The 47536-nt window shown below is 47.4% G+C and carries 44 protein-coding genes; 6 read left to right on the top strand and 38 right to left on the bottom strand.

Annotated elements, in window-relative coordinates:
- Positions 1-326 precede the first annotated feature (326 nt).
- The 3 genes from ACPV3A_RS27755 to ACPV3A_RS27745 all read left to right on the top strand — a co-directional run bounded on the left by ACPV3A_RS27755 (position 327) and on the right by ACPV3A_RS27745 (position 1400).
- The gene (locus ACPV3A_RS27755) at positions 327-527 is read left to right on the top strand and encodes a DUF3934 family protein (RefSeq protein WP_426202621.1); all 201 of its coding nucleotides are present in this window, start codon (positions 327-329) and stop codon (positions 525-527) included.
- Positions 528-545: 18 nt separating this feature from the next.
- Positions 546-998, top strand: a complete 453-nt coding sequence (locus ACPV3A_RS27750) for a HEAT repeat domain-containing protein (protein ID WP_220687552.1) — start codon at positions 546-548, stop codon at positions 996-998.
- A 108-nt stretch (positions 999-1106) separates the two neighbouring features.
- On the top strand, positions 1107-1400 hold the full coding sequence (locus tag ACPV3A_RS27745) for a hypothetical protein (protein ID WP_071219362.1): 294 nt from the start codon (positions 1107-1109) through the stop codon (positions 1398-1400).
- A gap of 106 nt (positions 1401-1506) precedes the next feature.
- On the opposite strand, the gene ACPV3A_RS27740 is transcribed toward ACPV3A_RS27745, so the two are convergent.
- The 3 genes from ACPV3A_RS27740 to ACPV3A_RS27730 form a co-directional block, all read right to left on the bottom strand.
- A complete protein-coding gene (locus ACPV3A_RS27740) occupies positions 1507-2541 on the bottom strand; it encodes a GTPase (protein WP_339295216.1) in 1035 nt (344 codons plus the stop codon).
- 269 nt (positions 2542-2810) lie between these two features.
- Positions 2811-2978, bottom strand: a complete 168-nt coding sequence (locus ACPV3A_RS27735) for a CxxH/CxxC protein (RefSeq protein ID WP_006207301.1) — start codon at positions 2976-2978, stop codon at positions 2811-2813.
- Positions 2979-3393: 415 nt separating this feature from the next.
- A complete protein-coding gene (locus tag ACPV3A_RS27730; RefSeq protein WP_220687063.1) occupies positions 3394-4761 on the bottom strand; it encodes a S1C family serine protease in 1368 nt (455 codons plus the stop codon).
- A 1115-nt stretch (positions 4762-5876) separates the two neighbouring features.
- Between ACPV3A_RS27730 and ACPV3A_RS27725 the strand changes: the two genes are divergently transcribed.
- Positions 5877-6140, top strand: coding sequence for an alpha/beta-type small acid-soluble spore protein (locus ACPV3A_RS27725; RefSeq protein WP_220687062.1), 264 nt, complete (start codon positions 5877-5879; stop codon positions 6138-6140).
- 223 nt (positions 6141-6363) lie between these two features.
- Here ACPV3A_RS27725 and ACPV3A_RS27720 read toward each other — a convergent pair whose 3' ends face one another.
- The 34 genes from ACPV3A_RS27720 to ACPV3A_RS27555 all read right to left on the bottom strand — a co-directional run bounded on the left by ACPV3A_RS27720 (position 6364) and on the right by ACPV3A_RS27555 (position 44985).
- Positions 6364-7167: an MBL fold metallo-hydrolase gene (locus tag ACPV3A_RS27720; RefSeq protein ID WP_071219359.1), complete on the bottom strand. Its 804-nt coding sequence runs from the start codon at positions 7165-7167 to the stop codon at positions 6364-6366.
- A 7-nt stretch (positions 7168-7174) separates the two neighbouring features.
- Positions 7175-7924: a two-component system regulatory protein YycI gene (yycI, locus tag ACPV3A_RS27715; protein ID WP_071219358.1), complete on the bottom strand. Its 750-nt coding sequence runs from the start codon at positions 7922-7924 to the stop codon at positions 7175-7177.
- Positions 7925-7962: 38 nt separating this feature from the next.
- Positions 7963-9243, bottom strand: a complete 1281-nt coding sequence (locus tag ACPV3A_RS27710; RefSeq protein WP_220687061.1) for a YycH family regulatory protein — start codon at positions 9241-9243, stop codon at positions 7963-7965.
- Positions 9240-10994, bottom strand: coding sequence for a cell wall metabolism sensor histidine kinase WalK (gene walK / locus ACPV3A_RS27705; protein ID WP_374198258.1), 1755 nt, complete (start codon positions 10992-10994; stop codon positions 9240-9242). Before walK ends, ACPV3A_RS27710 begins: the two co-directional genes overlap by 4 nt.
- Positions 10995-11068: 74 nt before the next feature.
- Positions 11069-11800 carry a response regulator YycF gene (gene yycF / locus ACPV3A_RS27700; protein WP_426202615.1) on the bottom strand — a complete coding sequence of 244 codons (732 nt, stop codon included), beginning with the start codon at positions 11798-11800 and terminating at the stop codon, positions 11069-11071.
- A gap of 978 nt (positions 11801-12778) precedes the next feature.
- Positions 12779-14347: a peptidoglycan DD-metalloendopeptidase family protein gene (locus ACPV3A_RS27695; RefSeq protein WP_426202613.1), complete on the bottom strand. Its 1569-nt coding sequence runs from the start codon at positions 14345-14347 to the stop codon at positions 12779-12781.
- Between the two features lie 272 nt (positions 14348-14619).
- A complete protein-coding gene (locus tag ACPV3A_RS27690; RefSeq protein WP_339295218.1) occupies positions 14620-15306 on the bottom strand; it encodes a hypothetical protein in 687 nt (228 codons plus the stop codon).
- A gap of 592 nt (positions 15307-15898) precedes the next feature.
- Positions 15899-17188 carry an adenylosuccinate synthase gene (locus ACPV3A_RS27685; RefSeq protein ID WP_426202611.1) on the bottom strand — a complete coding sequence of 430 codons (1290 nt, stop codon included), beginning with the start codon at positions 17186-17188 and terminating at the stop codon, positions 15899-15901.
- A gap of 407 nt (positions 17189-17595) precedes the next feature.
- Positions 17596-18960, bottom strand: coding sequence for a replicative DNA helicase (gene dnaB / locus ACPV3A_RS27680; protein WP_071219350.1), 1365 nt, complete (start codon positions 18958-18960; stop codon positions 17596-17598).
- A 1-nt stretch (position 18961) separates the two neighbouring features.
- Positions 18962-19405: a 50S ribosomal protein L9 gene (rplI, locus tag ACPV3A_RS27675; RefSeq protein WP_071219349.1), complete on the bottom strand. Its 444-nt coding sequence runs from the start codon at positions 19403-19405 to the stop codon at positions 18962-18964.
- Positions 19402-21402, bottom strand: coding sequence for a DHH family phosphoesterase (locus ACPV3A_RS27670; RefSeq protein WP_194540263.1), 2001 nt, complete (start codon positions 21400-21402; stop codon positions 19402-19404). The genes rplI and ACPV3A_RS27670 overlap by 4 nt, the downstream gene beginning before the upstream one ends.
- Before the next feature lie 11 nt (positions 21403-21413).
- Positions 21414-22340, bottom strand: coding sequence for a YybS family protein (locus ACPV3A_RS27665; protein ID WP_259445570.1), 927 nt, complete (start codon positions 22338-22340; stop codon positions 21414-21416).
- Positions 22337-22639, bottom strand: coding sequence for a MazG-like family protein (locus ACPV3A_RS27660; protein ID WP_174819218.1), 303 nt, complete (start codon positions 22637-22639; stop codon positions 22337-22339). The genes ACPV3A_RS27665 and ACPV3A_RS27660 overlap by 4 nt, the downstream gene beginning before the upstream one ends.
- Positions 22640-22900: 261 nt before the next feature.
- Positions 22901-23335 carry a CBS domain-containing protein gene (locus ACPV3A_RS27655; RefSeq protein ID WP_071219346.1) on the bottom strand — a complete coding sequence of 145 codons (435 nt, stop codon included), beginning with the start codon at positions 23333-23335 and terminating at the stop codon, positions 22901-22903.
- 223 nt (positions 23336-23558) lie between these two features.
- The gene (locus ACPV3A_RS27650; RefSeq protein ID WP_071219345.1) at positions 23559-24545 is read right to left on the bottom strand and encodes an LCP family protein; all 987 of its coding nucleotides are present in this window, start codon (positions 24543-24545) and stop codon (positions 23559-23561) included.
- Between the two features lie 241 nt (positions 24546-24786).
- Complete coding sequence (locus ACPV3A_RS27645; protein WP_220687055.1) at positions 24787-25758, bottom strand: D-alanyl-D-alanine carboxypeptidase family protein; 972 nt, start codon at positions 25756-25758, stop codon at positions 24787-24789.
- 213 nt (positions 25759-25971) lie between these two features.
- Positions 25972-26937 carry an ABC transporter ATP-binding protein gene (locus tag ACPV3A_RS27640; protein ID WP_220687054.1) on the bottom strand — a complete coding sequence of 322 codons (966 nt, stop codon included), beginning with the start codon at positions 26935-26937 and terminating at the stop codon, positions 25972-25974.
- Positions 26937-27911 carry an ABC transporter ATP-binding protein gene (locus ACPV3A_RS27635; RefSeq protein WP_071219342.1) on the bottom strand — a complete coding sequence of 325 codons (975 nt, stop codon included), beginning with the start codon at positions 27909-27911 and terminating at the stop codon, positions 26937-26939. Before ACPV3A_RS27635 ends, ACPV3A_RS27640 begins: the two co-directional genes overlap by 1 nt.
- An 11-nt stretch (positions 27912-27922) precedes the next feature.
- Entirely contained in the window at positions 27923-28846 is a 924-nt protein-coding gene (gene opp4C / locus ACPV3A_RS27630; protein ID WP_220687053.1) for an oligopeptide ABC transporter permease, read from the bottom strand.
- 12 nt (positions 28847-28858) lie between these two features.
- Entirely contained in the window at positions 28859-29821 is a 963-nt protein-coding gene (locus tag ACPV3A_RS27625) for an ABC transporter permease (protein ID WP_220687052.1), read from the bottom strand.
- A gap of 66 nt (positions 29822-29887) precedes the next feature.
- A complete protein-coding gene (locus ACPV3A_RS27620) occupies positions 29888-31651 on the bottom strand; it encodes an ABC transporter substrate-binding protein (protein ID WP_260064475.1) in 1764 nt (587 codons plus the stop codon).
- A 722-nt stretch (positions 31652-32373) separates the two neighbouring features.
- On the bottom strand, positions 32374-33048 hold the full coding sequence (locus ACPV3A_RS27615) for an SOS response-associated peptidase (RefSeq protein WP_216534859.1): 675 nt from the start codon (positions 33046-33048) through the stop codon (positions 32374-32376).
- Positions 33049-33858: 810 nt separating this feature from the next.
- The gene (rpsR, locus tag ACPV3A_RS27610; protein ID WP_006207333.1) at positions 33859-34131 is read right to left on the bottom strand and encodes a 30S ribosomal protein S18; all 273 of its coding nucleotides are present in this window, start codon (positions 34129-34131) and stop codon (positions 33859-33861) included.
- A gap of 1288 nt (positions 34132-35419) precedes the next feature.
- On the bottom strand, positions 35420-35767 hold the full coding sequence (locus tag ACPV3A_RS27605; protein WP_128630790.1) for a hypothetical protein: 348 nt from the start codon (positions 35765-35767) through the stop codon (positions 35420-35422).
- A 105-nt stretch (positions 35768-35872) separates the two neighbouring features.
- Positions 35873-36310, bottom strand: coding sequence for an Hsp20/alpha crystallin family protein (locus tag ACPV3A_RS27600; RefSeq protein WP_005836070.1), 438 nt, complete (start codon positions 36308-36310; stop codon positions 35873-35875).
- Between the two features lie 175 nt (positions 36311-36485).
- Positions 36486-37529: an ATP-binding protein gene (locus ACPV3A_RS27595; protein WP_426202602.1), complete on the bottom strand. Its 1044-nt coding sequence runs from the start codon at positions 37527-37529 to the stop codon at positions 36486-36488.
- A 112-nt stretch (positions 37530-37641) separates the two neighbouring features.
- Complete coding sequence (locus tag ACPV3A_RS27590) at positions 37642-39813, bottom strand: PAS domain S-box protein (protein WP_426202599.1); 2172 nt, start codon at positions 39811-39813, stop codon at positions 37642-37644.
- A 296-nt stretch (positions 39814-40109) separates the two neighbouring features.
- Positions 40110-41039 carry a dipicolinate synthase subunit DpsA gene (gene dpsA / locus ACPV3A_RS27585; RefSeq protein WP_007784329.1) on the bottom strand — a complete coding sequence of 310 codons (930 nt, stop codon included), beginning with the start codon at positions 41037-41039 and terminating at the stop codon, positions 40110-40112.
- A 36-nt stretch (positions 41040-41075) separates the two neighbouring features.
- Positions 41076-41396, bottom strand: a complete 321-nt coding sequence (locus ACPV3A_RS27580) for a YunC family protein (RefSeq protein ID WP_005832069.1) — start codon at positions 41394-41396, stop codon at positions 41076-41078.
- Between the two features lie 91 nt (positions 41397-41487).
- Positions 41488-43005 (bottom strand): phospholipase D-like domain-containing protein, encoded by a 1518-nt coding sequence (locus ACPV3A_RS27575; protein WP_028406247.1) that lies wholly within the window; start codon positions 43003-43005, stop codon positions 41488-41490.
- A 71-nt stretch (positions 43006-43076) separates the two neighbouring features.
- The gene (locus ACPV3A_RS27570; RefSeq protein WP_005832067.1) at positions 43077-43283 is read right to left on the bottom strand and encodes a DUF1657 domain-containing protein; all 207 of its coding nucleotides are present in this window, start codon (positions 43281-43283) and stop codon (positions 43077-43079) included.
- Between the two features lie 93 nt (positions 43284-43376).
- Positions 43377-43937, bottom strand: a complete 561-nt coding sequence (locus tag ACPV3A_RS27565; protein WP_005832066.1) for a CBO0543 family protein — start codon at positions 43935-43937, stop codon at positions 43377-43379.
- Positions 43938-44082: 145 nt separating this feature from the next.
- A complete protein-coding gene (locus tag ACPV3A_RS27560; RefSeq protein WP_426202596.1) occupies positions 44083-44556 on the bottom strand; it encodes a hypothetical protein in 474 nt (157 codons plus the stop codon).
- Positions 44557-44634: 78 nt separating this feature from the next.
- The gene (locus ACPV3A_RS27555; protein ID WP_426202594.1) at positions 44635-44985 is read right to left on the bottom strand and encodes a hypothetical protein; all 351 of its coding nucleotides are present in this window, start codon (positions 44983-44985) and stop codon (positions 44635-44637) included.
- Between the two features lie 357 nt (positions 44986-45342).
- Here ACPV3A_RS27555 and ACPV3A_RS27550 point away from each other — a divergent pair, with 357 nt between their 5' ends.
- Together ACPV3A_RS27550 and ACPV3A_RS27545 are read left to right on the top strand one after the other, a co-directional pair.
- Positions 45343-45771, top strand: a complete 429-nt coding sequence (locus tag ACPV3A_RS27550; protein WP_426202592.1) for a cell wall hydrolase — start codon at positions 45343-45345, stop codon at positions 45769-45771.
- A gap of 554 nt (positions 45772-46325) precedes the next feature.
- Positions 46326-46559: a hypothetical protein gene (locus ACPV3A_RS27545; protein WP_143767919.1), complete on the top strand. Its 234-nt coding sequence runs from the start codon at positions 46326-46328 to the stop codon at positions 46557-46559.
- A gap of 593 nt (positions 46560-47152) precedes the next feature.
- Here the strand turns inward: ACPV3A_RS27545 and spoVAE are convergent.
- Positions 47153-47503: a stage V sporulation protein AE gene (gene spoVAE, locus ACPV3A_RS27540; protein ID WP_005832063.1), complete on the bottom strand. Its 351-nt coding sequence runs from the start codon at positions 47501-47503 to the stop codon at positions 47153-47155.
- Positions 47504-47536 lie beyond the last annotated feature (33 nt).

Genomic DNA, 47536 nt, shown 5'->3' with positions numbered 1-47536 from the left:
GGTGATATCCGTTCTCGGAGAATACTTCAATGGCTGCTTGAATAATTTTATCTTTGCTCACAATTGGATCGGCCCTTTCACATCTATATTTCAGTTCATCGTACTTGTTCTGACTGGTCAGTTCAAAAATAAGATACCACGCTGGGAATAATTAGTCAACCGAGGGACATGCCTATACCAATACCGGAATTCTTGCTCATATATTTCGATTCTTATGCTGATTTCCGTGGTATCCTATACATATGGCCCAATACAGTGTATATTTCAACAGTGCTGGTAAACAATCAGCATATAGGGACAAGAATATACCGTAACGGAGTGATTGATTGAGTAAATCCAAGGGCAAGGGCGGAACAGGCAGAGGCACGGGCAAGAAGGGCTGGAGCCGCTGGGATGCAAGTGCGAGAAGAGCAAAGAGTAAACCCAAACCTTATACCAGTAAAGGGGCCAAGCAGGCAGACGGTACATCGGATGCCGAGAATCATAAAAGGTACCCCATAATGAACATATGGTACAGATCGACCTGATACATCATATTGAAGGAGATGAACGGATTGGACAATCAAGAATTGATAACGGATATGCCCGAGAATTATGAGGAGCTCAAAAGCTCCGCCAACCGGAACGCCAATTGGAGAGAACGTTTAGATGCGGTGGAAGCGTTAGGAAATTGGAAAAATCAGAAATCCATTGATATTTTGCTGCATAGACTGAATACGGATGCGGTTTATCAGGTGCGAGAGGCAGCCTATCGTAAACTCCTGGCCTTTGGTGAGGACGTGCAGATGCCGGAAAGACCCAAAGGCGAGCTGATGAAGGACGTTTCAAAGGTGCTGCTGCGCATCAAAAAAAGCCTTCCTCGTGACCACACGTATGAAGACTTTAAAGAGAAATTAAAAAAGATGAGGGTCGACATCTACGATACGTACGAAGGTGACAAAGGCGCTGACTTTGATCACTGGCTGGAACAAACCTGGTCTTCATTATTAAGACGATAACAGCGCGTCAAGCCTTCCGGAGCTGACTATGTATATGAGAAATCCGGTTATGTTATACTGAACACAAATATTAGTTATAGGAGTGGTACTCTGAGAAAGCAAAAGCCCATGTCGTTTGATGATCTGTTGAAGGAATTACAAGGCCAAAAATCGGTACAGGAGGATCCGGATAACATCTCTCTGGAAAAGCTGTTCAATGAATCGTTTATGCGTAAACATTCATCCCACAGCAGTTTTGGGGATTTTGTCGTAAAAGGTAACTTCCAAGTGGAAACGCACGAAGATATCGATAACATTCCGGATGAACTGTTTGACCGTCATGTTTCAAGAGAAACCGATTTCCCGGATTGGAAATCGATGCTGGAGCAGGCAAAAGCCGATTACGCGGCTGCCATTAAGTAAATCATGATAAAGTCGCTGCAATAACGCAGCTATGATCAGGGGCCCCAAGGCCCCTTTTTCTATTCCATTCGCCATCCGTGCTGGCATATGACATGATTCCCCACGCTCACTCGGACTTGGATTCCGATTCCGTCTCCGCCTTATCCCTAAACTTCTTATAGAGCTTCGTAATATTCGCCGTATTGATCTCGATGTTGTGCTCGTAAGCGTATTTCACTGCATATCCCAGCGCCAGTGTGGTGGCACCCGCTACCGTCGCTCCGGCGACCGATCCCGCTCCCGGGAACACCTTCACGATCTGCCGGAAAATGCTCTTGCCGATATTGCCGAATATCGTAGCGATGACCAGTTCCTTCGCCGTCTCCTTGCTGATCGGCCTATTGTACAGCACCGCAAGCCTGGTAAGCAGGCTCACCTGAATGCCGGTAATCGGAATAATATCCGATCCCGGAATAGGTGATGCGCCTACCGCTCCTGCCGAGATCGAGGCTCCGATAATCCATCCATTGGCAGTAGCCGACTTTTCCTTGATGCTTTTGGCAAAGAGAATGTCTTTAGACTTTTTTTTAAGCATCTCCAGAATGCTGCTCCGCAGCTGGTCGATATTCTCACCCGTCCGCGAGGATACCGGCGCAACCTCATAGCGCCCCCCGGTCTCCTTCTTGATCCGCGCCACCAGACGGTCGATTTCATCTGCGGCATCAATTTTATTCAGCACGATCAAGATGTTCGTGTTCACGGCCTGAATCATCTCGAAGGACTTCTTCTCCGCCTCGGAGAAGACAGTACCCGCAGCGTTCAGGAAGAATAGAACGATATCCGCTTGTTTATAGTATTTCAAGGTTATCTCCGAGTTCGCGGTGTTCACATCATTTAACCCGGGTGTATCCATGAAGTAAATATGCTCCTTGTACTTATGCGGTTTAATTTCCGTCGTTTCTCCAGGCTCTGCCCCGACGCCAGCAACCTCTTCACCCACGATCCGGTTCATGGTGGAGGACTTGCCTGTGTTCACATCACCAATCAGAGCGATGAGAATTTCCTGCTTCAGCTGACGGTTGATTTCATCCATTTCCTTCTCATAGGCCGCATCAGCTGCCCGGCTGATCTCGTCTTCCCATGATCTACTGTAGTCACCCATTACTGATCGTCTCCATTCACGATAGGTTATCGCGCCTCGTTGTAATCTATACATCCATCATACACTATGAAGGTCTGTACAACGAAGCCGGTTGCTCATTCCAGAGACAATGATCGGAATGTTTGGCCGTACTTATTATTTACCTCTTCGCCCATTCCATGAAAAGGCTGTTGATGAACGAAGCCGCGACTCAAGAAAGTCTAAACAAAAAAAGCGTGAAATCATCACGCTTTCTCATTCGCATTATTTATTTAATTAACATGTTCACGTTACACAACTAAAAACTCAGCATGCTTCTCGCACTCCGCGCACTTCACCGGTGGGTCCCAGTCCGAAAACTCGGTCTCCTTCAGATCAACAATATCCGGGGCATCCTCATATTCATCCACGAAATTTTCGATCGCTAGTTCCACATGTTCCTTGCATACGACGTACATTCTATGCATCCTTTCTATCTTTCGCCTCATGTTGTGTTTATCTTCAAACCAGTATAGCCACTCTTCTGTTCTACCACACTCTACGAGAAAAAGAAATGTTTTTAACCCATTTGCTCACCCCGGCCGGTTTTCTATCCATAAAAGCTTCCTGTCTATCCATGGATTTCACATCAAAAGTCCTTATGACCCACCATCATTTCTATGCGGACAGCAAAAAAAGAGCGTAGTCCACGCTCTTCTTCGCGGCCGTTTCACGGCTCTTATCTAACCTTTTTCAAATCTCTCTATATTGGATACTATTCAACGCTAACCATTATATATACCCATGAAATGCTGCACGAAACAATGGACAAGCACGTTCACTCTAAAAAATCCGCAGTGATTCAGCCAACCACGTCAGCCGATCCAGCCTGCCTTATTCTCCAGGCTTTTCTTCCAGCTTCACCTTCAGCGACTGCAGCTTGCCGTCACGATAGAAGGTCACGTCCATGTCTTTGCCTACCTTCGTGTTATAGTAAAGGTGCTTGCGCAGCTCCAGCGTCGTCGTAATCGGCTTGCCATCCAGCTTGACAATCACGTCATTCAGCTGCAGACCCGCATCCAGTGCAGGTCCAAGCGCATCCAGCACGACCACGCCTTCAGTTACCGTCTTCGGCAGCTTGAGGTCCTCTTTCTCTTTCTTGCTCAGCGGAGCATACGGATTACCTAAGTCTACGGTATATACGCCGAGATAAGGGCGTGCAATATGCCCCTTCAGCATCAGCTCGGTTACAATCTCCGTAATTTCATTGACCGGAATCGCAAACCCAAGCCCTTCTACGCCGGTGTCCGCGATTTTCATCGTGTTGATGCCGATAACTTTACCGTTCAAATCCACTAGAGCGCCCCCGCTATTCCCCTCGTTAATGGCGGCGTCGGTCTGAATGACCTCCTGCTCCCAATCATAGATGCCATCCTGGTTCAGGGATACCGGTATTACGCGGTTCGTGTAGCTGACAATCCCGGATGTGAGCGTGTCACCCAGGCCCAGCGGGTTGCCGATGGCGATGACGGTTTCACCGAGGCGAAGCTTGGAGGAATCCCCAAACTCCGCAACCTCTCCGATGCCCTTACTATCAATCGACAGAACGGCAATATCACTAACTTTGTCTGTGCCGACCAAGGTCGCCTTCTTCTTCTCGCCGCCTACCAGCACAACTTCTAGGGAAACGGCACCATCAACGACATGGTTATTCGTAATCACAAAGGCTTTGCCCTCGAGTTTCTTAAAGATAACGCCAGAGCCCAAGGTGTCTTCCTGTGAGCCGCCGAAATCATTTCCAAAATCAAAATCCTCACCGAAGTCGAATCCCTCCGGAAGCTCAAAATCCCCTTCTTCCTCTGGCAGGGTACCGAAATCCTCTTCCAACCCTTCTCCCTCAAGGCCTTCCTCTTCTGGCATCGCGGTCTCTTTATGTGTCAGCACACTGACAACAACCGGTCGCACCTTCTGAGCAACGCTAACAATCCGTTCATAGGGATCCCCATCGGACTTGGACAGCTGATGGCTGCCATTAATCAAGGTAACCGGTGAAGAGGTCGCAGGATGGCCTGTTATGAAGCTAAACAGCATCACCGCAATCAGAGCACTGCACACAGAACTGATCGCGGAAATCTGGAATGTGGATAAACCCTTTTTACGGCGGGTCGTCCGCCACTTCGTTCGCTCAGGTCGGTCCTCGCTGGTATTTTTGCTCCGTCTGGAAATTTTAGTTGAATAGAAATCATCGTCAAATAATCCCATTGCGATCCCTCTCTCCCCTTGGTTGCTACGCGTCAAGATACTTTAAGCTTCAGACCCTCCGCCATTACCGACTGACCTATGAAATCATCTTGTCGTCATAACAACCTGCCCTGTACCCAGTGTATCTAGCTTCCTATGAAATCGGCAGCGTGCCACCTGTTATATATCTCTCTACTGTAAAGACTATTCAGCGGCCCAAAAAGTTGCATTTTTGAGCATTCTAATTAAACTTTTATCGAAAATTCGCTCTACCACGAATATTTCAATCCATTGCCTGAAATTTGGTCCCATAAAAGGTATGTATTCCCACCCGACAGTTCAAAAAAAACCCTGTATTCTTCTATTACCACAAACAGGGCGACTTAAGCGCGAAACATCTGTTTTTTCTAAAAAAAGATGGGAAAACTTGGGCCATCCGTATTTTAAAATACAAAATGCCTAGTGCCTTGTTCGATGCAAGTGCTTAACAGAAGCATTCAGACCTTCTAATGTCCCTATTGTACCACACGAACAGAGGTTCACGTCAGCTTTATTTGATAAAAACAAATGCCAAATTGAAGGCCATTTTAAGGGTCGGTACAATGACAGATTCTTCTATCCATAACAACGAATAACCCGGATGAACATATTAACCTTGTATACGTAACAGACGACCAAACGGTTCCATTATGAAGGGATTTTCTTCAATGGTCCAACTTCTTCTCTTCCGGCATATCTGCTATCCCTAACCGCCTGCTACCCTCGTTCGCGCATTCCCCCTTAACATACTACCGGACAATTGTGTAAAGAAAATGGCAAAACCGTCGGTCTTTCATGACGAAGTCGATCCCGTTTGAACCGCAACGTTTAAGGGATCTCCGGCAACCCACACATCATTCCTATTTGGATTCCCCGCAACTTATTCTTCCTACACCATCCATTGAAAAAATACTTCCAGCCTCCTTACGATTCGCTCCTACAGACAAGATCGGCCTATCCCGTCTCGACTACTCGAATGCCTCGGTTCCATTCTCTTCAACTCTCCCTCATATTGAACTGGTTAGGTTATCCATTCATCTGTCGGTGCCCCGCAGGGAATGTTACGAAGGGGAAACCATTGCAAGGAGGGTTATGGGATGGCAAGAAGATCAAGACGGCGCCGGAGTCCCGAAATGCAGCAGTTCATGACCGACGTCATGCGCAGCGAAGGCTATCAAGTGGATCCGCAGAGACAGCAGGACGTCAAATATGAGGTGGCCAAGTCACTCGGCGTCCCCCTTAAACCGGGCGACAACAGAGACCTGACCACCGAGCAGGCCGGTAAAGTCGGCGGTGCGATTGGCGGTTCCATGGTTCGGGAGATGGTGCGCATGGCACAAGAGAGTCTCAGCAAGCGTTAGAACGAGCCTCGTCTCTCGGAACTCAGTATCCCTTAAACAGCAAAACAGCCTCACGTCATAGTTCCCTATGATCGTGGGGCTGTTTTAGTTATGCCTATATATTGATAACTAATATAAAATTGCTCAAGAAGGAATACTTCATTGGTAAAAATGTCGTTATCTAAACTCCCTGTGCGTACGGTGTATGTCCGGGGCATGCCTTGGATGGCTGTCGACCCTATGTCTATTCGCCGACCTTATCCCAAGGGGTCGGGCGGTCATAATACGTATCACACAATTTAAACTCGCTATCCTTGAAGAAGCAGCCGCGGTCCTCCATCGTATCGCGGACGGTCATTCTCGCCAGCTCCATCATGTTGTGATCCAGGCTGAGATGGGCCAGATACGTTCGTTTGGTATCCCCCGTCAGCAGCTCGCTTAAGGCATCGCCTGCCGAATTATTCGACAAATGTCCCATATCGCCGAGAATCCGACGTTTGGTATTCCACGGATAGCGTCCCATCCGAAGCATCTCGATATCGTGATTGGCTTCCAGCACCAGGACATCCGATCCATCCAGCGCTTTCTTCACCTTATCGCTGACATAACCGAGGTCCGTCGCGACGCCCAGCTTCTCGTCGCCGTCATAGAAGCAATAACCGACCGGTGCCGCAGCGTCATGGGATATTTCAAAAGGCTCCACCCGCAGTGTGCCAAAATCCTTGACCTCATGACTCTCCAGCACAATCCGGTTCTCTTCCGCAATCTTGCCCAGCGACTTGCTCATCGCTTCCCATGTTTTCTCATTCGCGTAGATCGGCAGATTGTATTTGCGCGCCACCGCGCCAAGCCCCCGGATATGATCCGAATGCTCATGCGTGACCAGGATCCCGTCGATTTCTTCCCCCATCATTTCGCGTTCCTTCAACAACTCATCGATGCGCCGTGCACTTAAGCCCGCATCAATCAACAGTGTCGTATCCTCATTGCGGACAATGGTCGCATTGCCCGTTGAGCCGCTCGACAGCACGGAAAATGAAATCCCCATAGTCTTGTTACTCCTTTGTCGTATCGCTTTTTGGCGTCAGCACGTCCCCGCTGATGCCTTGTACATAGATCATCTCGCCATGATCCAATGTAAACCGCCAGGTTGGCGCTGCTAACTGATCCTCCGTATTAAACAACTGTCCATAATAGCCCAGCTGAATGTCCCTTACCGCCGAATCAGGCGGGATGAAGTTACGTTCAATGAGCGTTTCCAAAGCCTTGGATGCGGGCAGAACCTTTTGTTCCTCCATATCGTCGGTTGGCATAATCTCAAACACCGGCTCCCGGTACGCATGGATCTTCTGGGATTCGTAAATGAACTCCAGCTCCACATTGAACAGCGGCCATTCCTTCTGCACTAGCGGCCGGAAGACGATGATATTCTCTTTATCCGACTGCGGATCGTGGCGATAATTCCCGAGATCCTTGATCTTGCCCTCCAGCGCATTCCGCAATTCCTTCTCATCGGCATAAATCAGCTCCGTGTCAATGGGCTGCTCCAGCCCTACCGGCCCTCCCTGCGCTTCCGCGCTGTAGATATAATTAATCTTGGGAAGCTGCGGCGTTTCCGTCGGAATCGGACTCAGCAATTGAATCCTATTCTCCTCAATCACCTGCTGCGTGCTCTCGGAAAGCGAGGTGAAATCCAGATTGGAGCCGACCTGCTCGCGGTAATCCATCCAGAGCTGATAGCCCAGCACCAGATTCAGCAGCAAAAACGCGTAAATCAATACATTTTTGGCACGGCCCCAATCCATGATGTTCCCTCCTTATGATTCAATAACGATCTCTATCATTATTCGAGTGTGATAACTGACCCGTTCTGGAGCTCCAAGGCCCATACTGGCTTTAGCAGCAGTCCTTCTCCCGTTAGGACCGGTAAATAGGCGGGATCCAGACCTATAACCATATTCTTTCCCTCCATATAAGGCTTCAGCTTCGCTTCCAGGGCCTCGCCCCCTGTCAGTTTCACCATCTGTTTCTTCAAGGCAGCAGACTCAAGATATAACAGCGAGCGCTCATACGAGGTTACCGTTCCCTGCTGTAGATCCAATTCCATGACGCCATACTGGAAGCCCGGTGTATCCAGGATCGGGAATCCGCCATAGTACTGCTGGAATTTCACCAGCGTACGATCCTCGGATTCCCCCGCCTTAGCCAGCCTGTACGTGCCATTCCAGCCCCCGTGCTGATTCACGAAATCGATGGCCGACAGCACATCCTTACCGGGGCTGCTCTCACCGGATGGCGGCGCAGCCGGATCGGTATAACTGATCCATTTTTGCCCCTGATCCACCTGCAGGCTCCGCTTACTGTCCGTATAAATCTCGGAGCCATCTTTTTCCCGGATATTGCGCGTGATGCTAGGGTCAAAGAACAGGCTGCGCTGCATCTGATCTACCGTATATTCGCCAATGGGCAGTTCAATGCTGACCATATTCAGTTCCTTCGCCGGGGTATAATACCGGCCATCCACCATCTTATACGGCGTCCAGCTCAGCCCGAAGTCCACCAGCTGATCCACATCCTGGACGGTCAAATCCGCCTGGGCGGCTTCATAGACCACATCGCCCTCCATGCTGAAAAACATGACATGGATCTTCGCTTCGCCTTCCACGCTGTACAGCCATATTTTATTGATGCTTTCCCCTTCAAACAGGGTGTCCGGGACGATCTGCATCACTCTTTGGAGCAGCGTAACCGGAATGCCCGAATCAAAGCTCAGCTCAATGCCCCGATTCTCCGAGCGAACCTTGGCCCAGTCGATGTTGCTGACCATCCGCCGCTGGAAATTATCAAAGGTCCGTCCTTTAAGCCTGTTATATACGAGATTGTAGAATGTATCGTTCGGATAGAACACCGTATGTTGGTCTTCGCCCAGATGAATGATCATCTTGTCGGGGAAGAGCAGATTCTCGGCCTTTTCCTCCGGGCCCATTTCCTCGGTTCGGATATAGGCGTTCTTGGATTGCACAACCGAATCACTGCCCGGAAAGCGGAAAATCAAAACGTAACTCTGCAGCAAACTGCCCACGACCAGCACAACCAACAGAATGGTCTTTAATCGCTCCTTCACGTTAATGCCCTCCCCTCGTTATCCAGGGGCAAGGTGAAGGTCACCGTGGTGCCTTTCTCCAGCTCGGATTGAAGCGTAATAAAGCCTCCATGTGCCCTGACAATTTCCCGGGCAATGGATAATCCGAGGCCTGTCCCGCCTAAATTGCGCGTTCGGGCCTTATCCACCCGGTAGAAGCGCTCGAAGATCCGATCCAGATCCTTCTTCGGAATGCCGATCCCGGTATCCTTTACCGATAAGGACAGCATGCCATCCTCCGTTATGCTTGCATCCATGGTGATAGTGCCTCCGTCTGGCGTATATTTAAGGGCATTGGATATCAGGTTATCGAGAACCTGATCAATGCCATCCCGGTCCAGCATAGCTGTCGATACGCCCGGTTTCACCTCAATAATGGTACGGATACGCTTTTGCTTCATTTGAAAAGAGAACCGATCCTCAACGTCCTCCAGCATCTCCACAATGTCCGTTGGTTCCTTATGCAGGGCAGCCTCCTTGGAATCAAGCCGTGACAGATGCAGCAGGTCCGTTACCAGCCGGATCATCCGGCCGGTCTCATTCTGGATGACGCCGACAAATCGCGGCCCCATCTGTTTATCCTCCAACGCCCCATCTTCCAGCGCTTCGGTATAACTCTTGATGGTGGTCAGCGGCGTGCGCAGCTCATGGGATACATTCGCCACGAACTCTCGCCGTGATGCTTCCAGCTTTTCCTGCTCGGTAACGTCTTGCAGCACTGCAATCGTACCAGTGATGCCGATTTCCCGCCGATGAATCGGAGTAAAGGTCACACGCATCATGAACGGTTCGCTGCCCTCGCGCGGCACAATCTCCAGCAGCTTGGAATCATGCCCTTCGCTGCGCGCCAGCGCCTCCGATTCGGACTCCTCAAGACCCAGCAGGGAAACGATATCGTGTCCTGCCAGCTCTTCTCCCTCCACGCCCAGCATTTCCCCGGCGCGCCGATTCATCAGAATGACGCGTCCCGCTTCATCGGTTGCGATAACGCCGTCACTCATATTGGTCAGAATCGATGCCAGCTTCTCTTTCTCTTCTTCGTTCTGCGAGAGGGCTTCGCGCAAACGGCTGGTCATATAGTTGAACGCCTGGCTGAGCTGGCCGATCTCATCGCTGCCGAACACCGGCGTTTTCTCGGTAAACCGGCCGTCCGCGACGGCCCGGGCATGCTTGGTCAACTCCTTGATCGGGTTGGTGATCGTATGCGACAGGATGACGCCAAGCACCGCCGTCAAGCCAAGGGCCAAGAGAATGCCCGATATAAAAATATTGTTAATCCGCTGCATCGTGCTGTACAGCTCGCTCATGCTGGCTACGATATAAATGGCGCCGACGATTTTCTCGTTGTACATGACGGGCTTGGCCACCACTTTTTTGCGGATGTTATCATCATCGATAATATACTCTTCATTATCCTGTATACCCTGCAATGCCCGGCTGACAACCGTCTGCGTGTTCTTCGTGTTCACGTAATCGGCATGGGAGGGCAGCGAGGTTGTCAGCACCCGTCCGGTGGAATCCAGTACCTGAATCTCGGCTCCGTTCAGATTGAACAGATTGTTCACCATGACGCGCAGGCTCTCATACGGGTCCTCCTCCGTAACATTCTCGCCGCCAAGGGTCTTGGCCGCCAGAACCGACATCAGCTCTGCGCGTTCCTGCAAGTCCTTCGTGAAATTGCTGGTCAGCGAGTTCTTCATCGCACTGACAAAATACACCCCGATCAGCTGCATCGCGATCAGTATGAGAAGGACATAAATAATGATGACCTTCGCCTGAATGGTGCGGAAGAAGGACAGCCACTTCATTACAGGCCTCCGTTTTTAGCGCTGCGCATCAGGTAGCCCAGTCCGCGCCGAGTCAGGATATATTCCGGCTTGCTCGGATTCTCTTCAATCTTCTCGCGAAGTCGGCGAATGGTAACATCCACGGTCCGCACATCGCCAAAATATTCAAACCCCCATACCGCCTGCAGCAAATGTTCACGAGTCATCACTTTACCGGCATTACGGGCCAAATAATACACCAATTCGTATTCGCGGTGCGTCAGATCAAGTGCTTCCCCGCTTTTATATACMATGTACATATCGGTATCAATGAACAGCTCAAACAGCCGCAGGCCTTGTCCGCCTGCACTTGTGCCGCCTGTGTTATCCGCTGAGTTGTCCGGCTTTTGCTGACGGCGCAGATGCGCCTTCACGCGTGCCAATATTTCTCTGGTGCTGAAAGGCTTCGTCACGTAATCATCCGCGCCAAGCTCAAGTCCAAGCACCTTGTCAATCTCCCCGTCCTTTGCCGTCAGCATGATGATCGGGATCTGCAGGTTCGCGGCACGTACCTCGCGGCACACATCCATTCCGTCTTTTCCGGGCAGCATCAAATCAAGCAGCATTAAATCCGGCCGCTTCGTAAGCGCAATCTCCACCGCGCTAATGCCATCAAAAGCGCAGATGACCTCATAGCCCTCTTTTTCCAAGTTAAACTTTAAAATATCGGCGATGGGTTGTTCGTCATCCACCACCAGAATGGTTCCCTGCATTGTCCTGTTCACCTCATACCTTCACATAAAGAGGATGTTCAAAAAGTCCCCCTTTGAACTCACACTTAAACGGTCTTCTTCCCATTTTACCACACCTGCCGCCGCTACACACCCACCGCTCCTGACAGCTGACCTGATTCGGGGGGTGGTTTTCAATGGTTGAAATTTATAACTTTCTTGGATTATGATGGAATATAACTTTCGACGGGGGTTCATCCATCTTATTTAAGTTTAGATTGAGAGTTCAATCAATAAGTACAGGGAGGGGTTGTTTGGATGGAAAGTACAAATATAGTTACTCATTTTAGACCCATATATATTCTGTTTATCCTCATTCTGATCATCACATTGTTCATCATGATTTTTCGGAATCGCCATAAAGTAATCAATGGTTTTACAATCGCAATAATTACCCTTATTAGTTTGGCAGTATCCGCTCATCTGACCTATCAAATAGGTTACCTTGCAGATGAATTGGGAACCAGCGGCGACGCTGTATCCTTTATTATGTTTATTGCAGTAGTGATACTATCATTGGTTAATCTCCTAGTCTACGCCTACAAAAGAGAATAGTTTTTATTAATGTTTCCCACCCACTCCGCCCCCCAACGGCCGCCCCGATTTAGGGGGCGGCCACCCGCTTCCGCAGCGGAAGGCACGGGGATGGATTCGACAGATAAGGGAAAACCTTCGACAGCAGCGAGCGGTGTCATTCGGAGAGCGGTAGCGATCGCCTTTGGATTCGGAAAATCTCAGCTTACGCAACATTCTTATTTTCCGAATTCAACAGCGACGGAGAAGGATACCGCTTGCGCCCCCACTGCAGCTATTTCCCGTTCTGTCCCACATCCCCATCCCAACAACTTCTGGCAAGACGCAAAGATAGCCGCCCCCGTTAAGGAGCGGCCATCTTCACTATTATGATATATGAACCAATAATGGCTTATGTCGCATTGGTTTATCAAGTATAACACAGAACTACAGATAATTCATCGGATTTTGAGCAACTCCATTTTTTTGCACTTCGAAATGGAGATGAGTTCCAGTAGAACGGCCCGTATTGCCCATGACGCCCAGCTTGGAGCCTTGTCCAACGGATTGTCCGTTGCTTACGGAAATTCTGCTCATATGTCCATACAGGGTGCGGTATCCATTGCCGTGATCGACAATGACGACATTGCCGTAACCGCTCTGCTGACCGGCGAAGACCACTCTGCCCGAAGCGGCTGCCATAATCGTGCTCCCGCCAACCATATCGACACCTTCGTGGCTTCTTCCCCAACGATGACCGTAGGAGCTCGTAATACGCGCCCCGCTGACCGGCCATGCGAACATGCTGCCGCTGGATTTCTGGGTCACCGTTGCCGCTTTTTTCTTCGGCGCCACCTTGGTGCCTTTATACACAACTTCCGGCAGGGATTCCTGAACCACCTGTTGGCCTGTCCATTGCTTAGAAATGACCTTGCCGTTCTCTTTGGTTACGATGTAGTCCACGGTTTTGACGCCATCCCGCCCGGGACGAACGACCTTTCGTTTCCCCAGTGGAAGCTCGCTGCTCTTGCGGACAATCGTTTCCGGCTTGCTTGGCTGCTTCTCCGACACCGCCTCCACCGTTCTTACCGTCAGCGGTGCTTCCGGTTTCGTTACCTGCAGCTCGGCCCCGATCTGCACGTATTTCTCCTCCAGCCCGGGATTCAGCGCCATGACGTCAGCAGACTTCATGCCAAAATGCTGCGCAATTGAGGAGATCGTATCTCCCTCTTTCACCGTGTATACCACCGGCTTGTCCTTCGTGCCCGTAAGCACTTTAACCGCTTCTTCTACGTCTAGCACCTTGTTCGGGTCAGCCTTTGTGTTGGCAAGCGAGATCTTCTCCTTAATATCCACGGACTGGAGCCCGCTTCCGTCATCGCTCTTCTTGCTCGATGCCGATGCCGACGTCTTCGTGAAAGCGACCCTCTGGGACTTCTCCTCCTGGGCAGCTGCCGGAGCGAACTTCAGCTTGGCCGCTTCGACGGCAGCTTTGGCCGCCTGCTGATCCTTCACGATGGCAACTGTCTTGCCGTTCACCTTCAGCTCCACGCCGCGGGCATATGCCTTCAGCATGTTATCCAGCTTTTGGAGAGTCTCCTCGCTGTTCACCTCTGGTTTAAAGGAACGATCGGCCTTCGTTGTAATGCCGTCGGTGTGAAGCACCATAAGTACGTCAGGGTGCTCCTGCTGATACTCCTTTTGCTTCTCTTTGAGCAGCTGGTCAAGCTGGGCATCATCTTGAATGGTACCGATGGCTTTTCCATCTACGTACACATGATAGAACGGAACCGTATTCGCGTTCACATACGCTTTTCCGCCCGTATATATCGATCCTGCTATGAGCAATGCCCCTGCCGATATCCAAATCCACCTGCGCGGTGAAGTCCATCCCCGTTTTTGTGGATTCGACGGCTCCGAGGGCTCTCGATTCGAGTTGTTGTTGTGGGCAGAATGATCGGCTGCTTGCTTGCGCAAGAGGCTGTCCATCCACCGTTTCCCCTTAGAACCTTTCATGTCTCTCTCCTTTAAGCCTTGTTCATATGTAAGAATCTGTTCATTTGAACTCGCTGACTTAGTATTGATTATGACACAACCTGTCAAAAGGTATCAAAATTTTAACCTTTTCGATCTTCGTATACTTTAACATAGCCATTACAATCATTTCAAGTTTACGAAAACAGCGAAAAACCCGCGCTGGGCGCGGGTTTCCTGTTTTTCCCTAATATATAACCACCGCAAGTCAGTGACAAAACAGTGACAGAACGGGCCTGATAACCGTTATACCGTTATTCTTTAAGCATGGTGATCAGTTTATCGAATTCCTCGGCATTCAAATATTTGGATATGCCCTGCTCGATGTCCGCAAGTTCCGCTGCAGTCAGTCCGTCCTCCATCGCCGCAGAAATCTTCTGCATTTCCGATTGGGGTAGTTTATTCATCAGCAGGGTAAAAATCTCTTCCTTCTCTTCTGTTGGCAAACTGTCCTTCCGATCCACAATTTCCCCCGGCGTCATCACAATCTCCTGATCTTCCAGCGAGGAATCGTCAGGCTGCCCTGTCGTGTTCGTACCCATTACTGGTAAGGAATTATCAGGTGCCTCTTCATCAGCTGGCGGCTCACCCGTCGTTCCCGCCGGGTTCGAATTCGCCTCGTCATCCTCTTGTGCCTCTCCATTACGATCCAAGCCGCTCCCTGGCGTTGGTTCATCGGACGTAGCATTCTTATCTTCTGCCCTATTGTTATCCTCCGCGGGGTTGGCACTGCCGACATCCGGCTTGGTGCCGGAGCCCATACCGAGCATCGACTTCATGATACCTCCAATCCCCATCGGCTCCGTCTCCAACTGAATGTTAAAACTGGACAACACCGATTGAATATAGGCATTGACCACGATGCCTGTTGTCACAATCGTGAGCGTGCTCACCAGGATGGCGGTCAAGCTAACTTTCAGCAGCCATTTCGTCCACTTCATCCGTATTCCTCCTTCCTCCTACATGCTCTGAAATGACATGGCGATGATTGCTTTCTTTTTCCATTATTGACGGCTCGGAATCGCTTCAATCCTCTTTCCCTCATTTTTTCTACCTCCATTTGATATATTTCATGATTCCGTTAGTTTTAGGCCCATTCCAAAATGAAAAAACCGGAACCATCCCTAGCAACCTAGTAGATGAATCCGGTTTTTATTATGCTGGATCGTGTGCCTTGTCCAGCTCTCAAGAAGGCCACACGCCTCATTGACTTCGTATGGCTTCTGTCCCCCCTACATTGATTTGACTGCATATACCCGCTGCCTTTAGCCCCAATTCCAAATTATCAGCGTGCTGTCCTCTATGTCTCTCTCCATTATAGGGTGGATGGACAACTGGCTAAGGGATAATATTCTTCAAATGAAGGGACAAATTCTTCCACATTTAGGCATCAATGTTATCGCAGGATGCTTTCTGGTCTCCACCTTCTTTGCCAAAAAGAAAACCCGCCGACAATATCATCGGCAGGTTCATAGACCTATCTTATCATTGAAGTTGAACTTCTAGTCTCTCTGCTCTTGCTCCAACGCTAGATTATTTCTCGTAAATCGGAAGCACTTGATTCGTCTGCTCCCGGTTGCGGCCCACAGAGAAGATGGCAATCGGAATGCCGGTCAGCTCGGATACGCGCTCTACGTAGCGGCGGGTGTTCTCCGGCAGATCCTCCAGCGTTTTGGCGCCGGTAATGTCTTCACTCCAGCCTGGCAGCTCTTCATAGATCGCTTCGCACTCGGCAAGCATTTTCAGGCTTGCTGGGTAGTGCGTAATCTCTTCGCCGCGGAATTTATATGCGGTACAGATCTTAACGGTCTCAAGACCGCTCAGCACATCCAGCGAGTTCAGGGACAAGCCGGTAATTCCGCTCACACGGCGGGCATGGCGCACAACTACGCTGTCGAACCAGCCTACGCGGCGAGCGCGTCCGGTTACCGTGCCGTATTCATGTCCTTTTTCCCGAATATACGCCCCAATTTCATTGTCCAGCTCCGTTGGGAAAGGTCCATCCCCTACACGGGTCGTATAGGATTTAGCCACACCGATCACCTGCTGAATCTTCGATGGTCCTACACCGGAGCCGATACATACACCGCCTGCAGAAGGATTCGAAGACGTAACGAACGGGTACGTGCCTTGGTCGATGTCCAGCATGACACCTTGCGCGCCTTCGAACAATACTTTTTGATTCTCATCGATCGCATCATTCAGGATGACGGAAGTGTCACGCACATATTTACGAATGATTTCGGTGTATTCCAGATATTGCGTTAAAATCTCTTCAACATCGAGTGCTTCCCCGCCGTACACCTGGGTAATGACTTGATTCTTCTCCTTCACCAGATGGCGAAGCTTCAGTTCGAACTCTTCAGCATCCATCAGATCTGCGATCCGGATGCCGTTACGTGCCGCTTTATCCATATAGCAAGGGCCGATTCCCTTGCGGGTTGTACCGATTTTGTTCGGACCTTTGCGGTCCTCTTCCAGAGCATCCAATACCATATGATAAGGCATGATAACATGAGCACGATCACTGATTACCAGATTATCCGTGCTGAACCCGTTATCATGAATATAATTAATCTCTTCAATAAGTGCAGCCGGGTTAACGACCATACCGTTTCCGATCACACAGGTTTTATCTTTATAGAATACTCCGGATGGAATCAAGCTAAGCTTGAATTTTTTACCGTCAATCAGAATGGTGTGGCCGGCATTGTTGCCGCCTTGGTAACGGGCTACCACGTCAGCGCTTTCCGCCAAATAATCCGTGATTTTCCCTTTCCCTTCATCTCCCCATTGTGTTCCCACAACGACTACCGTTGACATATTCATTCCTCCGCCCGGGCTGTTACACCCTTAATATTTCGCGAAACACTGATGAAATAACCTCTACAAACTGATTAAATTTCAACCTCACTGCACTAAAGCAGCAATACCAGTGTAACAGTCCCTATTTTTAAAGTCAAATACAAAAACGAACAATCGCACATCAGTGTGTACGATTGTTCGGAATTAGGACAAGATTATCGAATGATTGCAGCATTATTCGGGGAACCGCCATATGAATAGCGACTGTCGACGTACTTTCTCAGAAGACAGACCGCGGTTAGAGGAAGCTTTTCTTGCGATATCAGGAAGGCCCAAGCTTCGAAGTTTATACTTGATATCTTAAGAAATGCCCTTAACTTACAACCAGCGGCAGGTATCTGCCTGGTCGGTTAATCTGTAACGCGTCATCCGGCAGCAAAGGCATCGGCATGCGTTCGCTCGTAATTGACGAATTTATTAAAGTTCTTCAGGAAGACCAGCTCCACCGTACCTACAGGACCGTTACGCTGTTTAGCAATGATGATCTCGATGATGTTCTTCTTCTCGGTTTCCTGATTGTAATAATCATCCCGGTACAAGAACGCAACGATATCGGCATCCTGCTCGATCGAACCGGATTCCCGAAGGTCACTCATCATCGGACGCTTGTCCTGACGCTGCTCCACGCCCCGGCTGAGCTGTGACAGCGCGATAACCGGCACTTCAAGCTCACGGGCGATTTGTTTAAGCGTACGCGAGATCTCGGATACCTCCTGCTGCCGGTTCTCCCCGGCCTTGCCGCGTCCATGAATGAGCTGGAGGTAATCGATCAGGATCATGCCAAGACCCTTCTCTTTCTTCAGACGACGGCACTTCGCACGAATATCGGCAACCGTTACACCCGGTGTATCATCAATGTAGATCTCGGCTTCCGACAGAGCTGCGATGCCCATCGTAAGCTTGGACCAATCCTCATCACCTTTGAAATCACCGTTACGCATGACCCCTGCATCCAGGTTAGCCTCCGCACAGATCATACGCTGTACGAGCTGCGGCGCTGACATCTCCAGACTGAAGATCGCCACGGTTTCTTTGGCACGAATGGCCACGTTCTGAGCAATATTCAATGCAAACGCGGTTTTACCTACGGAAGGACGGGCAGCTACGATGATCAAGTCGTTGCGCTGGAATCCACTTGTCATTTTGTCCAAGTCCACGAAACCGGATGGAATTCCCGTTGTATTCCCCCGGTTCTGATGGAGAACCTCCACCTTCTCGAATACTTCCATCAGCACGTCGCGGATCGCAATAAATCCGCTGCCCGTGCGTCGATTGGAAATTTCGAGAATGCGCCGCTCCGCCTCGCTGAGCATACCGGATACATCTTCTCCTCCGGTATATCCTTCACTGACAATCTGTGTTGCGGTGCGAATCAACCGCCGCAGCATCGATTTCTCTTCGATGATCTGGGCGTAATAATCTACGTTCGCAGCCGTCGGAACCGCATGGGCCAGCTTTGCTAAATAGCTGACACCACCGACCTCTTCCAGCTGCCCTTTATCTTGCAGGAGAGATGTAAGGGTCACCAGATCGATCGGTTGATTGCCTTCCCCGAGCTGCACCATAACTTCATAGATCATCTGATGCGTTTTGTCGTAGAAGTCCTCGGCCTGCACCCGCTCCATCGCTGTAATCAGCGCTTCACTTTGCAGCAGAATGGCACCCAGCACCGCCTGCTCTGCCTCAAGGTTCTGCGGGGGGACTCGATCGAAATAGAGTTCTCCTCCCATATTACTCCTCCGTAATTTGAACCTTGAGCGTCGCCTTGACGTCAGGGTGCAGCTTCACCGGAATCTGGGTAACACCCAGACTGCGGATCGGATCGCTAAGTTCAATTTTGCGTTTGTCGATTTTGATCTTCTGTCCTGCCAGCGCTTCAGCAATTTGTTTGCTGGTAATGGCGCCGAACAGACGGCCGCCTTCTCCAGCCTTAGCTTTCAGGACAACCGTCATCTCTTCCAGCTTTTTGCCGAGCGCCTGTGCTTCTTCCTTCTCCTGGGCCTTGCGCTTCTCCTCGGAAGCCTGCTGCTGCTCCAGTGTTTTCATGTTGCCGTCGGTTGCCGGACGAGCTACCCCACGCGGAATCAGGAAGTTTGTTGCATATCCTTCCGAAACTTCCTTCACTTCACCTTTCTTGCCTTGACCCTTCATATCTTTTATGAAAATGACTTTCATTCAAATAACCCCTCTTTCGCTTCGATGTCCTTCAGTACTTCCATCAACTTCTCCTCGGCTTTCTCAGGCGTCGTATCCAGTTGTACTGCGGCGTTCGTTAAATGTCCGCCTCCCCCGAGACGTTCCATAATCATCTGAACATTCATCTTGCCCATGGAGCGGGCGCTAATGCCAATCTTGCCGTCTGTGCGTTCGCTTATGACAAACGATGCCTGCACATCCGTCATATTCAGCAGCATATCCGCCACTTGAGCGATCAATAGCTGCGGCATGGGCTCCCCGCTCTTCGAAACCGCAATGGCGATATGGTCATATACCATTCTAGCATGTTTCACGATTTCTGCCTTCGCTATAAATTCTGTCAGATCTTCCTTGAGTACCCGCTGAATCATCATTGTATCGGCTCCGTGACGACGCAGGAAACCGGCAGCCTCGAACGTTCTCGATCCCGTGTGGAGGGCAAAATGCTTCGTATCCACCGTGATCCCCGCCAATAAGGCCGTTGCCTCAACCGGCGTAAGGGATACCCGTTCGTGAATATACTGCAGCACCTCCGTAACCAGCTCGCAGGTTGATGAGGCATACGGTTCAAGATAGATCAGCACCGCATCGTTAATAAACTCTTCTCCGCGCCGGTGATGATCCATTACAACGACCCGGCTTGCGCGATGAACCAGCCGCGGCTCCATCGTCATGGAGGCTTTATGCGTATCAACCACAACGAGCAATGTGTGCTCTGTCATGATCTGCATCGCTTGTTCGGTGGAGATGAATCGGTTCATCAAGGCTTCGTCCTTCCGGACCTCTTCCATCAGCCTCGATATGGACGGATTCATGCCCTCCATCACGATATAAGCCTCCACTTTATACATCTGAGCTGCTTTCAACACGCCGATTGCAGCGCCGACCACGTCCATATCCGGCAGCTTATGACCCATGATGATCACTTTGTCGCTCTCCTGCATCAAATCGCGCAGCGCATGGGAGATTACGCGTGCTCTTACGCGCGTCCGTTTCTCCACTGCATTGGATTTACCGCCATAGAAGGAGAGCCTCTGGCCCGCTTTGACAGCTGCCTGATCTCCGCCGCGGCCCAGTGCCATATCCAAACTGGATTGTGCCAACTGCCCAAGCTCCGTGATGTCGTCTGAACCGAAAGCAAGACCAACGCTTAGCGTCAGCGGTACCTTCAGATCGGCGGTCATCTCCCGGACTTCATCCAAGATGAGAAAGCGGCTGTTCTCCAGCGCATCAAGCGACCTGTGGTTGAGCATCATCAAATAACGGTCCGAGGAAAGTCTCCGCAAATAGACGTTAAATTCACGCGCCCAATCGGTAATCTCACTGGTTACCTTCGCAATCAGTGCCGTTCGCTGTTGATCATCCATCCCCTGCGAGGCTTCATCGATGTTATCCATCATGATAATGCCCAAGGCCAATCGCTCATCCTCATACCGCTGCCTTAGCACGGCCAGCTCGGTAATCTCATCCAGATAGATTAATCGCTCATCCGGAATGACCGTTGCTCCATAGAACTTATCCTCGTGGGAGATCTCCAGACGAATTTCTTTCGGCAGCTTCTCCTTGTTATCCTTCTTCTCTTCAGCTTCCTTTATCGCGACAACCAGCTGGGGAAACAGTTCCTCTAAGGATGCGCCGACCAACGACTGCTGCGGAAACATATTGACCACGAATTGGTTATGCCACTCCACGGTCTTGTCCTCGCTGTACAGGACAATGCCAAATGGCAGCACGCTGACCGCTTCGCCTTCGACCCGCTGAATCCGAAATGACAGATCCCCAATATAATCGACCAGCTCGCGGCGGAATTTCATCTCCGTCTTTAGCATGGCATAGCCGCCTGCCACCGCAAGCAGCAGACCGACCAGCCCCAGAATGGTATTGTAGAACGACAGAAATATAACAAGCAGAAGCACCAGCGCAAACGCCCAGACGGTATGATAGCCGTGCCAGCGCTTCTGCAGAAATTTAGGCATGACTCATCACCCTATCTTTTGGTTTTACTAAACGCCTGACGAAGTGGAAATGCCAGGTCCAGGATTCCGATGATCATAGCCGGCGGGAACAGCACAATCGGTATAGCCGTCAAAAGCGGTACAATCGGATGCCACTTCCGTTCGTGAGTGAGATAGTAGAAGAACCCTAGCGCTTGAATCATGAAGCAGATCTGCAGCAAAGGCGTAGCGTTTGCCACGATCATCTTCATGAAGGTATTGTCCGAATTAACCGTTGCTATGTTGATGAAGAAGATGAGCAAGTAGTACCAGATCAGGGAACGCGGCAGCATCCATTCTCTAGCCGGCTTCAGGCGCGGCACGGTCAAGCCCATACTGCCCAGTGTAGGACGAGCCAAAGCATGGGTTACCACCGTCATGAGGAATGAGCTGATAATCATCGCAAATGGAACCAAGCGCATCGTTTGATCTTTTATTAACTGTGTATCGAGTTCGGTGCCAAGGAACTGTCCTCCCAGGCCTCCTTCTACACCCATCTCAGTGAGCGGAGCCGTCGTCATCTTCACAATCTCATCCACATACTCCGACAGATTTAATTGGAAGAAGGCGGTACTGATCATGAGCAGAAGAAGCATTTCCACCAGCATGACTGCCATGCCATACTTCAATACCTGCATAGCTGCCTTCCGCTTCCGGTACAAATACCCCATGACAATCCCCGGAACGGCAAAATAGATCGCAAATAACACATAAATAGGGTGAATCAGAAGCGCGATCAGCCACACTGGCACCACATGCATGATAAATGATTTTGTATTCAAGGCCGTAAACAGAATCGCAACCGGTAGAACTAACAAGAAAGCCGTTACGATCGAAAAGGGTGTGAGTAATGATAGCAGCAGAAGCAAATAAATAACGCTCCATACCGCCGTAGTCCAGCGCAGTTTCAATATGTTCACCTCTTACGCAAATGTTCTTCGAGCGCGGAAATATCCTGGTACCAATCTTCCAGCTGATGTCCTTCCTGCTTATGCTTTTTCAATTTCTCTAACAAGAGATCGTCCAAATCCCGATAGGTCAAGCCGAGCCTTCGGCCCAGTATGTATGAGCTCATCATCAGGCTTACCAAACTGTCTCCAACCTTTGTAGTGCTGCCTTCCCATAGAGCTTTGAATAAGCGGGATACATTGTCAATTACTTCGGTTTTGAGCCATTCAATCACTTTGGCACGTTTAGCTACATCCAAGTCCTTCGGCATATTTGGCATATCCATCTCTCCCTGAAAACAGCTTTATTCTCCATTATAGCATAAAAAAAAGCCGCCCACACAAAGGCCCATGCCCCCCGTCCATCCTTAGTCCCAGTTCGCACTCGGTAACCCACCTTCTCTTTGTGCTCCAATCGGGCCCCGGTTATTCCTCCCCGCTTTTTCGCTGCAGCTCGTTTCGAAAAAAATAGGGCGTGTTACCCAGATTGTCATCGTGGTCCCACGCCCTTGTTTATTTTCAAGCCTGCTTGATTATGATGCCCCGTGGGACTCCATCGTCTCCTTGGAGACAATTCGTTCACAGTACTCTATGATGAGGCTTCTGCGTACAATTCCGATAAAGCGGTTCATATCATCCACGACAGGTACAAAGTTCTGCACCTTGGCCAGATTAATCAGATCCTCCATCCGGGCGTCAATCGACACCGGCTTGATATCCATACGAAAAGGAACATCCTTCAACAAAAATTTCGAAGCGTTCTCAAAAGTGATTTTGCCTTCCGAATTCTTCATATGCCATAACAGATCACCTTCCGTTACAGTCCCTGCGTACTGACCGTTCTTATCCAGTACGGGCACGGCTGTATATCGGTGAAACTCCATCCGTTCCAGCGTCTGCCTGAGCGTAGAATCCAGTGTTAAACAGATCACTTCCTGCTTCGGTAACAGAAAAAAAGCGATATTCATAATGCATTATCCTCCTTATGACTCCAACCTCTGAAGTCATGTTAAGTAACCTTCCTGATTTAAAGCCTAGGTATGCAGGTTACTCCTTCCCCTATCCATACTCATACATACGTTAACTTCGCCATTCTGATTCCTTATATAGGGCACAAAATCAGCAGCCATCCGACTGCTGATTGAGATGAAGCAACGTACTATGACATCATCCGGGTGTACCGGTGTTTATTTATTTCAACTTTTGCTTCTCAGCATCTTTGGGCTGCAGCAGTTGATCAGCCGGCGTATCGGGGTTCATCCAGTTGTCAATTAGATCCCGGGCTTCCTGCACGTCTTCCATGTCGGGCTCGTTATAATAGACGCCGCCAATTTTCATGCCTTCCCCCATGATCGTATAGCTGGTCATATCCACTTTGCCACCGGTCAGCATCTGTTTCGCCAGGTCAATAATGAACTTAGGCTGCATATCGGTCTGGAAATTATCACCCATGATCTCAATCAATTCAGGCACCTTGCCGATCTGATCAAGCTTCATCACCCGCTTGGCCGCTACGTCCAAAAACACTTGCTGTCTCTTCGCACGATTAAAGTCGCTGTCCTCCCGATAACGGACGTAATTCAATGCTTCTTCACCGTTATAAATCGGTTTGTTGGCTTCAATCGTGAATTTCTCATGGTCTCTGCCTTTATTGACGATATCCTTGCCAATCGGCAGCTCCACGCCCCCAATGGCATCAACAACATCCTTCAAGCCCTGAAAATTAATGGAAGCATAATAATCAAGTTCTTCTTCGAAAAATGCCTCCATCGTATCTTTGGCCATTTGATGACCGCCAAATGCAAACGCGTGGTTAATCTTATCTTTCTTGTCCTTACCGATAATATCGACATACGTGTCCCTTGGAACCGAAATTAAGAGCACTTTGGACTCCATGGGACGCACAACCGCATAGATCAACGTGTCCGAACGCGCAGGTTCATCCTCACGCTGGTCACTCCCGAGCAGCATAACCGAGAACGGCTCGCTCTGAAGTACGACAGGTTCAGGTGTCTTGTCGCTCTGGAGCGGTTTATACGATTTTTGTAATGATTCCTCTACATCCTTTGCCATAAACAGATCAAATGCAACAACCGCTAGCTGCGTTCTGAACAAAAATGCGGTTGAGCCAAGCAGTATGACCAAAGCAAGAGTAATATATATTGATTTCCTCTTCATGAGTTCAATTCCTTCTTTATTATAAAATAAATTAATAGATAAGTCAGATCGTTAAAGGTCCTTGCTTGCACCCCAAGCTACTTGGCTCCCCCTCCTCTCCTTATTAAACGGGAACTCCTCCCGTTGACTCACTTCATATCAGTAGGCCAGTTTCACACATCATCTATTGTAAACCAGATTATTGTCAAATGTGAACCCTTCACGGGCAGTTCTATAAATCTACCAAATCTTCAGCGATCTGCTAAACAGGTCTCTTATCATGCGTAAGAGCGGCTGAGATCCCCGAATATTGAAACCAGTCATCCAGCCGCTCTCTCCATGTTAACGTTTTGGCGAATCCGTAGTCAAATAGCTTTCGCGTCTCTTCAAATCTTGCTTCTTTGGACTCGGTACCCATGACAACGGCAACAAGCCGACTGCCTTGTTTCTCCGCAGTACCCGTGAAGCAGTATCCTGCGTTCGCTGTATACCCTGTCTTTAATCCGTCAGTGCCTTCATAGGAATAAGGACCTCCTACCGATGGCAGCATCCAATTGGTATTGCTTAAATATAAATTCCGTCCGCTGATCTTGGTTTGGGTCTTGCTGGAGGTGCTAAGAATATCCGGGTGGCTTCGAATCAAATGTGCTGCCAGCTTGGCCGTATCCTCTGCGGTCATCGCCGTTTCTCCATCCGATGACCAGGCTTGATCGTTGTCTGTGTTTCGCTCGACTCCCGACGCATTCACGAATCGTGTCGCGCTGGATAAGCCAATCTCTTTTGCCTTGGCATTCATTTTTCGGACAAACGCTTCCTCGGAGCCTGCAAAATGCTCGGCAAGCGCTACGGCCGCATCATTGGCCGAATAAACCGTTATGCTCTGGAACAATTCGCGTACCGTCACGATTTCGCCGGATTTCAAGGCGATTTTAACGCCGCTTACGTCACTTGCGGTATCGCTTATCTTGACTTCATCGTCCCAGGATCGGTTCCCGGTTTTAATATCATCCAGAATAACCAACTCGGTCATCAGCTTGGACATGCTTGCAGGCGGTAAGGGTATATCGCCATTTTCGCTGAGCAAAATACGCCCGGTGTTTAAATCCATCAAGACAACCGCTCGCGCGTCCACCTTCGGTTTAAATCCCGCTCGTTCTATATTTCCTATGACAACCGCCCCAATCGGGACGATTATTAACAATATCATGACCAGCCAAAGCCACCGTTTTTTCATAGAATTAGCCCTCCATAATAATAGACGGATAAAAAGGGCTTTTGGTCTGCTTTTTTTCGAAAATTTTATTTAGGAATTTTTGTAAAATGGTCCGTTGGTCTTCTGAAATGAAAAAGACCCCCACCCGTCCGCAGACGGAGGAAGTCCCCCTAGAAATTTTTATCTAATAATCGCTCTGGTTGTTGTCAGAAACTTTAGATATGAAGAGTCATATTAAGCGTAGTGGCAAGCAACGAAGTGATTGTTACCCATATCGCGATACTCTGGAATCTCCTGCTTGCACAGGTCTGAAGCCAGCGGACAGCGAGTATGGAACTTGCAGCCGGAAGGCGGGTTCGCCGGGCTTGGGATGTCTCCCTGCAGTACGATCCGATCGCGCTTCAGCGTTGGATCCGGTACTGGCACAGCCGATAGCAAGGCTTTTGTATAGGGATGCAGCGGGTTGCGGAACAATTCTTCCTTGCTGGCCATTTCCACCATCGATCCCAGATACATTACCCCAATTCGGTTGCACAAATGCTCTACAACACTGAGATCATGTGAAATGAACAAGTAAGTCAACTGTTTATCGCGCTGCAAATCACTAAGCAAGTTGATGATTTGCGCTTGAATCGATACATCCAGCGCGGAAACCGGCTCATCCGCTACAATAAAGTCTGGATTCAGAATCAATGCGCGGGCAATCCCGATCCGTTGACGCTGTCCACCGGAGAATTCATGCGGGTAACGATCATAATGATAGGCAGCAAGGCCGCAAATCTCAAGTGTTTCAATCACGCGATCCTTAAGATCCCTACGGTTAACTAAGCCATGGTCAATGAGTGCTTCGCCGATCGCTTCGCCAACCTTGATTCTTGGGTTCAGGGAGCTGAAAGGATCTTGGAACACGATCTGCATCTTCGGACGCAGTGCACGCATTTTCTCTTTGGACAAGGTATGGATATCCTGACCATTAAAGATAACCTTACCTTCCGTTTTCTCCAGCAGACGGAGAATGGTTCGGCCAATGGTGCTCTTGCCGCAGCCGGATTCACCTACAAGCCCGAAGGATTCACCTTTGTTAATGGAAAAGCTGACTCCGTCAACTGCTCTTACATTACCCACCGTCCGCTGCAATATGCCGCCGGTGATGGGAAAGTATTTCTTCAAACCATCGATTTCGATCAGTGCTTGACTCATTACGCTTTCCCCTCCTCTTCATACAACCAGCAAGCGACCTTATGGCCGTTAGGATCCGTACCGAGCGGAGGCGTCTTCTCTCTACAAATCTGCATGCATGATTCACAGCGATCATGGAAATGACAGTTGTCTCCAAGATCTACCGGATTGGGTACCTGACCCGGAATCGAATACAGACGTTCCTGGGTCTGATTAATGATGGGCTTAGCTTTCAAAAGCCCCTTGGTATATGGATGCTTCGGCTGCTTGAAGAGCTCAATGACCGGGGCTTCCTCAATAACTTTTCCTGCATACATAACAACAACATAGTCCGCCATCTCCGCTACGACACCCAGGTCATGCGTTATCAGCATAATGGATGTATTCAACTTCCCCTTGATGTCGCGCATCAGATCCAAAATCTGGGCCTGAATCGTAACATCAAGCGCTGTTGTTGGCTCGTCAGCAATCAGAAGCTTGGGATTACAGCTAAGCGCAATCGCGATCATAATCCGTTGGCGCATACCGCCGCTGAGCTCATGCGGATAGGAGTCGAAAATCTTCTCCGCACGCGGTATTCCTACCAGATTGATGAGGTCGATGGCACGTTGCTTAGCTTCTTTGCGGTTTACGAGCTGATGCAACAGAATCGGCTCTACAATCTGTTCCCCGATCGTTAATACCGGGTTCAGTGAGGTCATCGGTTCCTGGAAGATCATGGCGATATCGTTGCCGCGAATCAAACTCATTTCGCGCTTGCTCATCTTCAACAGGTCCTTGCCTTCATATAGAATCTCTCCTCCTACTGGAGGTGTATCAATTAAACGCATAAGAGACATGGCTGTTACGCTTTTACCACAGCCCGACTCACCAACCACGCACAGTGTTTCACCCTCACGGATTTTGAAGCTTACATCGTCGACGGCTTTCACGGTGCCTGCGGAGGTTTGAAAATGCGTTTTTAAATTGCGGAATTCAACTAATTCTTTTGCCATATTCGCATCTCCTACTTCTTCATTTTCGGGTCAAGTGCGTCGCGAAGCCCGTCACCGATCAAGTTGATTGCAACTACGGTAACCAGAATACACATACCTGGCGGAATCCATAGCCATGGTCTCTTCCGGAAATCAATCAAATTGTTTGCCGCAGAAATCATATTTCCCCAGGATGGTGTTGGTGGAACAACCCCAATCCCTAGGAAACTCAGCGCAGATTCATACAGAATAGCCCCTGCTACCCCTAAGGTTGCTGATACGATAATAATCGGAATCGTGTTAGGAAGCAGGTGACGGAAGATTTTGCGGCGATCCTTGAGCCCTAAAGCTTCGGTCGCTTGCATAAACTCCTGCTCGCGGAGCCCCAAAATTTGACCGCGAACGAGACGGGAGATACTGCTCCAGCCGAGTACCCCGATAATTAACATCAGGAAATAGATACGATCTGACGGTTCTACCTTCAAGTCTGACAAAATAGCGCCCAAGATAATGAGGATTGGGAGCGTAGGCAATGCCATAAAGATGTCGGCCATACGCATAATCAGCGTATCTACCCATCTACGATAAAATCCTGCCAAAGCGCCAAGGGTAGCACCGATAATAATGGAAATACCTGTGGCTACAAGTCCAACAGTAAGGGAAATTCTACCTGCGAGCATCATGCGCAGGAGAATGTCACGCCCCAGTTTATCGGTTCCTAACCAGTACTTCGAGCTTGGAGGCAAATTCTTGTCAAGTACACTGTAATCATATAAGGAATAAGGTGAAAAGAAAGGGCCAAAAAAGCACAGCAAAAACATAAATACAATTATGAAAAGTCCGATGACAGCGAGACGGTTTCTGGAAAAACGACGAATAGCAATTCGCCACGGGGAATCCGGCCGCTTCTTCGTAACTGGTAGATTCGTTTTTAATGGTGCAGTCTCTGCGGACAAATGAATCTCCTCCTACTTTAAGCGAATTCTTGGATCTGCAGCTCCATATAGAACGTCAGACAACAGGTTGCCCAGAAGTGTCAGTACCGATATGAATACTGTGAACCCAAGCATGAACGGATAGTCCCGCATACTGATCGATTCCAAATAAACTTGACCGACCCCGGGCCAGATGAAGATTTTCTCCATGATGATGGCTCCACCAAACAAGGATGGAAGCTCAAAACCCATGAGAGTAATAGCAGGAAGCATCGCATTGCGCAGCGCATGCTTAAATATTACCGTGCGCTCCTTCAATCCCTTTGCACGGGCTGTGCGGATGTAATCCTGACGGATAACCTCCAGCATGCTTGTACGGAAATACCGCGTCAAACTACCTGTGCTCAGCATCGTAAGTACGGTAACTGGTAAAAACATATGCCATGCAATATCGATGAGTTGATCCCATGTGCTTCCGTTCAGTCCTGAAGTCTTCATTCCGCCAACAGGAAACCACCCTAAATCCAAGGCAAACAACTTGATAAGTAAGAGTCCGATAAAGAAAGACGGCAGTGACATACACAAGAAGACTAATAAAGTTACGATCTTGTCAAACAATGAATACTGAAATTTCGCTGAGAACACGCCAGCAAAAGCAGCTATAATCCAACTCAATATTAAACTGAAAATCGCAACAAAAAAGGAATTCCATACGTAATTATTCATTACGGTTGTGACAGGTTGTTTGTGCACAAGGGAATCTCCGAGATTACCCTTTAACATATTGCCGACCCATGTAAGATAACGCTCAACAGGCGGCTTATCCAAACCATAAATTTCCCGAAGCTGAGCTGCTTTCTCAGCAGTCATCGTCGGGTTGTTCACTGCAGTGATATAATCACCTGGTACCAAAGATGATATAGCAAATATGAGAATCGAAATCCCGATCATGGTCGGGATGATCTGCAGCAGCCTCCGGATAATGTACTGCTTCATAATATTCCTCCCGGCTTATAAGTGCATATGCCCAGCTCTTGCGAGCTGAGCATATGTTTCTTGATGCTATTGTTGAATTTCTGCTTTGTACAGGTCAACTACGAAGTTTTTGTAAGGTGTGATGTCAATGCCGTTCAATCTGGAGTTGATTGCCCACATATCACGTCTTTGGTAGATCGGAAGATCTGGAACGTCCTTGTTCAGAATTTGGTATGCTTCCGCATAAGCCGCTTTACGCTCTTCCAAATCAAAGGCATTCAGACCTTTCTTCATAGCTGCATCATAGTCAGGATTGGAATATCCGAGGTCATTTTGCTGTCCATCTGTGATATACACCGTGGAGTCTGGGTCTGGAGTCAAGCCCCAAGCAGCAAAGAACATATCGAACTCGCCTTTATCCTTCTTATCCATGATTGCATTAAAGTCCAAAGTTTCAGCTGTCAATTTGATGCCCAGCTCTTGGTAGTTCGTTGTCATAATCGGAATCAAAGCATCAATTACCGGGTTGTCAGCAGTTGCCGAGAAATGAATTTCGAATTTCTCGCCGTCTTTCTCGCGGATTCCGTCAGCACCTGGAGCCCAGCCTGCTTCATCAAGAAGCTGCTTCGCTTTCTCCATATCAAACTCGTACGGCTCAATACCTTCATTCGTGTAAGCCCATGATTCGCTGGATTGTGGAATATTAATTACGTTCGCATATTTACCATAGATGATTTCAACAGCTTCAGCACGATTCAAACCGTACATCAAAGCCTGACGAACTTTAGGATCTTGGAATTTAGGATTTTTATGGTTAAGTGCAACATAGCCGTAACCATTGTATGGGAACATGTTATAGTCCAAGAAGCCCATTTCTTTAACAGCTTCTACGTTATCTTCGCTCACCGAAATCATATCCATATCGATTTCACCGGATTGGAACATAGCCAATTTGGTTTCGTCGGTTGTAGTCTTGTAGATGACGTTCTTAATTTTTGGTGCGCCCAAGAAATAGTTAGGATTAGCTTCCAATACTACTTCTTGTCCAGGAGAGAAACTTTTCAGTACATATTGACCACTGCCGACTGGTTTGGCATGCAGGTCTTTCATGTACTCCAGGTTTCCTTGCTTGTAATCTTTGCCATAAACGGATTCTGGAACAAAATATACAGTACCCAGATTATCCTTGGTCATGGCATTTGCTTCTGTAACTTCGATTTCAACGGTATTGTCATCGATGATTTTAATACCGGAAATCTCGTCAGCTTTACCATCGTAATAATCTTTTCCGCCTTTAATGTTAACAGACAGAATGTCGGATTGTCCGTCATAGCTTTTGTCATGTAAAACTTTCATGGCGAAAGCATAGTCTTTTACAGTAACCGGATCGCCATTGGAGTATGTCACACCCGGCTTCAATTTGAACGTGTATTTTAATTTGTCTTCCGACACTTCAACGCTCTCAGCCAGGCGATTACTGTAAGTTCCATCCCCATTCAGAGCGAAAAAAGAATCGAAAATTGCGTCTACAACATAACGGTCGTACGCTGTTTGCCAGTAGAATGGGCTAAATACCCCTTTAGGTGCTGTCATACCAACAACGAGTGTGTCTTTACGTGCCAACGCAGTCGCGGGATTAGCAGATGGATCTGTTGCCTCGAAATAACCCTGGCTGTCGTCTCCAGTTTCAGCCGGCGGTTCTGTAGTATCTTTGTCGCCTTCAGCTGGTGGTGTTTGCTCTGTTTGCTCCCCTTGACTTGGCTGTTCTGCTGTTCCTCCGCTCGAACATGCTGCCAGTACCGTGATGGCCAAAAGCATGATTGCAAGCAGGAGTGACATTCTTTTCTTCATGCGAATCCTCCTCTTAAAAAATGATGTTGCATTATAAATTATCAGGACGAATATTGAAATCATCCTTAAATAATTTCGGTATAGAAGTTCTCCAGGATGTCATTGCATGATGTGAAAAAGATTGAAAGTTTTACAGAAAATATACCATTGGTCAATTAGTGCCAAAGTCTCTAGCAAAATCTTCTTGCCTATAAAATTAATGTTATGATACGTGTAAATTTAGGTAACGTCAATTACTTTTTTTCATATTTCTCAAAAACCATGTTTTTATCGTCGTTTTTGAGGTTAATAATTAAGTTTATCTCCGTTGTATATCCTTAGTTTACTGAAAATGTATGTAATATCAAGATTTATTTACAATTTATAACTATAATCACTTGTGGTTTAATAGTTTACATGTGATATTTTATTACGCAAACTATAAAATTACAACATCACCTACTCTGATCGAGCTTATCGCGTTAGGTACAAGTTAAATTATTTAACGTATATAGAGGTCGTCTTCCTTGATTACAACTAGAAACTATTTTTATGTTATATATTGTCCTTACGATATGCTTCAATACGGTATTAAATGACGTGTATTTATGCTTCTGCTTTCTCATAGTTTAGCCTCCTACAGCGTTAACGCTTAAAAAAAGCAATCCAGGACTGTGGTCCGGATTGCTTTTATGTTGAATTCCATGTCAGATAAATCAACCTTGCTCTTTCATACTTGCGAACTACAGATTCTTCACCCAAGCGAGCTTTAAATCCATCTCTTCAATGCACTGCTGGTGATCATGCGTATCGTCAGCCACTAAAGGCGTCACCGGATACATTCGCATCTGCCCGCGATACGTATGAAGCAGCGGATGCACCGCATGTCTCCCTTGGATCTCCGGATCCAGCCACTTTTCCATGTTTTCCTCTGACAGAATCGCCGGCATTCGTGTTTCGAACTCTCGAATCGCTTCATTGGCCTCTGTCATTAGAACCGTGCATGTTCTCATTTCATTTCCCCTGGCATCGCGCCATGTCTCGTATAAACCAGCCATACCGAATATTTCATGATCCCCGATTACGGTCCGTACCGCATAACTCCGTTTACCAACCGTTCGCCAGTAATATAAACCGTTACAAGGGATCACACAGCGTCTTGTGTCAATCGCTTTACGGTAAGTGGGATTTTGATCAACGGTTGTAATATCAGCATTGACTGCGTCTTTACCCCAATAGGGCACTAACCCCCATCGATACTCATCAAGCACTCGTTCTCCCTGTTCTTGTATAATGACCGGCATGGTTTGGGTAGGGCTAATGTTGTACCGGCTCTTGTAGTAATACATTACCCGATTAATGCCAAAACGTTGATTCACTTCATCGATCCCTGCGGACAGCGAGAATCGTCTACACATATAACTACCTCCTTTTTCCTTTATCGTTTGGATAATGGAGGCGGAATATGCATAATAAGACTAACAACATGGAGCTTCCACTGCTTGTACGCTTGTATCCCTGGAGTGGACATCATAAAATTGAAAGGTTTCTGCAACTTTTATGTAATCACAATATTAAATTTTCTGTGCCACTCTGTCGTGGCAATGTTCTTCTATCATGTTTGTATACGATAGACATCATTCTCAATTATGTAAGCATGGGGTCTACTTAAATCGTTCTCTTTTTTTAGGCATCTTTTCGAGGGTATATTACTTTCAAAGTGGAGATCGTCCCAGCGCTCATTTGATGAGCTGATACATACCTATATATAATAGAAGGAATTTTTTCAGGTTGCTTCTTTTTCACCTTCATAACCGGTTTTTTATTTCTTACATGGAGTACTCCGTTATGTATAAAAATGTATTGCTTACAATAGACACTGTCCGTTTAAAGAAGACATCATTTCAGGGCTTTAAAACTGGAAAGCTTTACACCAGGCTTGTATTTGTCGGCAGCTATTTTTCTTCTTTAGTGTACACTCTGGGGAGACACGATTCTTCCGTGGAGACATTGTGCGTCCCAACATTTGGATAACTCCTTTTAACGCCGAAATGAATATTGCTTCAAAGCCCTGAGCTTTCATACTTGTGAGGTACGCTTGGTTTTACTTATATGGCCCTCATCTCTAACAATTCTCATCACATCTCTCATTAAGCCAACCCTGGGCTCTTCCATAATAAAAAAGCGAACCAGCCTATGATTAGGCTGGTCCGCTTTGACACAAATGATTACTCAGTTGTGTATGGAAGCAATGCGATTTGACGGGAGCGTTTGATCGCAATCGTCAGAGCACGCTGATATTTAGCGCTAGTACCTGTTACACGACGAGGCAAGATTTTTCCGCGCTCGCTGATGAATTTCTTGAGCAGGTCTGTATCTTTATAGTCAATGTGAGTAATTTTGTTCACAGTGAAGAAACATACTTTACGACGCTTGTTGCGGCCGCCGCGGCGTGCCGGTCTTTTGTCGTTGTCTCCGCCTTCTCTTTGTTTAAAAGCCATGTGTTGTCAGTCCTTTCCGTATTAAAAAGGCAATATTGAAGAACGTACACTGTGTAATTCCCCGATACCCCTTGTTCTAATTGAGTTTTTATTGATTACACACACGTCGCTGTGTAAATCGTGAATTCACTTTTCTTAAATTACCACAAATACATCTAAAAATCAAATGTTTAATCGGGCCACGTTCCGCCTCGATAATTGTACGTACTTATACAACCTCCTCGGTGTATATACTAATGGTGGGGTACAGTCCCCTCCTTGCATTTAGAGCAAATAGGCTACCACGATTGTTAGTTATGGTAGTCTATTTGTCTCTCCAGAACTAAACAGGCAGAAATTTAAACGTTCCCAGACGAAAGATGTATATGTAATTTTTGTACTAAGCCCTCGTTGTCCTGTTATTTTTCATACTATACGCTAACTTTCCGTAGACGGTTTCCTGTTTTTCATCCTCTCCTTCAGCGATACTTTAATGCGATAAAAGCTGTCGGCGCCAGCGCCTTGGTAGCCTGTACGAGAAGTGATACAGCGACTCTAATGGTATCCTTCGCATATGCGGGTGGCGGCATCGGTTAGTTCGTCGTCGGTATGAGCGGCCGACAGAGAAAAGTGGACTGCGCGCCGTCCCGGCGGGCAAGCCGGTTATCAATCATACCACGCCCTGGCCAAAGAAGGCTTTGAACACGTCGCAAAAAATACGAATTAGCCGCGAGATGAAGGACGAAGTGTACAATCTGCTTTTTCCTAGCACCAAAATCCCTAATCAGATAGGCGAAAAAAATCCCCCGCCTATGAAGGCAGGATCCTCATTCAATTTACTCTGGACATTTGGAAAAATTCGCTGAACCATATCGCTAAATTCTTCGAAAAATCCGCTAAACGGGTCTTCCTTGCTCAACATCCCTCACGTATCGGTTCACGTGTTCCACAAAATCGGGGTTCGTGGTACATACACATTTTTAATGGTCAGATCCTCGCCTCTTGCTGGGCAATTCGGCATGGTTCAACAATTCAAGTTTCACGGGAGTGAAATTCCTTTTTGCAACCAGAAAAGCGATGGACAAATGTCCGCCGCTAAAAGCTTACCCTGTTTTCTTTGCAAATAGTCGCAAATGCCGCGCAAGAGGCAGCATGCCGAACGTGACTTGCACCTCTGCCTCGCCCAGCGCCTTCAGCATCCCGGGCAAACCAGCGCGCCTTGGCTTGGATGGTTTTGGGGTATACGCATCGTCAAGTGAAAAAACGACCGCCTTCTTTTTAAAGAATACGATCGTTTTCACTTGCTGTTTTATTGATATTGCCGTGGCTGCAAATTCTGATTCTGCCAGCTCTGAGCCGTTGGCCAGCCCGCACTCTGCAAGCCGGGTTGTTGTTGCGCTGTTTGTTGAAGCTGAGAACAAATTTGCATCGCCTGCTGCATCTGCTGTATGGCAGTTTGATGTCCTTGCAGAACAAATTGAATGGTTTGAACCGCTTGACGTTCTTTCTGGGCCAGCTGATCCAGTTGGGCGGCGTTTTGCTGCTCCTGTTGCAACATTTGCTGATACATGTTGCTCGATTGCTGCGTTTGCTGGATCAACTGTTGAATAATCTGCGCGCATTGGCTTGCTTGCTGTGAAAGGTTTTGTTGATACACGATCATTGACCTCCTTCAATATGGTAGGACTTCGTCCCCCAAAGGTTATTTTGTGCAAGCGCCCATTTTTCATGTAACGCCTATATTGTGATCTCACACTTCATTTTAATGAAACTGCACATCAATTTGCCGTTGGGTATCGGCTTTTAATTTCGGCATTCGAACTTCAAGGACACCGCTGCGATACGTTGCTGTCGTTCCTTCCGTTTGAACGCGTGATGGCAAAGACACCGACCGTTGGAATCGTCCGACAAACCGTTCTTTGCGGTGTATTTGTTCCTGTTTCACTTCATTCGCTTGCTTTATGGTCCCACTAATTGTAAGCATGTTTTCATCCACATCGATATGAAGGTCTTCTTTTTTATCCAAACCAGGGATTTCACAAGAAGCAATCACTTCATGTTCATTCTCAAATACATCAATACGAGGGGTTGCAAATCCTAGACGCGCGCCGATTTCCGGAAGACCTTCGTTAAAAATTTTTTCCAAATCCCTTCTCCATAGATCGGTATTGCGAAACGAATCCCAAGGAATGAGCGGCATGTAATTTCCTCCATTGTCATCATTTTTTCAAGCTTTATTTTGTACTCTTCGGGAAATATTATTCTTTGCTACCCTGCATTGTTGAATTGAAATATGCTTTTTTGGGTCGCGACTCCCGGCAAGAGCCCCTGAAAAAATTGTTGAGAGTTTGTTTACCGCAATGTTACCGACACATTTAAACTGTTCCCTTAAATGCGGGTAATTGAACAATAACGTTTGTGCCTAGATCAGAGCTATCGATTTTCAAAGAGCCTCCCATTTTTTCGATCATAACTTGACTAAAACTGAGCCCAAATCCAATGGCGTCCTGTTTACTTGTAATAAACGGTAGGATGATTCGGGACTGCAGATCTTCTGGAATTCCTGCTCCTTGATCGCGAACAATGATGTGGATGTGATTATCCGTAATGTTAATTCGGAGCGTTAAGGCAGAACCTGGGGGACTTGCATCTAATGCATTGTTAATGATTTCTTGCAGCGCCGCTCGCAGCAACTTGGGGTGTCCAAACACAAAACCGTTTTGCTCCGGAAATTCCAGAGCGAAACGTACTGTTTTCTCCAATGCTTGGACCTGTATATCTGGAATCCATTCTTGCATAAATGAAAGAAGAGAAATAGGAACAAATTTCCATTCGAAAGGTTTTCCAAAGAGCAAAAATCGCTGCAACGCTTTGTCGATCGTCTGAATTTGCTCATCAAGCAGTTTAAAGTATCCGCCCAATTTCTGATGAGGTGGAGATGCCGCGAATTGTAAAACGGAAACATGATCCTTCAAACTTTTTTCCAGAAGTTGAAGCGTCCCTTTGATTACCGTTAAAGGATTTAGAATGATATTGGCTGTGCCCGCCGCCATATGCACAATGGTTTCCCTTCTTTCTTTCTCGCATTGTATTTTCACGTACTGTTGAAAATCTTGGATATCGGCCATCAGAACAAAACATTCCCCTTTTAGCTGCGGGTATACATAGGTGATCATGGATCGTACTTTGCCATCTAACCTCTCTTGCACGAGTACTCCCGAGTAATTCTTTTTATCCTGCAGTACTTGCCCCACGATCGATTGTAATGCCGAGTGTTCAGGGAATTCTTCTCCGGAGGTTACTGTGTACCAGGTATTCATGGTTGTATTTAAAAATAAAATTTTGGCTTCTGAATCGACGATAGCCAGTCCAATATCCATTTGATCTGAATTCATGAGGAACTCTACGATTTGCCTCATCACCATTAACTTCCTTCCCGGCCACTTATCGTGTGCAGAACTACAGTAAAAAAGCCAGCTAATTTCTCGTCACGAAGTGGAACCCGATTTCTAAGATTATACCTATAAGCCGTTACAGAGCGATGGGAAAGGATACGGTAAAAGTTGTACCTTCACCAACCTCGCTTGCAACCTCAATATTCGCATTGTGATACTCTGCAATCTGATAACAAATGGATAGCCCGAGACCTGTCCCTGTCTCTTTCTGTGTAAAAAAAGGTTGTCCGATCTTTTGCAACAATTCTTGCGGAATTCCAACACCATTATCCCTTATGCTTACTTTAACCCATTCATCGCATTGCACTTGTTCGATCCAGACGGTTCCCCCTTCAGGCATCGCTTCAATGGCATTCTTAATCAAATTAATAAATAACTGTTTGATTTTATTTCCATCGCACCGGATCTGCACGGGTTCCTTGGTTGGATGAGAGTGAATTTCTACATTATGTAATGTGGCCTGCGTCTGAAGTAGCACGACGATATCCTGAATCAGTTTAGAAAGATCATGCTGTGTCATGTTCATCTCTTGCGGTTTGGCTAAAGCCAGTAGTTCATTTAGAATAAGTTCGATACGAGTTAATTCTTCCTTCATAATATCGTAGTACTTACTTCCTTTTTCTTTGCCGGCGCTTAACAATTGCAGAAATCCTTTCAGCGCGGTAAGCGGGTTTCGAATTTCATGCGCAATTCCCGCGGCCATTTGACCCGCTATGGATAATTTGTCTGCCTGATGAGCAGATTGCTCGGCTGCATCAAATTCGGTAATATCATGCATGACACAAATGCCGCCCACAATTTTATTTTGAACAATGATCGGCTTCCCATGACAGAGAATGAGGCGATGCTCGCCATTCGACTTTTTAACCACCATTTCTAAATCCCGGAAACTTTCGCCTCGATACGCCCGATAAAGCGGGACGCGTTCCTTGCTCAACAGCGTTTTTCCATCTGTTTGATACAATCCGTATACAGAACTCCAGTGTTCGGGCGAAAGAGGTATCTTTACAAAGTCGTGCAATTGTCTTGCGGCTCTATTCATACTTGTCAATATCCCATTTTCATCACAAATCACAACGCCGACATCCATTGTTTCTACAATATCACTCATGACACGTTCTTGAGTAGCTAGGACGTCTTCCAGCGTCTTTCGGCTCGTTATATCCCGAAAAACCTTTACTATCTCACGAACATTGCCCGAATCGTACCGCAGCGTGTTGCTTACGACCTCCACCCAAACAGAGGAGCCGTCTCTTCGACGTAATCGTAAAATGTTGCTATAACCGTCTTCATTCATCCACTCTTGCGAGCCCAATTTTTCTATATCGGGAGGATAGAACAATTCCCAGACAGGTCTTCCTATCAATTCCGTCGCATCATAACCCAGCAATGGTTTGCACGCCGGCGATATGTAGTAGATAATACCATTGATATTCAGTGTAGCAATCATTTCCCCCGTATGGTCCGCTAACAAACGATATTTTTTCTCGCTATGCTTTAGGTCCCTTTCCATATTGGATTGCAGGGTAATATCCCTTGCGATGCAATGCAGCCCTACGAGTTCATTCTGAATGAAATTGGGAATATTCAGTACGCTGTATTTCAACATTTTGCCGTCTTTCGCTTCAAATGAAGTTTCCATCTCAAAAGGGGAATTCGTAAATGATTCCATCACGTGTTCCAGACTTTTCCGAATGGTGTCTCCAAGTGCTCTTTCCAACTCATATAAGTCATCGCCCCATAATTTCGTGCAGGCGCGGTTCACATAGCTGAAACTTCCATCTAACATGACGTCGTAAACAAGATCGGAATGATGGTCAGCAAGTATTCTGAATTTATCGGCGTATGCCTCGTTCAATTCAACAAGCCTTTTGCGATACGTGATCTCCTGAACCTGGATCAAGAATACTCTTTCCGGATGTCCCTCCACATCGATGACCGATAGGGTTGTCATTCCCCATTTGTGTCTGCCGTCAAGACAAATATAGCGATTCTCCATTTCGACATAATCGGAATTGCCGCCTAGCAAGTCATTCATGAACCCGTTATATAATGGAACGTCTTCCGTATAAATAATGTCAAGTATTCTCATTCGCAGCAGTTCTTGTTCTGTATAGCCCAGCATGTTGCATAGCGAGCGATTGACCATTGCCACTTCACCACCGAATCGAACTAAAGCTTTTCCGACAAGTGTATAATGAAATGCGTGGTGAGCGACAGGATGTGAAAGTAAATCTGAAATATCCATTTGCAAGTAACCTCCGACTGTGCAATAAGCTTATGTTTGCAACCTTAACGGTCTTCTGTTAAAAATCTATGGATGTTCTCTATTATATATGGCATTTTTAACAGTTGAAACAAGATTCCGAGACCAACACTAATTTAGAGTCCCCCGTTACATGGAAACCGACTTGTGATCTAAGAAAGAGCCGCTTTACCACGCTTCATTATCCGATTCTTACGCAAATAAGACGGAGGCCGGCAAAGTACCGACCTCTCTGATCAAGTATAAACAAGATGCCTCTCTAAATTACGTTCGCGATCTCACACCCCAGAAGGACAAGCAAGTATGTCCATTTGCTCCCGATTTCGATTCCGTTGTTCGTCCTGCATCATTTGACATAACGTACTCGCCAATATTCGTCCAGCTGTTCTTGGCGCGACAGCTCCCGGTAAACTTGGCGCCAACATGGCCTTGATTCCGCGTTTTTCGGCGAAGCGAAAATCTGTCCCGCCAGGTTTGGAAGCTAAATCAATAATGATTGCGTGATGCGGTATACGAGTTAGCACACGAGATGTAAGGATTAGCGCCGCAACCGTGTTAAAAATAATATCCGCATTTGCGCCTTCTTCGTACAAATCTTTCGTATAAAACGGCTCAATCCCCATCTCCAAGGCACGTGCAAACTGCTCCGGTTTCTGCACACCTGCTTTGACGTGTGCTCCCAGACGGTGAAGCACGCTGGCTAACGTAAGACCGACTCTCCCCAATCCCAGAACCATACAACGCGAACCATGTATGGTAATATCCGTATGTTGAATGGCCATCATTAAAGCGCCTTCTGCAGTGGGAATTGAATTGTATATGGCAACATCGTCCCTATTGAGCAATTCAATCAGATCGATACCCACTTCCGAGCAAAGGTTCTTCAAGTAGGACTTAGCTATGCCGGAATAAACTTTTGCATGTTTAGGCAAACAGGACATATATTCTTTGTTCAGCATTAGCGTTTCGGTCGAAAATGAAGACTCTATTTTGCCATGGTCATCCGTACCAACAACCGGTAAAATCAATACATCCGCCTTGCTAAGTACTTCCTTCGTAAGCTTTGCGTGCCGGACTTCATGAAGTTGTTCCTTCACATCTTCATAACCGATTAATACAACATTGGCATCCAGGTCAGTAAATGAGCGAATAATTTCAAGATGCCGGGCATCGCCTCCAAGAATAACAACATGCATACCCGTTAACAAACAATCCCCTACTTTCCTTAAAAAATGGCCTGAAGACTAACGGTAATTAACTGCGTCTGTCATCTTTACAAGCGCGTCTGACCCTTTCATTCCGGGATGAATTCCATGTAATTCCGCCTCTAGGGTAACCATATCAAGAGGGGCGTCCAGCAATTGCTCTATCGTTCGTACCCCGACTGCACGTCCTGCGACAATTCGACGTTCTTTTAATTTTTCATTTAACAGCCGAATATCCAGTGCGCCGCACATGATATATCCGTGTTCAGTTGTGATAGCCAGTAGTGTTGTTTTGGGCAGAGTGACCTCAATGCCGATAACCTGATGCCCTTTCACTTCAATCGGTTTGATTATAATCATCTATGATGCAGCTCCTTTTTCTATACTATATATATGCCGGGGGTGATACCTGCACCATAGACGAATGCCTAAATCCAATATTGCTTGTGTATTATAACAAAGGAGACAACAAACGCGCCGCTTGATCAAGCATCCGCTCGGATGAAGGTCGATTCACGTGATCTTCCAAACGATAGGGAGTCGCCTCGGCAAGATCCCGTTCGAATTGTTCCGTTAGTTCCCGAGCCACATCGGAGTGATACATCACTGCGCAGATTTCGTAGTTTAAACGATAGCTCCGGAGATCATAGTTGGAAGAACCGAGTTCGGCAATCTCGCCATCGATAATCATGACTTTCGCGTGCAATACCCCTTTGTTATACTGAAACACATGGACCCCCGCCTCCACCAGTTCGCCGTAATACGTACGGCTGGCAGCGCCTGCAACTTTAGGAATCACCCGCTGCGGCACCAGTAATCTCACTCGAACCCCACGCGCCGCGGCTGTTTTGATGGCCATCAGGATATCCGCGTCGGGAATAAAATAAGGATTGACGATGTCGATGGATCGGGTCGCCTGGGTTAGACAAATGAAATGCATTTCCCGAATGACCGGAGTAGGCAGCGAGGGATTGCCTTCAAACATCTGGATATACACAGAAGGTGTATCTTCGGGTGAGGAAGCTTTCGCTATACGCGTGCTTTCCGTCGTTCCAAGCTCCGATCCCCACTCCCATCCGAATGCAGATCGCTCTGTTTTGCCAAAAGGAAAAGGATATTCGTTGTTGGGATGCGAACGTTGCACAGATTCAGGGTTGTTTCTTGCCGTTATTGGCGTATGGGGTATGTCCGGTGACGCCAATTTCCAATGGGCTTCAAAAACCGCCTTCGCATCATTCGCTGATTCGCCGGTTATCCGCATATGGGTATCGCGCCAGAATCCGGTATTCGGCTTCATTCCGGTATACTCATCCCCCACGTTGATTCCTCCCATAAATGTCTCCTTTCCGTCAATAATGACGATTTTGCAATGATCGCGGTAAGTCAAGTTGGATAGAATCCAGGGAAATCGCAAAGGGAAAATAGTCCTGCATTCAATGCCCGCCTCCTTCATCCGACGAATTGCATGTTTGGGAAACGACCGGCTTCCCAAGCCATCCCTTATAAAACGAATATTCACACCGGATAAAGCACGGTCAATCAGTGCGTCTGTGATCCGATTTCCAATATGGTCATTCCGATATATGTAATATTCAAGCTCAATCGTTTTTTGTGCGGATTGAATCGATTGCAGGAGTCTGCCGTAAGTTTCCATCCCGTTCGTGAGGATTTGGACAGAACCTGTTCGAAGGCTACTAACCGATAAGGGCTGTAAAGACCGGGCGATAACAGCTGCGGAATGGCCGCACAACGGAGGCAAAACGATCGGATTCTGATGCGATGAAACCAGCTTGTCCCGCCGCATTTGCACCGGATTCGTGACGAAAAGGTAACAAACGAAACCGATCATCGGAAATACCAGTCCGACTGTCATCCATGTCAGCGCCTTGGCGGGGCGGCGCACCTCCCGAACCGCAATAATGAGTAACAATGCTGTATTAACAATCCATAGTCCTGCGATCCATGCCAAGAAAATCAGCCTCCAATTATATAAACGATGAAAAAAGTTGCAGCCATGCCGAGAGACCGGCATGGCTTTTTTTAGAACCCTTTATACTGCGGTTCTTCTTGTTCAATTTGTTGCAACCGCGGAACGACCTGGTCAATGATGTTTTGTGTCTGTTGTGCTGCGTTTGTGAATGTGGTTTTGGCCTGCTGGTTTTGTGTATTTAACGCAAACTGTTCAAAGCTGGCCTGCGCGCTTTTCAGCGAAGCTACAGCTGTTTTCAATTGAGAAGCTACCGTCATATCGATCACCTCCTGCAATAGCATCCGTATGTAATATGTCAACCCGTTCAAACGTGTATGAATGGTAACATATGGCGACTGGTTCTTGCCGGTTTAAGGTCCGGACTTACCGCAATCGATGCCTTTTCTGGCAATGCTTGAAGACATAAAATACAGCCCGACATAGATCGGAAATGAATAGATATGCTTCCAGTGAATGGGATGATATAAATCTGCCATTTGTGAGATCGGCTCGGCCACAAAAGCGGAAAAACCCCCAAATAGGAGGGCCTTTATCAGCGGGTTTACTTCCGGCTTGTACTGGTTCAAGAACATCACTGTGACGGGAAGAAGTGAAAAATTCCATGGAAAATTAGCCGGCATGAACGGGATGACTTCCCAGTGGTAATGCCAGAGACCCATGGCAATCCCAAGCTGATCCAGCCACGACGACACGATAATTATCGTAAACCCGGATAGTAGAAACTGTCCTGTTGCTCGTTGGTCCCGAATTCCGATCCAAATCAGCCAAGGACATATGGATAAACCTACTCCCAACCACCATTGGCGTGTAAACAGGACGTGATTGCGCCAAATTTCAGTCATGTTGCGGTGTGCTTCAACAATCAATTGATAGGCTTGTTCAATCGCATGATGAATCTGGTTTTCGTCCACCGATGTCACCCCTTTCCGTTTATGTGGGGACCTGCCATTATGCAATCTGTTGATAAGACGATGTACCCGCGATACAGCATCCTGCACGGATTATTTTATATCCGCCAAGGCCAGATGTTTGGACGATGACGGATATGTGCCTGCTTCATCTGCGCGAGTTTCCATATAGAATATTTGTCGTTACAAATACGCCGACCGGCGGCAGCGAAGTTGAAGACGGTTGGGATGTGACATAGCCGCTATGCTCCGGCAAGTTGATATCAGTTGTCGCTACCCAGGTTCCATATTCGCCCGCCTGTAAAGAGGGGGGGAGCATTCGAAGGCGTCCGGTGAGGACCAAATGCCGAAGTTGAATCTGGACATCGTCATAGATGGTTAAATGACCGGAATAGGCAGCGTAGGGGGAATGAAACACGATCTGCTGCGCGCTTTCATTCCAGCTTCCTTCAATCGGAATCGGCGTTCCGCGAAATTGGATAGTGCCTTGAACTCGTTGGTCCGGCAAAACGCGCATCACAAGCTTGCCCCATACAACCGGCCTGCCGGCGACGGATGCATAAACTCCCCAAATGGAAAAGGGGGGTAATACCTTTGATATGGATTGCGAGGCATCGGCCACGACTCATCACTCCTCTTATTCGGTTACGCCATTATATGCGTCCACGGTAAAAATGCCCGTCACGGGGCTTGGATTCCTTTACAGATAACCGAACATGATCAAGTAAAAGAAGATCGACAATACCGTCACCGGGATGCTCCAAACCGGCTTTGTATGATGAAAACGAAGCATGAGAAACATGTGTACGTCAAAAAAAAGCGACCACCAGCAATTCCAGCCGCGGGAGTAGGTAATATAACCGAGGCGATATCCGACCCATTCAACACCGATATAAATCAGCACCCACTTTGCAATGTGAACCGCAGCCTTCCATTCGACTTCCGGAAAACGGGTGAGGTAGAGAAAAGCAGTTAAAGGATATATGCAAAAGGTGTGAAGCATAACAACGCTGGTATAGTTGAATACTGGATCGGGTTCCAAACGCCACAAATAAAATTTTTCATGCGAGAAGAATTCGTAAAGCAATTAAAAACAAGCTAGGTATACCATCGTTGGATAGCACTGGGAAAACTGTATCCACCGACCCCACCGCCACGCCGCGAATACCGTCCATAACGCAATGGCTAAATGAATACTCACAACTCACCTTCAGATGTTATTTATCATGTGCTGGCGCAGTTACATGTAGGCGGTTTTAAGTTATCCAAAAAAAGAGTAGTTAATTCAGGCAATTAACAATCCGTAAGGTGAAACTTGCGAGATTGTGCGTCGGATAGCGGTATGAATATTAAGCAAGCACTAAATAGAACAATGGGAATATATTGAATACTAAAATGAGGTGATACAATGGCCGTTGTCAAAGCCAGGGCAAGTGATATAGATCTGTTGGCAAGATTGCTTCGAGCCGAAGCGGAAGGGGAAGGCGAACAAGGAATGCTGCTCGTCGGGGCTGTAGGAATTAATCGGATTCGGGCAAACTGCTCCGATTTTAAAGGCATTCGTACGATTCCGCAAATGGTATTTCAGCCGCATGCGTTTGAAGCAACCATACACGGTTACTTTTATCAAAAGGCAAGGGACAAAGATAGACGCCTTGCACGAAAGTCAATTAACGGTGAGCGACCATGGCCTGCTAAATTCGCTTTGTGGTATTTCAACCCCCCCGCAAATTGCCCTTCGACATGGTACAATCAGCCTTTTGTCGGAAGATACAAAAGCCACTGCTTTTACGAACCGACAGGTGTAGAATGCGAAAATATTTACAATACTTTTTAAACATATAAGACGCAGGCCTAATCCGGTCAGCGTCTTATATGTATTAAGCGCAAATCTCTGCATAACCGTTTGGAGTAATACTTTGCAGGTATGGGGATCTTCCAGTTTTGGTTCGTGTATGCCAATGCCAGTACCAACCGGCCAATCAGTTCTTTATTGACCAGCCAACACAACTCATTGTACTTCTCCAAGGCATTGAGGAAATTACTGAGTTGATGGAGCAGGGAGAATCGGCGTCTTTTTGAACATTTACACGAATCCGATGATGTCCCAAAGTTGATCCTTCGGTAGGCGTAAAATCCGATTTTGGTATCTTGATTTCTTACCGTATACCAGAGGAGTGTTTTGAGGAATGGAAGAGGGTGTCCAAAGGCAGGCCAGCCGATATGTCCGGCATCACCTACGAGAAGTTTCTGATCCGATCGGAAGATCTTCTTCGCTTACATTCCACAGTTCGGCCATTTCCTTGATATGCTTTGGACCAAAAGGGTAAGATCGATGGTTCACCAACCGAAGCGCCGACCGTCTACTGACTCCGATGATGTATAAAGGATATGAATATCGGAATAATATCAGTTACATATTCTGAAAATGGCAAATGGAAAGGAGAAAATATGGAAAAAAGCGAACTTAAATCACAATTTAAACACCGAATCAAAACGGCAAGTAATAAATCTCCAATAGTATTGGATGGCAAGGCAAGTAAAAAAGTTCCAACCGAGCCGAGTTTGATGGAGAGAACCAAAGAAGCGATGGAGAATATAGGAACCGAAATAAATAGCGTCTGACAGTATATGGAATGATGCAGTTAGGCTCGCCATATGGCAAAAAGTTCACCGTCAGAAATATTTTATAGCTGGGTCGACGTATGAACAAACAAAAAAACAACTACAGCTCCATAACAATCGGTTTATGCCGGGTTTGCTCGTAAGCTTTGAAATTATTGATGGGACATTCCGTAAGGATTGGAACAAGTAAACTTCTCATAATCAAAACCAGTCGGTTAGGGAGCGCACTAACCGACCCCTTAACGTGCATTCGGAAATATTCGTTGCACAAGTTCATTGAATTCTTCAAGAAAACCTATGACTGGCTCCCTTGCCTGACATATATTCGTACGCATTGAAGTTACCCCGGTCTACAGCTGGCATCTCGCCATGTACCTGCACGAGAATCCGGCGCTGCAGGCGCGCAAAGTCATAGTGTTTACGATTAACCCGAAGCTTGTGAACAAGTTCAAGAAGCAGACGGAGAGATAACGCCTCCTTTGCATAAGTCCTTCTGCGGAATTCCCAGTTAAAATCTGGAGTTAAGCGCTGGATTTTTTGACTGGGTCTAGTTTGTCATTTCCATTTTCCTGACTCTTCCAATGGGCCCCGTATTATCCTTTGGGCTTTACGAACAATGCAGCGAGAAACGAAAAAATAATCGCTGCGGATATTCCGGCACTGGTCACTTCGAAAATTCCGGTGATGATCCCAATCCAGCCATTGCTCTTTAGTTCTTGAAGCGCACCATGGACAAGCGCGTTACCAAAGCTTGTAATCGGGACCGATGCTCCTGCCCCGGCAAATTCAATCAGCGGATCATACCATCCAATTCCGTCGACAATCGCACCCAATACAACAAGCAGGGTCATGGTGTGGGCCGGTGTAAGTTTCAAGACATCAAAACAAAATTGTCCGAAAACACAGATTGCACCTCCCACCAAAAAAGCCCAAAGAAAAATCATAATATCTCCCTTCCTGCCTCTATGGATACGGCA

The organism is Paenibacillus sp. Dod16 (genome assembly GCF_049893405.1).
GTDB lineage: Bacteria > Bacillota > Bacilli > Paenibacillales > Paenibacillaceae > Paenibacillus_AQ.
The sequence above is the reverse complement of the archived record's forward strand: the minus strand, read 5'-3'. Positions and strand labels throughout refer to the sequence as shown.

Excerpts from the sequence above, each read along its gene's own strand:
- ACPV3A_RS27730 (WP_220687063.1), bottom strand. The coding sequence starts at position 4,761 with ATGGGATTATTTGACGATGATTTCTATTCAACTAAAATTTCCAGACGG.
- ACPV3A_RS27600 (WP_005836070.1), bottom strand. The coding sequence starts at position 36,310 with ATGCCGCTCATTCCTTGGGATTCGTTTCGCAATACCGATCTATGGAGA.
- ACPV3A_RS27570 (WP_005832067.1), bottom strand. The coding sequence starts at position 43,283 with ATGACGGTAGCTTCTCAATTGAAAACAGCTGTAGCTTCGCTGAAAAGC.
- ACPV3A_RS27740 (WP_339295216.1), bottom strand. The coding sequence starts at position 2,541 with ATGGGTGACTACAGTAGATCATGGGAAGACGAGATCAGCCGGGCAGCT.
- ACPV3A_RS27650 (WP_071219345.1), bottom strand. The coding sequence starts at position 24,545 with ATGAAGAGGAAATCAATATATATTACTCTTGCTTTGGTCATACTGCTT.
- yycI (WP_071219358.1), bottom strand. The coding sequence starts at position 7,924 with ATGGATTGGGGCCGTGCCAAAAATGTATTGATTTACGCGTTTTTGCTG.
- ACPV3A_RS27655 (WP_071219346.1), bottom strand. The coding sequence starts at position 23,335 with ATGAATATCGCTTTTTTTCTGTTACCGAAGCAGGAAGTGATCTGTTTA.
- rplI (WP_071219349.1), bottom strand. The coding sequence starts at position 19,405 with ATGAAAGTCATTTTCATAAAAGATATGAAGGGTCAAGGCAAGAAAGGT.
- ACPV3A_RS27625 (WP_220687052.1), bottom strand. The coding sequence starts at position 29,821 with ATGAAGCAGTACATTATCCGGAGGCTGCTGCAGATCATCCCGACCATG.
- rpsR (WP_006207333.1), bottom strand. The coding sequence starts at position 34,131 with ATGGCTTTTAAACAAAGAGAAGGCGGAGACAACGACAAAAGACCGGCA.
- ACPV3A_RS27670 (WP_194540263.1), bottom strand. The coding sequence starts at position 21,402 with ATGCCTAAATTTCTGCAGAAGCGCTGGCACGGCTATCATACCGTCTGG.
- ACPV3A_RS27695 (WP_426202613.1), bottom strand. The coding sequence starts at position 14,347 with ATGAAAGGTTCTAAGGGGAAACGGTGGATGGACAGCCTCTTGCGCAAG.
- ACPV3A_RS27745 (WP_071219362.1), top strand. The coding sequence starts at position 1,107 with ATGTCGTTTGATGATCTGTTGAAGGAATTACAAGGCCAAAAATCGGTA.
- ACPV3A_RS27620 (WP_260064475.1), bottom strand. The coding sequence starts at position 31,651 with ATGAAGAAAAGAATGTCACTCCTGCTTGCAATCATGCTTTTGGCCATC.
- ACPV3A_RS27615 (WP_216534859.1), bottom strand. The coding sequence starts at position 33,048 with ATGTGTAGACGATTCTCGCTGTCCGCAGGGATCGATGAAGTGAATCAA.
- ACPV3A_RS27640 (WP_220687054.1), bottom strand. The coding sequence starts at position 26,937 with ATGAGTCAAGCACTGATCGAAATCGATGGTTTGAAGAAATACTTTCCC.
- spoVAE (WP_005832063.1), bottom strand. The coding sequence starts at position 47,503 with ATGATTTTTCTTTGGGCTTTTTTGGTGGGAGGTGCAATCTGTGTTTTC.
- ACPV3A_RS27720 (WP_071219359.1), bottom strand. The coding sequence starts at position 7,167 with ATGGGGATTTCATTTTCCGTGCTGTCGAGCGGCTCAACGGGCAATGCG.
- ACPV3A_RS27725 (WP_220687062.1), top strand. The coding sequence starts at position 5,877 with ATGGCAAGAAGATCAAGACGGCGCCGGAGTCCCGAAATGCAGCAGTTC.
- dnaB (WP_071219350.1), bottom strand. The coding sequence starts at position 18,960 with ATGGGAGGAGAACTCTATTTCGATCGAGTCCCCCCGCAGAACCTTGAG.
- ACPV3A_RS27690 (WP_339295218.1), bottom strand. The coding sequence starts at position 15,306 with ATGAAGTGGACGAAATGGCTGCTGAAAGTTAGCTTGACCGCCATCCTG.
- ACPV3A_RS27645 (WP_220687055.1), bottom strand. The coding sequence starts at position 25,758 with ATGAAAAAACGGTGGCTTTGGCTGGTCATGATATTGTTAATAATCGTC.
- ACPV3A_RS27595 (WP_426202602.1), bottom strand. The coding sequence starts at position 37,529 with ATGAGGCAAATCGTAGAGTTCCTCATGAATTCAGATCAAATGGATATT.
- ACPV3A_RS27545 (WP_143767919.1), top strand. The coding sequence starts at position 46,326 with ATGAATATCGGAATAATATCAGTTACATATTCTGAAAATGGCAAATGG.
- ACPV3A_RS27685 (WP_426202611.1), bottom strand. The coding sequence starts at position 17,188 with ATGTCAACGGTAGTCGTTGTGGGAACACAATGGGGAGATGAAGGGAAA.
- ACPV3A_RS27660 (WP_174819218.1), bottom strand. The coding sequence starts at position 22,639 with ATGCCGAAGGACTTGGATGTAGCTAAACGTGCCAAAGTGATTGAATGG.
- ACPV3A_RS27580 (WP_005832069.1), bottom strand. The coding sequence starts at position 41,396 with ATGATTATAATCAAACCGATTGAAGTGAAAGGGCATCAGGTTATCGGC.
- ACPV3A_RS27750 (WP_220687552.1), top strand. The coding sequence starts at position 546 with ATGAACGGATTGGACAATCAAGAATTGATAACGGATATGCCCGAGAAT.
- walK (WP_374198258.1), bottom strand. The coding sequence starts at position 10,994 with ATGCAGCTGATCGGGGTGTATTTTGTCAGTGCGATGAAGAACTCGCTG.
- ACPV3A_RS27735 (WP_006207301.1), bottom strand. The coding sequence starts at position 2,978 with ATGTACGTCGTATGCAAGGAACATGTGGAACTAGCGATCGAAAATTTC.
- ACPV3A_RS27550 (WP_426202592.1), top strand. The coding sequence starts at position 45,343 with ATGGCCGTTGTCAAAGCCAGGGCAAGTGATATAGATCTGTTGGCAAGA.
- ACPV3A_RS27590 (WP_426202599.1), bottom strand. The coding sequence starts at position 39,813 with ATGGATATTTCAGATTTACTTTCACATCCTGTCGCTCACCACGCATTT.
- ACPV3A_RS27635 (WP_071219342.1), bottom strand. The coding sequence starts at position 27,911 with ATGGCAAAAGAATTAGTTGAATTCCGCAATTTAAAAACGCATTTTCAA.